The sequence below is a fragment of the Vibrio cincinnatiensis DSM 19608 genome (assembly GCF_900167345.1).
GTDB lineage: Bacteria > Pseudomonadota > Gammaproteobacteria > Enterobacterales > Vibrionaceae > Vibrio > Vibrio cincinnatiensis.
Genome location: NZ_FUXB01000006.1, coordinates 57,672 through 115,342 on the forward strand (window position 1 = coordinate 57,672; position 57,671 = coordinate 115,342).

Consider the following 57,671-nt stretch of genomic DNA (forward strand, 5'->3'; position numbering starts at 1 on the left):
AATTGATAAAAGGCAAATTCAACCCCTTGAACCGTTAAATAGGTGCCTACGCCAATGAAAAGCATTAAAAAAACCAACAGTGGAATCAGAGCGGTGGCTGAAGGCGCGATGATTTTATGGGTAGAGGAATTTGGGGACATGCAAATGACAACTTTGATTTTCTGGAAGAACGAAGAGGTGCAGACTAATCGCTCCCTCGCCTCTTGTCAATTTATAGCCGTCTAAACATCCGGATTCTTATATGTCTTTGTATACCTCGACTAACCCAGTGAAGCCCATCTCCTTTTTATTGTTTCAATTGATTTATTTTTGTTCTTTTCTCGGTATATAAGAAAGCAATGCTTTCAATGAAGTAAGATTCTCGCTATATAAGAATAAAAGTTTGAGTGAAAAGACAATAAAGGCTAAAAAGAACCCATGAATGAGAGCAAATCTTCTGCCAGCCAGGTTAATGAAAAATCGCTTCAGTTGTTAATGCAAGTAGCGGTGAATGAGGAACCTGTATCGGCAAAAGTGTTAAGTGAGCAATTACAAGTTCCACTCAGTAGTTTGTATCGACATTTAAAACTCCTTAAAGAGTGGAACTTAATTGAAGAGAGCCCTCACGACAAAACACTGATTATTGGCCCCGCGGCGTTACTGCTCATGCGGAGCTATGAAACAAGCCAACACAACCTAGATGCAGTGGAAGCGGTACTAAGCCGCTTGCAAAAACAAACGGGGGAGATGGCGGCGTACATGGTGCCGGTGGGATACCGCGCATTGTGTGTAAGCCAAAAAGAAAGTATGCAGGCACTTCGATGTAGCTTCGTCCAGGGTCAAAGTCAACCACTACTTCGTGGTGCCTCATCTAAAGTGTTATTGGCGTATATGCCAGCCCAGCGCTGTGAAAAAATCCTGCGCTATTTTGGGGAAGAAAACCACATGGAAAAATGGCAGGCAGAATTGGAAAAAATTCGTCGCCATGGGTATGCCGTGAGCACGTCTGAAATCGATCCCGGTGTTTCAGGCATTAGTGCCCCGGTAATGAAAGGAAGTAAATTGATAGGGGCAATTTCGGTGATGGCACCTGCTCATCGGGTGGAAACTCATCGGCAACGAATCATTTTACATGTGTTACAGGCCGCTCGTGCGTTGCCACCAGAAAGGTAATTCATCATGCTTAGTTTATTCAAACGTTATCGTCTTGGCCGTTCTTCGGCACCCGCTATGTCGGCATTTACTTTCTGTACCGTGTGTGAACAGGTAAAGCCGACTTCGCAAGTCGAGTTTGAATTTGCTCAGCAAAGTTTAGAATTTGCCTCTGACTGGCTTTATCAACAACAAGTGAATGCAAATTATGCGGATGCCGGACATCTTGTCTTACGCGATCCGGCAGATGGTCGGTTCCGAGAGCTATTACATCACCATTTAAGCATCCATTCGGTCCCTGTCATATTGGGGAACTGCCACGAGTTACTGCTCAATGCTCTGCCATTGCTTGCCGTCGATAATGAAGAGTTGGGTATTATTCATATTGGTCACCAGTTTGAACTCAAACAAACATTAGACCGACAAGTTGGATCGGTGTATCACTTTGCGCTGTCTCGTTATCAACAGACTCGGTTATTTTATTTTGGTATTGATGCTGATCGTGTGGCGAGCCAAACATGGGAGTACGCAGAAGATTTGGGTTGTGACTGGTTAACCGAAGATGAGTGCAGCTTTCGTCATCGAACTCAAGTGAAAAACCAACTGGATCACTATATTGAACATTGCGATCAATTAGTCATTTCTATTGATCTTGCTTCTCTCGTACCCAGTAATGGCTTGGATGATCATAAGATTTTAGATAGCCAAATGGTGTTACGGGTGCTACGCCAAGCGGTGATGTCTGGTAAAGTAAAACTGATCCAGTTGATTGGTGCGAAAGATAAGCTCATTTATTCTAAACAAACCAAAGAAATCATTGATGAGCTTGGTCTTTTATCCCGAGAATCTTTTTACTAATTCAATAAGAAGCCGCTCAATGGGTTACTCCGATTCCATGATAGGCTGAATGATTTTTTCTAGCCGCACGGCTGACACTTTAAACTCTGGAATTTTTGCATAGGGATCGCAAGCATTAACCGTCAGTCGGTTGGCGGGAGCTTCTGCAAAATGGAAGGGAACAAACACCACCCCTGATTGCATGCGTTTGGTAATAAAGGCCGGAGCCTCAATATAGCCCCTACGTGAGGTGAGGCGCACTTTTTCACTATTCGCTATCCCTAATCGTTCAGCCTCTTGGACACTGATCATGATCTGCGCGCTGGCTTTTTCATTTAACCCTGAGGTTTTACGCGTCATGGTTCCTGTATGGAACTGTTCTAACACTCGCCCTGTGGTCAATATAAGCGGGTAATCTTCATCCGGCAGTTCTGCGGCATATCGGAATGGAACCGGAACCATTTGTGCTTTGCCTCGAGGGAATTCTTGCTGATGAAGTAAGCGGGTACCCTGTGGTGCTTCTGCATGACAAGGCCATTGCAGTCCACCTTGTGCGAGCTTTTGCCAAGTCATTCCGGCATATTGAGGGGTGACTTGACATATTTCCTGATGAATTTGCTCTACGCTGTGATAGGACCAATTCGCGCCCATCGCATTGGCTATCTGCGTGATGATCCACCAATCCTCTTTGGCTTCCCCCGGTGGTGTGAGGGCTGGACTTAATGATTGAACTCTTCGCTCAGTATTGGTGAAGTGACCACTTTTTTCTGCAAACGCACATGCGGGCAGAACAATGTCGGCTAATTGTGCGGTTTCCGATAGAAAAATGTCCTGTACCAGTAAAAAATCGAGTTGTTTTAGTGCTTCGATAACATGACTCTGGTTGGGATCGCTCAGTACGGGGTTTTCTCCCATCACATATAGGCCACGCAATTCCTGTGTCGCTGCGGCATCAATCATTTCCGTTAGCGTTAATCCGGGTTGCTGGGAAAGTGTATTGCATTGCCAAGCTTGACTAAACTTAGTATGTACTAGTGGATGCGTTACTTTTTGATAACCGGGGTAATCGGTTGGGAGTGCGCCCATATCACAGGCACCTTGCACATTTGATTGTCCGCGCAGTGGGTTAATCCCCCCACCTTCGATGCCGATGTTGCCACACAATAGCTGCAAGTTTGCAATGGAGCGGACGTTATCATGACCAGTGGTATGTTGGGTTATGCCCATGGCATAAAAAACCGAGGTCACACGAGCGGTGCCGATCATTTGGGCGATACGGTAAATATCTTGTGCACTCACTCCGGTGATAAGCTCCACTTTTTCTGGTAAATAGTGGTCAGACATCACTTCCATCAACAGTGCTTCAAACCCATCTACACGTTGTTTTAGGTAATCGTTATCATACCAAGCATGAGTGATGATCTGCTGCATGATACCGTTGAGTAACATCACATCGGTACCTGGCCGTTGAGCCACATATAAGGTAGCGTAATCCGCCATTTTGATCCGTTTAGGGTCAATAACAATTAATTTTGCCCCTTGTTTAACGGCTCGTTTTATATGTGAGGCGATCACTGGGTGAGCGGCGGTGGTATCCGAACCTATGATTAAGATCACATCAGAATGGGCAATGCTGGCGATATCGTTTGTCATGGCTCCACTGCCTAAGGATGCCTCAAGGCCTGTTACCGTTGAGGCATGACATAGGCGAGCACAGTGATCGACGTTATTGGTGCCAAACTCTCGCCGGATGAGTTTTTGAAAGAGATAGTTATCTTGGTTGGTGGCTTTGGCTGAAGAAAAACCACCCAGTGCTTGGCTGCCATAGTGCTGTTTAATGTGCAGAAAACGCTGAGCAATTTCGGTTAAGGCTTCTTGCCAACTCGTTGGCTGTAATTGGCCATTTCGGCGAATCAGTGGGGTGGTTAGCCGCTCAGGGCTGTGAAGAAAATCAAAACCGAATCGTCCTTTAACACAAAGCATACCTTGGTTTACGGGCGAGCGTTTATTTCCTTCAATGTGTCGAATGCGGTTGGCTTTTTCATCGACATACAAGGTCAAACTACACCCTACACCACAATAGGTACAAATTGTGGTGTAGGGTTTTAGTATGTCTATTCGTGCATGAGATTTGTCGCGTTTATCCACCAACGCCCCTGTTGGACAGGCTTGTATGCAGGCGCCGCATTGACTGCACTGAGAATCTTTGATGCGTTGGTTATGGTTAAATATCGGTTTATTATCGGTGTCCGAAAAACTTAACACACCATGTACGTTTTCTTCCTGACAGGCTTGGATACAAAGTCCGCAGCTGATACAGCGGTTAGCATCAAAGACAATAAAAGGGCTGCTTTTATCAACCGGATAACCGCTGCGTTCCACCAAGGTGAGCTGTGTCGCATCAATATGGTGCTCACTGGCATAGTCGCGCAAACGACAGTCGGTATTTACTTGGCAACCGCATTCTAGGCAGCGACTGGCTTCTAATTGCGCCGCATTTCTTCCTGGGTCAAGCTCCACTTCGGCAAAATTTTTACGGCGGTATAAGCTTGGAAGATGTGGAAATTGCACTCTTCTCTGAATGGCTTCAAAGCGATATTCATTGCGTTTAACAAGGTTGAGTGAAGGAGCTTTACGGCTGGCAAATATTTTTTGCTGAGGATTGAGACCTAAGATTAAGCGATGGGCAATGGCTTCTGCGGCTTGTTTTCCATCAGCAATCGCTTCAATTGCCGTGGCAGGGCCGCGACGGAAATCGCCAATGGAGAACACATTGTGATAGTGATGCAGTGTTTCAGGATCGACACAAGCGGTGTGTGACTGGGTGAGTGGAACGTGTGCTTTTTGCCCGTTAAAAAGTTGAAGATCTGGCTGTTGGGACAAAGCGGCAATCACAGTATCAAAGGCTTGTTCGTAGACTTCTTCCGTCGGGATGGGTTTACGTCGCCCAGAGCTATCCGCTTCTCCTAATGTCATCCTTTGCAGCCGGATTGCTCGGACATGGCCTTGTTCATCCGCGAGGTTTTCTAATGGACGGGTAAGAAAGCAGAAGGTGACACCCTCATGGTCAGCCTCTTGAATTTCATACGCTTCTGCTGGCATTTCATCCAGAGTTCGTCGATAAAATAGCGTGACTTTCGCCCCAAGCCGAACCGCGGTTCGGGCGCAGTCAATCGCTGTATTGCCCCCACCGATAATGGCGACGTTTTTTCCCGTTTTTAAGCGCTGGAATGTTGCTGCATCTTTTAGGTAGTCTGCGCCCAGATAGCACCCAGATAATTGACTTCCCGGGTAGTGAGCAGTTACCGCTTTGGTTGCGCCTATTGCTAGGCAAACAGCATCATATTCTTGTTCTAATTGAGCAAGAGAAAAATCTTTCCCAATGGTTTGGTTGCATAACAGTGTCATGCCAGTTTGCAGTAGTATGGCTATCTCTTGGTCGAGTACTTGTTTGGGTAATCGATACTCAGGAATGCCATAGCGCAGCCACCCTCCCGCTTGTGGCATGCTTTCAAATAAGGTGACGGAAAATCCCATTAAACGTAAGTAGTAACCGCAGGCGAGCCCTGCAGGCCCAGCACCCACAATAGCAATGTGCTTACCATTATCTGGCATCATTGAGGGGGCCTGAGAGGGTGTAGTTAAATCGAGATCGGCAGCATGGCGTTTTAATTGACGTATAGCGATGGGTTCATCGACTAAACTACGCCGACATTCGGTTTCGCAAAAAGCGGGGCAAACCCGACCAATCGAAGCGGGTAGGGGTAAATGACGTTTAATGATAGCGACGGCTTGCTGAGGTTCACCTTGTGCAATGTGATGTAAATATGCCTGAATATCAACATGAGCTGGGCAAGCCTGTTGACAAGGGGCTTCACAATCGGCGGTGTGCTCTGTCAGAATCGCTTGCAAGGCTGTTTGGCGAAGTTGATAGAGGGCTGGAGTATGCGTTTCAATCTGCATTTGTGGCCGTAGTAGGGTTTCACAGGCTCGAATAATGCCAAGTTTCTGTTCTTCCACAACGCATAAATTGCAGTGCTTTTTGCCCATTTGATGGCTGGCTGCACAGAGTTGTGGCACCTCTATTTCTAGAGACTGTAAAAATTGAAGAAGAGAAAGCCCCGCTTGGTAAGGGAAAGGTTGACCATTAACGACCACGTGCATAAACACCTCATCAGCGCGAATAAGCGCAGGTTGGTTGGCTGAGTTGTTAGGGGAGATGATGAAAAATCGGGTATTTTCACTCCTCAATAAAGCCATAAAAACTCTGTGGTTATCGAACAGTATAGGGAATGTTAGCGATGATTCCTACGACTTAGCTCGCAATTTATGTGCAACATCCATTTTGTGTATGTAAGGGTTTTAAGGGGTTATAGATAAATTGACAGGTGGTTGATAGTTTTCTTATTTAACCTGACTACACTGGGCTAAAAAATGAAAAAGGAGAAGACAATGGTTCTGATGCCGCCATTATTGAGTCGTCAAGTGGGCTTATGGCTACTTATTGGATTCCTATTGGTGCTTATTCCGATCACGGCGGTATCGTCATCGGTAAATTGGTTAGATCTCGATCCAGCAGGGCTGACTCGATTTTTTTCGGTATTGACACAAACGGCAGGGAAAGAAGGATTTGTCATTACATTAATGCTCCTTATCTTTTGGACGTACTGGCGAGCACCTAACTTTCGCCACCAATGGCTGAATCATGGTATTCAGCTAGCGCTGTTATTATCATTCACCATGGTAGCTAAGGTTGGCCTAAAACAGGTGACGCATAGCCCACGGCCTTATACTGAAGTGATGGTACAGCGGTTAATCATTCCTTCGGAAGAACATTTTTATCGCTTGGATCACCAACAGCAAGAGGCGGCTGTTACATTAATGGCTGAAAAAGTTTCACCTTATCGTCTTTTGGCTTGGCAGCAAGAAAGAGATTTTTCTTTTCCATCTGGACATACGGCGTTTGCGGTTGCTTGTTTGCTCTTTTTTGGCGGTTTATTACTGGAACAAAAGCGCTGGGTGAGTGTCGCCGCCCTTTTTAGCTGGAGTGTGATGGTTGGCCTTTCTCGTTTATGGCTTGGAATGCACCGCCCTGAGGATTTATGGGGGGCGGCTATCTTGGTGGGTGTTTTCTATGTGTGTATCCCAAGGCGATACCCAGGGTTAGAGCGAGCGATCTCTTTGATATTACGAATGAAAAAGAAAATGGGCTGAAGCCCATTTTCTTTTTATGAGAATGACGTCTGAGGTGTTATGGAATTAAGGTGGCAAGAATCCCAATCATGCCCCCAAAGACTCCCCCCCAAACAACTAACCAGCCAAGATGCTGTTTAATCATCGCTTGAACCATCTCTTTAACTAACTGTGGGGTTAATTCGTTCAAGCGTTGGTTGATGATGTTTTCAATATTGATTTTGATTTCATCAAGCATCGCTGGTGATTCCAGTTGAGTTTTTAATGCTTGTTTGACGGAATCACTTTGGCTTATCTGAACCATAGAGGCTTGCATCTTTTCTACGAAGGGTTGCTTAAGGGGTTGTAATACCTCTGATCCGCCAAACATAGCTAGCATACCACCAAAGGAAGAGTGTTGGATGACGTCAACCAGTGAGTCAAAGGTTGGGTTGAAATCAACCTGAGCGATGACGGGTTCAAGGTCAAGCGCTTGATTGCTGCTCATTTCTTGATTTAAAAAACGGTCAATATTGGCGTCGGTAAAGAACTCTTCCATCATTAATCGTTTAATTGCGGCTTTGAAATCTTCAAAACGAGCGGGAATAACCCCCGATCCATATAAACCGGGCACTTTTTCAAACAGCATATGAATGGCTAACCAGTTCGTGATTGCACCGGAAAAAGCAAATAAGCCCGCATTAAACAGGATAGGTAGGCTTAAGTAGTAGCCGATAGTCAGTAACAGTAAAGCAATGAGGTTTGTGATAATACTTTTGTTCATGATGACTTCAATGGGATATCAAACAGTAAGGTAAATAGAAGAGAGTAATAGTAAGAGAAAATGCCAAAGCAGGGAAGAGCCAGCACCAGCGTGCTGGCCGTATGATTTGGTTTGAATGAGTACCGATTAGGTGAGGTTCTCTTTCGAATCTCTCCCAATAAAGCCTCCTGTCTGGTGGGCCCATAGTTGAGCGTAGATACCATTTTGATTGATTAATGCTTGGTGGGTGCCTTGCTCTACGATTTTGCCTTTATCTAATACGATGAGTCGATCCATCGCTGCAATCGTTGAAAGCCGATGAGCAATAGCAATGACGGTTTTTCCTTGCATCAGTTCATTGAGGCTTTCTTGGATAGCCGCTTCTACTTCAGAATCCAATGCGGAGGTTGCTTCATCTAACACAAGTAATGGCGCATCTTTGAGTAAAACTCGGGAGATAGCTATTCGCTGGCGTTGTCCACCAGACAGTTTGACGCCTCTCTCTCCCACTTGCGCGTCATAACCCGTGTTACCATACGCATCGGTTAATGTTTCAATAAACTCGTGTGCATGAGCTTGCATCGCTGCGCTGCGCATCGCTTCATCATTGGCAGTGGGGTTACTGTAGAGAATATTGTCTCGAATAGAACGATGCAGTAATGACGTGTCTTGTGTCACCATCCCGATGGCACCGCGCAAGGAGTCTTGGGTAACCTCAGCAATATTTTGCCCATCAATTTTAATGGTTCCACCTTCAACATCATGAAAACGTAGTAATAAGTTAACTAAGGTTGACTTCCCTGCCCCAGAACGGCCAACTAACCCGACTTTCTCCCCCGGCTTAATGGTCAAGTTAAGGTGATTAATCACCTCTTTACTTTCTCCGTAATGGAAGCTGACATCTGAAAATTCAATACGACCCTCTGTTACGTTGAGATCGGACGCATGAGGGGCATCTTCAATGGTGATCGGCTTTGAGAGCATTGTCATGCCATCGACCACGGTGCCCATGTTTTCAAATAGTGCCCCCACTTCCCACATAATCCATTTCGACATCCCGTTAATTCGCAGTGCAAGGCTGATAGCAATCGCAATGGCTCCCACACTGATGGCGCTGATTGACCATAAATAGATAGATATCGCAGCAATGATAAAAACTAAAAAGTAATTAGCGATTTCTACCCAGATATTAAACCCAGAGACCAAACGCATCTGGCGGTAAACGGTGTCTAAAAAGCCGTTCATTCCTTCTTCTGCATAATCGGTTTCACGTCGGCTGTGTGAAAACAGTTTGACAGTCATGATATTGGTATAACTGTCCACAATTCGCCCTGTCATCATGGAACGAGCATCGGCTTGTTCGCTTGATACTTGTTTTAATTTGGGGATGTAGTAGAGCTGAATCGTGATATAAGCCGATAACCAAAGCAGCATGGGAAGCATTAAGCGCCAATCTGCTTGAGCGAGCATTACCAACATGGCTGAAAAATAGACGATCACATAAACAAAAACATCTAGGGTTTTCATCACTGTTTCACGAACCGACAGTGCGGTTTGCATCACTTTCGTGGCAATTCGGCCTGAGAATTCATCTTGATAAAAAGAGAGGCTTTGTTTTAACAAATAGCGGTGAGCCAACCAGCGAATCGACATCGGGTAGTTGCCCAGTAGTGTTTGGTGAATGAGCAACGAATAAACTGAAATGAGCAGGGGCATCCCGACCAAAAGGAGCAGAGCGAGCCCCATTAAAGTATTGCGGTTATCCGTGAAAAAATGATCAGGATGACTGCTAGAGAGCCAATCTACTAATTGGCCCATAAAACCAAAAAGAGACACTTCAATAATGGCGATTAAGGTGCTTAGTAATGCCATGATCATTAAAGGCTTTTCATACCCTTTCGTGTAGTGGCGGCAAAATGCCCACAAGGTATTCGGAGGACGTTGTGGGGTTGCTTTGGGGAAAGCTTCGGTAAAGCTTTCAAATCGTTTATACATGGGAAACCCTTATTGAACTCTGCGAAAGAGTCATTAATAGGAATAATAAAAGCAGAGGAAGAGTTGTTATAACAGAAGTATCGGTTGATATCAAAATGGTAACATACAGAGAAAAGAAAGCCTGAAACTCAGTGCGAAAGCGTTTTGAGTGTGAGCACAGTGCGGCTCTCAGAAAACCCATGAGTTAGGTTCTCTGAGAGGGCGAGAGTTTAATGCTTAGCGCATTTCTTTTTCGGTTGACAGTGTAAAATCGCCATAGAGACGGGAAGTTGCAAGACTTCACCTTTAGCCGTGTCTTTATGAACGGTACGCATATTGGTATCGCAAATAACACACCATTCTTGATTATGATCGCTTGGTAAAGTGAACCGAGCGGTGGCATTGGTTTGGTTGATCAAATAAAGTAACTCTTGGCCATCTTCACCAATACCGATATGCAATGCGACGGAACTGACTTGATTCCAATCATCTTGCTCCATTAAGGTTCCATCATTACGACGCCAAAACACGCGGTTAGAGTTGCGGGTTTCACCACTAAAAGCACGAATAAAAGGCACCATATAACGCTGACGGGCGGTGATCATCTCTGATAACCATTGCCTAAAGTAGTGCTTACGTTCAGTCAAATGCCAGTTAAGCCAACTGATTTCATTGTCTTGACAATAGGCATTATTATTTCCTAACTGAGTGTGTGAAACCACATCAGCAGTAAGAATATGAGGAATACCAAAGGCAAAGAGCAAACTTGCCATAAAGTTACGCTTTTGTTTTTCACGGATGGTGCGGATCACCATATTATCGGTATCACCTTCCACTCCATAGTTATCAGAGCGATTGTCTCCGTGACCATCTCTGTTTTGTTCGCCGTTGGCCTCATTATGCTTATGTTTGTATGAAACGAGATCTTGTAATGTGAAGCCATCATGATAGGTAATATAGTTTACCGTTAATTTATAAGGCCATAATGATGCACTGTAGAGATCACGAGAGCCCATAATACGAGTGGCAAATTCTTTGAGATAGCCTTGATCGCCACGCCAAAAACTGCGAGTAATATCTCGTAATTTATCGTTGGTTTCATTCCAGCCAAAAGGGAAATGACCGACTTGATAACCATTAGGGCCAATATCCCAAGGCTCGGCGATCAACTTGACTTCTCGCAAGAGAGGATCTTGAGCTACAGCTTTAAAGAAAGCGGCTTCTTGGCTGAAATTATCACCATGACGACCCAGAGTTGCCGCTAAATCGAAACGGAACCCATCGACATGATATTCACTAACCCAGTAGCGCAGAGTATCCATTACAAGGTTCAGCGTTGGTTGATAGGCGAGATCTAAGGTATTACCACAGCCAGTGAAATTGGCAAACTGCTGGCCATGTTTTAGGTAGTAATGTGAGTCAAGGGCTTTAAGGTTAAAGATGGGCCCCCCTTCTCCACCTTCTGCCGTGTGGTTGTAAACCACATCAAGAATGACTTCAATGCCTTGTTTATGGAGTTCACGAATGGCGGTTTTTAGCTCATTGACGGCATCCTTGGCAGCATAGCGAGGATCGGGGGCCATAAAAACATAAGGGTTATAGCCCCAGTAATTCACTTTCCCCATTTCTAATAGGTGGGGCTCATGCATACAGGCGGCAATGGGTAGCAATTGTAGCGTATTAATATTTTGCTCACGGTAAAAGGTCAGCATGGGTTCGCTGATCAGCCCAAGGTAAGTACCTCGTTGGTTCTTATTTACCTCCGTATGCAGTTTCGTTAAGCCTTTTACGTGCGTTTCAAATAACACCATTTCATCGCGTGGGCGTCTTGGCTTTGTGGTTCCTTGCCAATCAAAGCTGGGATCGATAACCACACATTTAGGGAGATCAAAACTTTCCGCTGGCGTCAGAGGAACTTGATAACTCAGCTCATGGTCCAATGCTTTTGCATAGGGGTCGGACAGGTAAAAAAGCTCGCCCTCTAACTGAGTAATAAAACCATAGCGTTGCCCAGCTTTCACTCCTTTTACATGAGTGTATTGAATTCCTGCATATTCATTATCTAATGGGAGAGTTTGATAACTCCCATCCGAATGAAAAAGAGCCAGCAGCAAGTCGGTATCTGCTGGAGCGTAGATTGCAAAATTACATCCGTCATCATCAAGTGTCGCGCCGAGCGGATACGGCTTAGAGAGCATCAATGTCATGGTAAGTTACCGTTGTTCTTCTTTTTTCAGTCACTGCCTCTTTAAGTAAAAGGTTTTGTCAGCGTAAGGTCAAGCGCCTTGTCACAAATATTCTCATGTAATTTTCTTTCATCGAAGTCGCTCATTGAGGGCAAAAGAGTGATCAAAGAGGCACTTTGTAGCGTAAGAAGCTGGAACTCAGTGAGACTACTCCCCCCAATTCCGTGATCAATGGTTTAAAAACACCATACGGTTAAATTTCTCCTCCTTTCTCATCCCCCCTAAATATCGTTAGGGCGGAGGAAGCCATGCCCCTGCGCCTTTAGTAACCTCTTCCACAGTTGAAACAACTGGGGACTCGTCCCATCTTACCTCTTTTTATCGTTGATTCATTTCTGCCTTTATGAGTTCGATAAAGAGAGTGTGCAAATAGAGTGACATAAGAAAAAACTAAATGGAGTTAACAACGATGAAAAAGATAAGTGTAATTGCTGCTGCAGTGGCTGCTTCTTTAGCAGCGGGGTCTGCTTTTGCTGTCGATTTTCACGGCTACATGCGTGCTGGCGTAGGGGTTAGCGCTGATGGTGGTCAACAAGTTACGTATGAAAAAAATAAAATTGGACGCCTAGGTAACGAAGGTGACACTTATGGTGAAGTTCAGTTAGGTAAAGAAGTTTATAACAACAATGGAAAAACGTTCTACGTTGATTCTATGTTTGCAATGAGCTCCAACGGTTCTAATGACTGGGAAGGAACGGGTACTAACTGTGGTTTGAGCGGAAGCGACCTAAAATGTACTGATGATGTTGAATTTGCACTTCGTCAATTCAATGTTCGTGCTCAAGGTGTTTTAGACTTTGCTCCAGAAGCCACACTATGGGCGGGTAAACGTTTCTATCAACGTCATGATATTCATATTTCAGACTTCTATTACTGGAATATTTCTGGTTCAGGCGCTGGTATCGAAGGTATTGAAGCAGGCCCAGGCCGCCTATCTCTAGCTTGGGTTCGTAATGACCGTGGTGATCTCGCTGATACTGGTAACAACGGTGGTGCGGTTAACGTTAATACACTTGATGCACGTTATGCGGGTATTCCTGTATGGGAAAATGGCTCCTTAGAAGTTGGTATTAACTATGCGCTAGTTCATGATACTGATGCGGCGTCACAAGCGGCTAAAGATGCTAAAAATGGCGTAATGTTAACGGCTGAATTAACTCAAGGTCTTGCGAGTGGCTTTAACAAAACAGTATTGCAATATGGTACAGAAGGCTATTCTAAAGCGTTTGCTTTCTACGGTGACGGTAGCTGGTATGGTGCTGAAGCGAAAAAAGGCGCTAGTGGTTATCGGTTAATCAACTGGGGTGTGGTTGGCCTTGGCGATAGTTGGGAACTGGGCCATCAATTAGTTTATGGTGTAGGCGAAGAGATGTGGGACGGCCAAGATAAATGGAAAGCCATGTCTGCCGTTATCCGTCCGGTTTACAAATGGGACGACAATCACAAAACCATTTTTGAAGCTGGCTATGCTGTAGATGATAACGATGGTGCTAAAGATAAATATGGTAAGTTGACCGTTGCTCAAGCTTGGTCTGCTGGCTCAAGTTTCTGGGCTCGTCCTGAAATTCGTCTTTATGCTTCATATTTAAACAGTGATAAAGCTGATAACAGCAACACCTTTGATAATGGTAAGTCAGATGACTCATTCCAGTTTGGTGTTCAAGCTGAAGCATGGTGGTAATGAGCAATAGAGATTAATTTACTGTCCTAATCAATACAGCCAGAGTTTCTCTGGCTGTATTCTTTCAGCCCTTATTAGATTCCGAGGTGAGAAAATGATAAAAAAATGGTTAGCACCATTATTAGTTGGGGTGTTAGTGACCGGATGTACTTCAACGGAACAACTGGACTTACAGCAAAACCAAAGTGCTGAGAAGTTTATTACTCACCTTGAAAACGTCTCTTGGAATGTCCTTGATATACCTACAGAAGTTGAATTCACGTTTAATCAGTCAAGTCAGCTCTTGTTAGATGGAAAGAGTGCAGGGCCTGTTGCCGGATTTATTATTCCAGGAAATAGAGGAAGTTTAGACATTTCTCTGGCGAGTTTTGTCTCTAATGATTTAAAAGTTTATGCACCCACCGTGGTGATTCTTGATGGTCAAGGAAAAGAGATCTATAAGAAAACGTTTTCTGATTTTCAATATTATCCAGCCAAAATGCTAGATAATGATCAGTTCGTTACAACGTTTAATGTTATTCCTGATATGACTGGTCAAGAATTAAAAGTTCTTATTTATACAACTGCGGAAGATTTAGCCGGAACGAGTCAAATTTTGCATCCTGCTAAAGCTCATGCTTTAGCTCGACATACCCAACCACCTGATATTGCTGACCCTTATGCAAACCATTCATTATCAGGACATTTACGCTTAACCATTACTGCGAATGATATTGTTTCTAGACATATTGTTACAAACACAAATGCTCGTCCTCAGGGAACGGAGTTAACCGCTTACTACCATAGTGAAATAAAAAAAGCAGTGGTTGAAAATAATATTCCGAAAGCGCTTGGGTTATTAGATGAAGCAAAAGATTTAGGAATTAAAGATGCCCAGGAAATATTTGTTAAAGCCATAAATTCAAAATAATAAAAAGCCAGAGTTTCTGGCTTTTTATTACCTAAGTGAAATATATTTTGATATGGTAATTTACTTCACAGAAATTATGACATTTCTTCTCTATTATAAAAACTTACAACTATTTGTTTAACAGATATGTTTTTCTTTTTAAATCCTTTATTTAAAAGGTGGTTTAATGTGTATAGTAAAAGGAATTAAATGAATATGAAATTAAGAAAATCCTCATTTTTATTTTCGGTTGTTATTGGTTTGATGGGATGCCAGTCAACATCTGAGTCTAGTACTGTGGAAGAAACAGTAACGAATTTGTCTCCACAAGCGGTGATTGATTTCATGTCTCGCTGTGATAACGCGGATAGTACGGCTCCTGGCCCTATCAAACAGCCTCTGTATGTGGTTGGTAGCTTCCCTGATGCGAATTGGAAACACGTTCCTGCTCGGCAATACCAATATAAAGGTAATAATTTCTATCAGGCAGTGACGGTAGAAAAAGACGGCAGCTATAAAATGCAATATGCGACAGAGCTTTGGTCTCCACAATTTACCGCCAAAGGCCGTCGACTCAATGTGGGTGAACTGACGGAATTAACTTTTGGTGGATATGGTACAGATACAACGGTCGATATTCAGCAATCGGGTAAATATGTTTGGAGCTTACAGTTTGATGAAAAAGGTAAGCCTCTTAATATCATGGTGAACCCTTGTAAATAATCGTTCATAAATTCAATCAACACAGTAAGAAATATCTATTTTTTTTTACTGTGTTTAATATGATGTATTAAATAATGAAATTTCATGTCTATAAAATTCTTAGTTTAATCTCCATTATTAGCTTATTATTAATAGGTTGCTCTTCTTCTGATGATGAACAGGAGGAGTTTAATCAGCGTACTTCTTTTGAAAATTATGCTTGCTCTACTCAAATAGCTGAAAAAAGTAATACATTGATGACTTATCAAATCATGGTCGAAAGCTTTGTTGATGGTGATTCAAGCATTGGGCACGGGACTGGGTATGGTACTAGCCACCATAAAGGAGATTTACAAGGAATTATTGATTCTTTGGATTATATTAAAGCCTTGGGTGTGAATGCGATTTGGCTGACTCCGATTTTTGAATCTCAGCCAATAGCAGGGCAAGATCACTGGGCTGATCGTCTTGATGCAACGGGATATTTTGCAACCGATTATTTTAAAATAGATCCCCGTTTCGGAGACTTAGCCACGGCTAAAACCTTGGTGGATGAAGCGCATAAAAGAGGGTTATACGTTTTCTTTGATGGGGTCTTTGGCCATCATAAACAAGGCTTAATTAAACCTTCACCTTCTGGCTTACTTCCTTCAGGGAGCAATGACCCTGTTGATTACCCAGACAGTTTGGCGTTTTATAAAGAAGTGGCAACCTATTGGATCAAAGAGCTTAATATTGATGGCTGGCGGTTAGATCAGGCTTATCAAGTGCCGTTGGCTGATTGGATCCAAATTCGTAAAGCGGTTGAGCAAACCTCTCAAAGTGTTACTTATATCAATGCTGATGGAGTAGCAGTGAATCCATTGGGTTATATGGTGGCGGAAGTCTGGAAAGGTGAATCTGATATTGCTCATGAAGCTTATGGTGAAACACAAGCACCTGCTTTGTGTTCTGCTTTCGACTTTCCGATGCGTTATCGAATCGTCGAAACGCTCGCGGTCAATGAAAGTGGTGACGGTGGAAAGGGGGCGCAATGGTTAAATAATGGGTTTATGACACACAACTCATACCCCGCACATGCTCAGCCTAACCTAATGCTTGGGAACCATGATTTAGTGCGCTTTGGGGATTTATTGCAACGCGGTGGACTTGCTCAGCCCAATGAGGAGGATTATTGGTTGCGCCACAAAGCCGCCTTTGCTTTCCAAGCCGCTTATACCGGGCCAATTACACTCTATTATGGTGAAGAAATTGGCGATCAAGTGGATAATTTTGATGCGAAAGAAGATAACCAAACGTGCGCAATACGTGGTGTCTGTGACGATCATGTCGCTCGCAGCAGTGCAAAAATTGACGGCGTCAATGCAACGCTTGATGCAAACCAAGCTGATTTAAAAAACTATGTGACATCATTATTGGCTCTACGGGCTAACCATCCGGCGCTCTATCAAGGTTCTAGAACTAATTTACTTGCGGATGCAACTCGTTATGCGGATCTAAAACAGTCGGGCGAGGATCGTGTGTTATTTTTATTAAATACCTCTCAAATGACCGAACAATTTTCTTTTTCAGCCGCAGAACTGGGGTCTGCGATTGAGTTGGTCGACTTGCTTGATAATCATACAAGGCTCACGCCCATCAAGGGTGTTTACACGATACCGATGGATCCTTTACAAGCTCGATTTTTACAAGTGAAAATATCAGATTAATCGGACACACCTTTTCGATGCTCCACTGTTTGTCTTCTGTGGAGTATCGATGTCCTCCCTTGTTTTTAACCCCCTGTTTCTTTTTATGATCCCTACTCTGTGGCTGACAATCTCTTTCTATCATTATGGTTGTGGTATACTCATGCCATTGTGTTCGCCCTTTCTTATTGAATGCAGTGCAAATTCTTTATGAGGAAAAAGGGGAATCGATTGGGGAATACGTTGATATACAGTAAGCTTACGGATAGTGAGTTAAGGCGCAACTGTATTCAGTGCTCTGCCCCCATTGATTTGAGGCTGTAACGGTCAGTTACTTGGGGATTGTCTGTATAAAAATAGACCATTTTGAGTGCACTTGAGCCATAGATAAAAAGAGATGATATGAATACCATTGGTATGGCAATTGGGGCGACTGGGCTTTCGCTTATCCTGATTTTTGTCTGGATGATTTCCTTGTCGATCCGGAAAAAGCGTTTAGAAGCGGAGAAGAAAGCCAGAGAAGAAGCATACCGTAAAGCGCTTGAACGGATGCGAGAACAAGAGCGTAAAGAACGTTTGTTTAAAGCGGAGTCGGGGCACGTACCCACAATCTTATATTTAGCCAAAGAAGCAGAACGTACAAATTTGAAAGAAGCGCTGTTTTGGTATGAGAAAGCCGCGCAATTTGACAATATTAATGGGATGTATGGCATTGTGCGCATTTGTGAAAAAGCGCGTGATGATATGATTCTCAGAGAGAAAGCAAAGTTTTGGCAGCAATTCATTCGTGCTATTGAAGGGGATGTCAATGCGAAGTTTGAAACCGGACTGGCAATGATTTACGGGAGAGGAACGGAAACCAATGTTTCTAAAGGGCTCTCTTTGATTCAAGAGGCCGCGGAAGATCAACACATCCCATCTATCATCTTTATGGGGGATTGGTGTGTCTCTAAAGATAACATTGCACCTGCTCCCAGTGATTCAACCTTTTGGTTTGCTAAGGCGGCAAAATTAAATAGCCTTGAAGGAATGATGAAACTAGGGCTGAACTACCTGCAAGGAGTCGGCGTTCCCGCCGATCACGGTAAAGGCTGTTACTGGTTAGAGCGCGCCGCAGAGAAAGGCCATGCGGAGGCGATGTATCATGCCGGAGAAGCTTGGGTTGCTCGTGGGCCAAGCGGTAATGCGATTGCGTATATTTGGTTATTTCTTGCGGCTTTTTTTGGTTACGGACCTGCAAAAGGGCTACGTGATCAAATTGGTAGTGAAATTGGGGTGGACTCCGTGGTGGGGTTACAGTCGTTAGCAAAACCATTACAGAAAAAAATTACCGCATCGACGGTGAATAAACACTCGATTATTCGAGCGCTCAATAAGTTGTATAAACGCGCAGTGCCAGTGCCGAATAAAGGGGAAGAGTTAGAGGATGAGGATATTTTAGCTCCATCAGATGAACATGGGCAGGAAGAGGATTGGTTTACTGATGAACCAGAAAGCCTTGCTGAAACCCAGCAAGAAGCCCCTAAACCGGCAGTCTTAGACTTTTCTCAAACAGCAATGGATAAGCATAAGCCATTATAAGTGTTTGTAATAAAAAACGGCCCGATATGAATCGGGCCGTTTTGTTTATGAAAAAGATAAATCACGCTTGAGTTTGTTTCGCTTGGCAAACCGCTGCGGTAAAGACAACGTCCGTTGAGCTGTTGAGCGCTGTTTCTGCGGAGTCTTGGATTACACCGATGATAAAGCCGACAGCAACGACCTGCATGGCGATATCGTTAGAGATACCAAATAGGCTACAAGCAAGAGGAATTAATAGTAGCGACCCCCCTGCAACCCCCGAGGCTCCACACGCTGAAATAGCGGCAACCACACTCAGTAATAAAGCGGTCATTAAGTCGATTTCAATACCGACGGTATGAACAGCGGCCAGCGTTAATACGGTAATCGTTATCGCTGCACCTGCCATATTAATGGTGGCACCCAACGGAATAGAGACGGAATACGTATCTTCATCGAGTTTGAGCTTTTCACACAGAGCCATGTTCACTGGAATGTTTGCCGCACTGGAGCGAGTGAAAAAGGCGGTGACGCCACTTTCACGTAAGCACTGGAATACGAGGGGGTATGGATTCTGCTTTATTTTCGTAAAGACAATTAATGGATTGACGACTAAAGCAATAAACAACATGGCACTGAGGAGAACAACAAGCAGTTGAGCATAACCTGCTAAGGCATCAAAACCGGTCGTTGCTAACGTCGATGAAACTAAGCCAAAGATACCAAATGGAGCCAAACGGATAATAAAACGCACAATTTGTGAAACGCCATGGCTGAGATCTTCAAATACCGATTTGGTTGTTGCCGAAGCGTGGTGAAGTGCGAGTCCTAAACCAACAGCCCAAGCAAGAATACCAATGTAGTTGGCTGACATCAGCGCATTCACTGGGTTATCGACCAATTTATAGAGTAAGGTTTGTAGAACTTCGGTAATCCCTTGCGGGGGGGTTGAACCTTCTACGCCCGAAACCAGTACCAAAGTGGTTGGAAACATAAAGCTAAGTACAACGGCTGTGAGCGCTGCAGCAAATGTACCAAACAGATAAAGAACGACGATGGGTCGCATATAGGTGTGTTGGTTTTTCTTTTGATTAGCAATGGATGCTGCGACCAAAATAAAGACGAGAATGGGGGCAACCGCTTTAAGTGCTCCGACGAAAAGGTTACCGATTAAGCCAACGCTTTGCGCTTTATCTGGTGAAACGGTCGCTAATCCGATACCTAAAACGATACCAGCTAAGATCTGTAACACTAGGTTTCCACGAGCAAAACGGGCAAAAAGAGAGTTGCTTTGCATAGTTATCCCTGCGATGAAAATGAATTTATTTTATAGTTATCCCCAAGAAACGTCAGCAACGTGGTCATTAACCCCTGTACCATCAAGCGCCTTGGGTGAGCCCAGCCAGTGATTGTCCACCAATCGGTGGAAATATGGCAGAGCGTAGCCAATATTAACGTCACCAAACAATGTGTCTAGGTTTTATTGATAACAAGCATAAAAAATTACTAAGAAGGGTGAAATAAAGCTCAAATTTAAATAAATGTTAACTATTTGTGGTTGTTTTTGCGCCAGAAGAGTGTTTTGTTTGGTTTTTTCAATGTGTTTTATTTATTTGATTATTGTTGTGAATGATTGGCTATGATGGGGGGGCGCTCCCCCCTGCTATTTAATGATGATGATGGGGCATGCTGGTGATAATTTTCTTAACGGGGGCGATAAATAGGAGTGACTGACCGGTTTGTGTCATCAGTTGCAGAGTGATCTCCTCGCCTTCATCAAAAGGGTGTTGAAGATCAAAGAGCATAATATGGAAGCTGCCCGGTTTTAACTCTAATGTCCCTTGCGCAGGCACCGTGAATTGATCGACTTGACGCATTTTCATGACCGCTCCTTCTTGAATCATATCGTGCAATTCGATTTTCCCCGCAGAAGGACTGGACGCCGCCACAATATATTCATCCGTTTGGCTATGATTGATGAGTGTGCCAAAGACGGCGCTGGTTGGCGCGTTAGGGGGGGTGGCTCGCGCATAAGGTTCTTTGATGACCAAGCTATCATGAGCATAAGTATAAGTGGCGAACAAGCTGGTGATTAAAATGAATAGGCGATATTTCATCTTTATTTTCCTTCAGTGGTTATGACTTCTTTTATCGCCGCCACAATGGGGGCTGGGGTATTGGTATGTGGAACTTGGGTGATTAACGTGCCATCAGGCTTTAGAAAATAAAAGTAGGAGCTATGATCGAGGGTGTATTTCAATTCGGAATTGGGTAGGTTCGTTTTTTGAAAAATAACCCCATAACGCTCAGCCAATAACCGAGTGAGATCGAAAGGGAGAGCCATACCTTCTATTTGAGGGTGAAAGTAGGCAGCATAAGTTTTGGTGTCTTGTGGTGTATCTCGCTCGGGATCCAATGAGATAAAAATAGGACGCAGTTGCTGCAACGTTGGTTCATTGAAGTGATGAAGAGCCCCCGAGAGCATGGCCAGCGAAGTCGGGCAGACATCGGGGCAGCGGGTAAAACCGAAATAGACAACACGAATCCGTGGGTCATGAGTATCAAATAAGTGCTTGATCAGTGGGTGTTCAGTTGACACCAAAGTCTCTGAGGTACTGTGCTGTTGAGTGGGTTGGGTGTCCCAATAGCTTTTTAACCCAAAGCCCAAAGCGAAAATAACCACGCAAAAGAGCGACCAATTTTTACTCATTTTTCCATCCTTACTGAAAGATAAACGCTGGCATGTCCATCCGTTAACATCCCTATCCAAGTCATGCCTTGCAGAGTACAAACGGGGAGCATTAACTCACCGCTAAACGAGCCTTCAGCTTTTTTTGTCAGCAGAAATTTTACGGTTCCCATCTCCATTTCTAATCCTTGCAAAGTGAGCGTTAATTGTTGACTTTGGGCATTCGGCCATTCAACCATGAGTGTGGTTGCGACTAAAGGCTGAACGATATCTTGAGTTAATGTCATACTCACGCCTTGCTGTTGGCAGGTTTGAGTCGAGAGCGGACAATAGTGATGAACTTCCTGTGGTGGAGTATGAGTTTGCCAATGCTTAATGAGATCGCTGGCATACCATCCTGCGAGTAAGGCAAGCGCGGCGAGTATCAGCTTAATAACCGTATGCATGGTATGGCAATCCGTGACAACAAACACAGAATGTTAACATAATGAAAATAGACGAAGGCCGGAAATAAGAGAGAAATGTGTGATGAGTCAAATTCTGAGGCGGTTTCCTTCCCCAACAGTGTGGCTATTAGGGAAGGGAGGGGATTGCTGATGATTTAGCGAGTGCGAGAGGCAAATTTTTCAAGTCCAAGGACAAGAAACACCGCACACAGCATGCAAAGAATCGCAAGGCCGAATTGTGCTGGTTGAGTGGTGAGCTGCTCATAACTAAACGGTGATACGTTTTGTTGGGTCAGTGCAATCGGTTCACCATGGGAATGAGTACTCCACTGGGTGGTCTGTTTCCACGGCCAAATCTTAGGTAATGTTCCTAGCATAAGTCCGGTAAGAAAGGCGAGAGTGATGTCTCGGTAACGTTTTAGCAACCAAGAGAGAAGATGAGAAAAGCTGGTGATCCCAATAACACATCCGGCAAGAAACAAAGCAAGAATATCGATTTGTAATGTCTTTACTGCATCAAGAATGGGGGTATACATCCCCAGCAGTAGTAAAATAAAACTCCCTGAAATGCCCGGTAAAATCATGGCGCAAATAGCAATACTGCCAGCGAGTACCATGTTCAGGTGGGTAACTTCCATATCAATAGGCTTAAGAACCGTAATGGTATAAGCAACGAGTACTCCGATCCCAATAGCCAGCCAGCGGGAAAGCGATCTTTGTTCTATTTGTTGGCACATATGCCAAACGGAAATGAGAATTAAGCCAAAGAAAAAAGACCATGTTGGGATGGGGTGAGCGACCAATAGCCAAGAAATCAGCTTAGCTAAGCTAATGATACTGGTGAAAATGCCTCCGAATAATGCGAGCAGAAAAGCACCATTGATATGCTGAAAGGTTGCTCGGGAACCTTGTTTTTTCCAATAAAGAATCAGGCTGGGGTTGATGCATCTAATACTTTCCAGCAAGGTGTCATAAATACCAGTAATAAAGGCAATGGTGCCACCAGACACGCCAGGAACGACATCGGCCGCACCCATAGCGATTCCTTTGAAAAAGGTACTTACATAATTCATTACACACCCAATATCATATTAAAGAAGAAGCCGCGCAGTATAGCAGACATCAATAAAAAAGTGTTTGTCAGATCATTGTGGCCGCGTCTGTTGAGGTATTCTTTACAGACGCTGTGTGATTTTTTGCATTTTGCAATTTTATTTTGCAACAGCATAACTGAAGTGGGAAACTTGCCGCGTTATCGAGGATCTTCATATGCTTATCATCGTGTGCAGAAGAAAGGGTAAGGCAGCATAATGAACTAATGCTTTGCTTATTTTTGTGTTTTTTTTATCTATATATTGTTAGGTAGTATTAGTTTTAAGATATTTATTCCAAAATTAATGCAATTTTCTGAAACTTAACAAAAGTTGGCACGTTAAGTGCTCTCTACTCATTGACCCTTACTAAAGCCAAGGGTCACCTAGCCAACTGACGTTGTTAGTGAATAGAAGTTTGTTCACACATAATATAAGCCAATCGCCTTATTTGCGATTGGCTCTTTTTTTATCCGTTATCGGTTGGGTTTTGTCGAGTACGTTGGGCTTTTTCGAGTACGTACCGTGATAAGTCGCTTATTCGGTACAAATTTGGTTTCGACCATTGGCTTTTGCTCGATAGAGAGCTTTATCCGCTCGATAGAAAGTCCGTTGGGTGTTTTCTCCTGGACGGTGCAGAGTAATACCGACACTGACGGTAAGCCGTCGATCTCCTAACATGGGTTGCCAGTTAAACCTAGCTATCGTTTCACGAAAGGCATTGGCATACCGAGAGGCTTCTTCTAACGTACACTTCTCTAGTATGACCAAAAATTCTTCGCCACCAAAGCGCACGCATGAAGTGGGGTAGCATTGGAAATGATCGATTAATGTTGATGAAACTTGCATGATCGCTTTGTCTCCCACTAAATGACCAAGATCATCATTGATGGACTTAAAGTGGTCAATATCGACGACCAGAAAAGCAAACACGGTTTCATTATGGAGAAGATCTTTCAATTTAATGTCGAGCCAACGTCGGTTATGCAATTGAGTAAGGGGATCGGTCAAGACATCCTGCTGAAGCTGGGCAACGGTATTTCGTTGATGCTCAGTCGCTTCTTTGAGCTCTCGATTCTCTTGTTCGGACAAAATGAGTTTCAACTGAGGCTCGAAACGAGAAAGTCGTCGTAATTGTGTTGCACCTAACTCGCTGATAGGGATCGATTTGACGAGTTCAGATTCAATTTGAAACCCTTTTTTCTCATAGTGAAGGGCAAGGTGATAGTTCCCTTGGCGAGCACAGACTTCACTAAAGGCGGTATATAGGCTTTGCTCCAGAATGGACACCTTTTTTAATCGAGAGATTCGTTTTTCCATCGTACTGAGCAGCATATTTGCAATATGCGTTTTGTTCAGATCAAGCAAGCAATAAGCTTGTTCAATACGTACCATGTTAAATAGCCAAATAGAGTGAATATTCCCATTGATATACTGAACACGAGTAAGAGTGCTGATGGCTTTTTCTCGTTGACCTTGTTGGCGATACAATTTGGCTTGATAGAGTAAAATTTGCCCATTCAAGATCTTATCATTGACGAGTATACGCAAGGTTTCACATTCTGTGAGAATGGTCTGTGCGGCTGAAAACTGGTTAAGGTGTAAATGGCACGCCAGCATGTAAAGTTTATAACGCAAACGTAACGATCGGCTGCTGAACGCATGGCTCAGTGCATCCACTTTTTGATAATAACGCAAAGCTCGGTGGTGATCGCCGTAGGCATCACATAAATTTCCCATTCCAAGCACGGCTTGAGCATATTCATCAATACAGCCGTGCTCTACGGCTAAGCTTGAGGTTGAAATATACTCATTTAGCGCCGCCGTATATTCACCATACTCCACCAACCGTTCACTCAGGCTTTGTTTTATGGTGAGCACCAGTTCAATATCTTTACTGGTTGAAAGTAGAGCAAGTGCGCTGCGAAGTTCTTGGATACTTTTCGATATTTGTTTTATCTCAGTGCGATATTCAGCACTCAATGTGAGGCACAATGCCTGCTCTTCTGCATTACTGGCAATATGTTGTTTAACATGATGCCAAAAAATAATCGCTTCTTCGCCATTGACTGATGTGGCATCCAACCCCGCGTCCTGGATTTTATTCAGTAGCGCTTCCATGATGCTCTTCCTGTCGTTGATCTTGTTCTAACTGTTCTAAAGTAAAAGGAAAACTTAAAATATCTTTCAATGTAATCACGGGTAGAGAAGCATGAAAACCTTTGCGCTGCCACGGATAAATTTCAATCATACCTTCCACGATTTGTTTGAGTTTTTGGGCAGATAGCCCGGTTTCTGATAGCAATAGACCGAGCCGAGTTGGGCTGAGGCGAGAGAGTAAGTCATGCGGTACACACAGTGTATGGATAAGCTCGGTACAAATATCCAGATAGCGTGGATCTTCATGGTAAAAAAGCATGACAGAGTGTCGACTATTGTGTAATTCCGCTTTGAACATCATTAATTGTTCCCACCAATAACTTTCCGCTACAACATGAGATAAGTGTTTTTCAGGATTATATTCGTATTGGCTTCGTATACGATGAATCAGTTTGTGTGCTCGTTGTTCAAGCTGACGCTTGGAAATATGAGCTCGGTCAAGGCCTAGCCGAGAAGTCTGCTCGCGTAACATATTCAGAGAGAAACGACGATATTTTTTAAATGCGATCAGGGCTCTTTGAGCATCTCCTTGCTCTTCAGCAACCCGAGACTGTTGGAAGCAGATTTGTGATAACAATTCTCCGTTATCAAAGGTTTGTGCGGATTGTTCGGCACGGAGTAATAGCTGAGTCGCCTTGTGATGATTTTTCCGAAGCAGTTCTAGCCGGGCTCGACTGATATAAGAGTGCGCTTTCATCCAGACTAAGTTATGTTGTTCTGCAAGCTCATGAGCCTGTTGGGTGGCTTGCTCTGCATCTTCTAGCCGCTCTAGACCAAGTAATGCCAAGCCTCGGAAGTCCCACACTTCAGCCTGCCAAGTATTATCGCTATGATCGCGCAGCGCTTCTTCAGCCCCATCCAGTACAGAAAGCATATCTAAATATTGATTGAGTAAGTAGAGATCCCAAGCCCATAAAATGCGTGCTTTTCCTTCCAGCCAAGAAATTCGAGTTTTATTGGCGACATTAACCGCTAATTCGTGAGTGGAACAGGCTAACGAATACTCATGGGTCATGCGCCAGACATTACCCAACCCCACTAAGCTTTCAATGATGATTTCAATCTCATCCGTTAAGGAGGCCTGCTCTAAGGCATTAATCCAATATTGTTGGGCGGTATAGTACTTAGCCTGCCCCCAGAAATGGAGGGCATGAATATGTAATATTTCTGGAAGATAGTCATTACTTTCAAGGCTGTGTTGATATTGGTGTGCCTGTTTAATGCGTTTCAGCCCTTGTCGATAATCCATTATGCACCAAGCACAGCGCGAAATAATAATGTGTGATTGGAGAATGCCATCAACAAAATTGAGTTGTTTCGCTTGAGACAAACATTGTTCTGCCGCTTGCATAACTTGTTTAGGGTCAGCTTCAATACGGTTTCTTAGTTGTTCAAGCTCAAGTTCAAGAAGGTGTTGATGTTTATCCAATGGGGTGTCCTTGCCAATACCAAACTGAGAAGTGTAATCAAGAGGCAACATTCGCTCAATGCTCTAATAAGCATGGTGAGGGAACTCAAATACAAATCAAAGCTTACGGTTATAAGACAATAATTTACGCCTATTTACCATTGGTGACGACAGTTATTGACCTTAGTTCACATTTTTAAACGAGAACATGTACGGCACGAGCAAAGGAATGGGGTATTTAACCTTACTATCTGGCCCGTTTTTCTAAGAAAGCAGCTCTTTTAAGGTAAGAGGGTGCTGAGTGACACCTAAATTCTGGGCAGCCGTGAATCCATATTTATCTTGGTAACACAAATTATGCCAAGCTCGGAAGATGTCCAATAAGGGTAAAATACCTCCGGGGCGTAACTTCCTCCTTGGTTCGTTGATGAGAGATTCAAACAACAGTTGGAACCGTTGCTGATAAAATGCGATCTGGCGGGTAGTAGCAATAGGTAGCCAATATTGAGGCGAGGGTTCATTTCCTGCGAGATAGCAGATACCTTTTGCCGTTTGATTCTGGTTAACAATAGCCCAGCGATCACGCCACCACCCCATCAAAACAATATCAATGCGAGTAAAAGGTTCGCAGGTCTTCCAATCATGATCTTCTTCTATGTACATCAAATCAATGGTTTTCTGACGAATACGAGGTAAACCCACACTCAGTGCTGCTGAACGGAGCAAGGGATCTTGTGGCATAAATAAAGAGACAGGTTTATCAGGGGAACACATCTCTAACACATGCATATAATGGGCATAAGCGGTATAGGGGGGACGAATTAATGCCCCTTTTGAGGGGTAATGAAAAGCGGAGAGGTTCCCCATTGGATCTTCAACATTCCCTCTCGCTAAGATGGTTTGATACTTTTGATCAATCCGTTCTCGCAGTATCGATGAAGGAACGGGCATCGGAAGATTCGATTCAGAAGAATAATCTTGAGGCACAAAGCGAGCGGGAAGTTGATAAGGGTTATGATCCCCTGAGGGTTGTGCTTCCTCATGGGCAGAATAGTTAACATGTTGACATAAAATATAGCCAGTTTTGGCATCTCCTGTGGCTATCCACAGTGCCCCATTATGACTGAGCGGCTGCAAAGGCATATAGTGAGAAGCCAACTGATAGGTGTGTGCATGATTGACCCAACGTGCATCAATCATCGCTAATTTTCGACGGCAACGACTCGCAATATGCTCAACATGGTCATAAAACGTTTTGGGATTGATTTTGAGTTTTCGGCAAATTTCACGTACGGAATACCCCATAAACAGTAGCCCTAGCAGGCTTTCTTGTAAAGAGAGTTTATGGTTTGCTCCCGACCATTTATCAACAAACGTCGATTGACAAGCTTTACAACGGTAACGCTGACGATCGCCACTGTAACCGAAGGCATGATAACGCTGTTTATGTGTGTGAACGGATAAGCCAAAATGAGCGCACTCAACATTACGGCATGCAGGTAACCCATCGCTATGTAATTGGCGAAGACGGCGAAGCTCATTTAACACATCATGGTTATTAAGTAAGGGGGGGAAAGCACCACATTCACGACAAACCATCGTTGGGCGTTTCGGGTTCGCATGCTGCAAAACATAATGTTTTGCATCGCTCAAGCCAAAGTTGTTACACGCCAATGTTTTACAAAAGTTGAGTTGTAAACCTTCAGCCGCCAGCGGTAGTTGGTCATTCGGCACGATCGCCCCCTCGGGGTATAAAATTAAAAATCGATGTTGATGGCGGTATCCAGTGCGATTTGCATCATTTCATGGAACGATTTCTGACGGTCTTCTGAGCTGAGTTTCTCACCACGTAAAATATGATCAGAAACGGTCAGGATGGTCAGTGCACGAGCGCCGAGGTCTGCGGCTACACCGTAGATACCTGCGGCTTCCATATCAACGCCTAATATGCCTAGTTTTTTCATGGTTTCAAAAATTTCAGGCTCTGGGGTATAGAATAAATCAGCAGAAAAAACATTACCGACTTTAACCGCGACTTTGTGCGCTCGGGCTTGCTTTACCGCCGTTTCAAGAAGATCGTAATCGGCAATCGCAGCAAAATCGTGCCCCTTGAAGCGAATACGGTTTACTTTCGAATCGGTAGACGCTCCCATTCCTATGACCACATCCATTAATTTCACATCATCACGAATCGCTCCACAACTGCCAATTCGGATGATGTTTTTGACGCCATACTCGGCAATTAATTCATGGACATAAATGCTGCATGAGGGAATACCCATCCCATGCCCCATGACGGAAACTTTCTTGCCTTTATATAGCCCTGTGTATCCGAACATATTGCGCACATCACAAACTTGAGTGACCTCTTCTAAGTAAGTTTCTGCAATAAATTTAGCTCGTAAAGGATCGCCAGGCATGAGTACCGTTTCAGCAAAAGCACCGGGTTGTGCATTGATATGTGGGGTTGGCATGCGTTGTTCTCCAAAGGTGAAAGGTCAACATCGTCGATATTATTACCAATTATGTTGACGAATGAAAATAGGTTGAAGCAATAGTAGCGAGCAATACCAAGGGGTCGTGAGATATTGGTCACAAAACATAGCTAGTGGCAATGGTTTTACTCTATTGATAACGAAATATGTTGGAACTGGTAACGCAACCGATTTGCTTTCTGTACTTTATCGTTGAGCGTTATTTTGAGGCTGACGACGAGAGTCCATGTACAAAAAATATATTTGTATAATTAAATAATCCTGTGCTATACCATATACAAGAATATTTTTTGTATAACTTATCCAAAAGAGCGACAGGATCGCCTTGGGCTCTTTAGGAGGTGAGTATGGAATCTAACATTCGTGTCGGTATTAGTGCCTGTGTGCTCGGGGAGCGGGTTCGTTTTGATGCAGGGCACAAAGTCAGCCATTTTGTTACCCAAGAATTAACCCCATTTTTTGATTTTGTACCGGTTTGTCCCGAAGTGGGAATGGGGTTACCAGTTCCTCGCCCCACGATTCGTTTAGTGGAGGATGATCAGCGCATTGCTTTAGTCGAAACGAAAGATGTGAGCCGCGATCATACCGAAGCCTTGTTACAATATACCCACCAAAAAATTGACCATTTTCAGTCTCAATCTTTGTGTGGTTACATTGTATGCGCGAAGTCACCGACATGTGGTATGGAACGAGTCAAGGTGTACCGTGAGCATGGTGCTGAGAAAAATGGGGTGGGCTTATATACTGAGCAATTAATGCAACGTATGCCGTGGCTCCCCGTAGAAGAAGATGGCCGACTGCATGATCCGATTCTGCGGGAGAATTTCATTACTCGCGTATTCTGTTTGCATGATTTTTACCACTGCTTAGAGAACGGTCCAACAGCAGGTAAAGTGGTGGAATTTCACTCACGCTATAAGCTAACGTTAATGGCGCATCATCCTCTCTCTTATCAGCGTCTTGGCCAACTGGTGGCGAAAGTGGCCCAATATGAGGTGGAAACCTTTATTCAAGAGTATCGTTTAGGGTTGATGCAGGCGTTGACTTTTCGGGCCAGTCGAAAAAATCAAACCAATGTCCTAATGCATATACAGGGTTACTTTAAACGCTCTCTCACTTCGTCACAGAAAGCCGAGCTGGCTCAAGTGATTAATGAATATCGCCAAGGAGTATTACCTCTTCTCGCCCCTTTAACGCTCATCAAACATTATCTTTCTATGTATCCAGATGCGTACCTTGGTCAGCAACGTTATCTGAATCCTCATCCTCAGGAGTTGAAATTACGTTATGGATTGTAAAGAAAGCCGGTATGCGATTCGTGAAGTATCGGAACTGACTGGGGTAAAACCAGTTACGTTACGTGCTTGGCAGCGTCGTTATAACTTGATACAGCCTCAGCGTACCGAAAAAGGGCACCGTTTATACAGCGAACAAGACATTCATACGATTCGTCAAATACAAAGCTGGTTATTAAAAGGGGTTTCCATTGGCAAAGTCAGCTTGTTATTACAAAGCAGTGAACAAGCAGGAACAGGGCTGTTTATCGAGCAGGCAACCGAGCTACCAGAATGTCAGCCCCTGCTGGTGGCTTTAGCTCAATTAAACCAAGGGAAAGTGGTTAATGTACTTGCGACCGTAATGAAAGAGTACCCCTTAGATATTGTAGAAACACAATTGATTCTTCCCGTTATCGATGCACTTGAAAAAGTCAAAGGACCGCTCCGTTCTTTGCAAAAAGGATTATTTAACGGTGTGATGTTAAATAAGTTATCGAGCATTCTTGAGGCAGAAAATAAAGCCGCCCATAAAGGGAAATGTTTATGTGTTAGCTTTGAACCTTGTGGCCATGTGCTGGCTTGGTTATGGGCGGTCGGTTGGGCTGAAAAAGGATATAATGTGACTTTTCTTGAAAACGTGGAAGATATTAGCGGGCTTGTTGGTCATGAGGGAAATACCCGTTACTCGATATTGGCGCTATTTTCTTATCGTAATTTACCCGATAACCAACGTAAGGCGCTGGCAGCGCTGGAATCTGAATTTTCTAAGCCTATCTCTTTCTCTGGGGTTTTAGCTACACTCATCAAGCAGGAAGGGTGCGAATGAAACTGGTCTGGTTGCGACGGGATTTACGGGCGGTGGATAATACGGCTTTGCGCCATGCCATTACCAGCACTCAGCCCGTGTATGCACTGTATGTTGCAACGCCAAACCAGTGGCAGCAACAAAATCTGGCTCCTATTCAGGCCGATTTGATTTATCGGCGCTTATGTGCACTACAACAAGAATTGGCAGAGTTAAATGTACCACTGCTGTATATGGAGTGTGGGGATTTTAGCCAAGCGGCTCATGCCGTGGCAACCTTGTCTCAAGGGCTAGGTGTTGATCAAGTTTTAGTCAATCGTGAGTATGAATATAATGAGCAGCAGAGAGATAGTTTGGCGCAACAACAGCTGAAGGAGCAAGCAGTAGATTGGCTCGCACTGGATGATAAATGTGTGATCCCACCGGGCCAAGTGCTGACCAAGCAAGGTGGGTACTTTAAAGTTTTTTCGCCGTTTAAACGTGCATGGCTCACTCAGTTTACCCCACCCATTATTTTAACCACGCCTGTAGCGCAAAAAATCACCGTGCCAGAGCCCTTCCGTCATTATTTGTGGAGCGAAGCGCAGCCTTTTACTTACCCGCGTTTGACGAGTAAGGCATGGGCAGCCGATTTTGATTCCATCCGTCAGCAACTTCGCCAATTTTGTCAGTATAAGGTTGAGAGTTATCATCAATGGCGTGATTATCCTGCGCAAGACAGCACGAGCCGTCTTTCTGCTTACCTTGCCATTGGTGCCCTTTCTGCTCGCCAATGCCTTGCTCGGCTTTATGCTCTCTCTCAGGGAGAGGGATTGTCTTCAGGGGCTGAGGTGTGGTTAAGCGAATTTATGTGGCGAGAGTTTTATCAACATTTAGTGGCTTTTGAAGTTAGGCTTTCCAAAGGAAAAGATTTTCATCCTTGGGGGGCAAAACTGGCCTGGCAGAATGACTTGGTGGCATTTGAACGTTGGTGTGAAGGGCAAACGGGTTTTCCCATTGTTGATGCGGCCATGCGTCAGCTTAAACAGACAGGGTGGATGCATAATCGTTTGAGAATGATAGTGGCCAGTTTTCTCACAAAAGATTTGCATATTGATTGGCGTTGGGGAGAAAGGCATTTTATGCGCCATTTGATTGATGGGGATTACGCGGCCAATAATGGTGGCTGGCAATGGTGTGCATCAACCGGATGTGACGGGCAACCTTATTTTCGAATCTTTAACCCGATAACTCAAGGTGAAAAGTTCGATCCAACTGGGGCGTTTATTCGTCAATGGGTGCCGGAGTTGGCTAAGGTGCCACCCACGCATATACATAGGCCTTGGAAGTGGATTCAAGTTAACACTTTGTTATATCCCACCCCAATGGTTGATCATAAAGTCCAAAGAGAAGTAACCTTGCGTTTATACCAAGAAGCTAAAGAGTGGGAGAATCGTATTGCGTAACTGGTGGATATTGGGATTGATATGGATAAGTGGTATCACCTTTGTGCAAGCGGCGGTGTATGATTTTCCTAAAGAGGGAAGCCGATTAGTTGGGCACCTGCAGTACCATGTAGTGCAAAAAGGAGAAACGCTAGCTGACATCGGCACTCAATATAAAATTGGCTTTCTAGCGTTGATGGCGGCCAATCAAGGTGTCGATCCTTTTCTTCCTCCTGAAGGAACTGTCCTCACCATTCCCTCACAAGTGATTCTACCGGACGTACCGTATGAAGGTATTGTGATTAATTTAGCTGAATTACGATTGTATTATTTTCAGCCTGATCAACGTCAGGTCTATATTTTCCCGGTGGGCATTGGCCGGATTGGCCGAGATACACCCGAAATGGAAACCCACATCAGCCAAAAGCGAGCGAATCCAACTTGGACGCCAACGCAATCCATTCGCCAAGAATATTTGCAACGTGGTATCGAGTTGCCTGCGGTGGTCCCTGCGGGGCCGAATAACCCACTGGGAGAATACGCAATGCGTTTGGCATATGGTTCTGGCGAGTATTTGATTCATGGAACCAACAAGGATTTTGGTATCGGTCTGCGAGTGAGTGCTGGGTGTATTCGTATGGAACCTGAAGATATTGAATGGCTATTTCAGCAAGTGGAACGAGGGATAACGGTTCGGGTGATTAATGAGCCCATCAAAGTTTCATTAGAGCCGGATCGTAGTGTATTTATTGAAGCGCATGAACCCTTAACACGCAGTGATGGCAGTAAAAAAATCTTGAGTTTACCCATTGAGTTAACATGGTGGTTGAGTGAGTTTAATCAATCCGAAGCACGGGCGCGAGCTGCAATTCTGGCTCAAAACGGTATTCCTATTGAGGTGGTTGCGCCTCAGAGTCTCCAGTGATTGAACAGCATGGGCTTAGCTAAAAGTACCAGTTATTGGTTGTTAATTAGCCGAAAATGACATAATTAACGTAAATGTCATTGAATATGCTACAATCGGATTTCGTTATGACAATAACCTCTATTGAGAACTTGAGTGTTTCCCGAGGTTCGACTCGTTAATTTTCCATGAGTCAGAGTGATTTCACTACAATGGGGACAAGTAAATCTTTGGGGTAGAGCGCTTAAAATAGCGCTCTATTTTTTTGTGGTAACGGTAAACGTTGTTCAAAGGTAAAGAAGGTGTGTGTTGTAAAAAAAGGAGCCTGATTAATAGGCACAGGCATCATCATATCGTACATACTCTAGGAAAAGATCCCATCCGGTTTGACGGTGTTCTTTTTACATTTCATCGGGGCTGACAGCGTACTAAAACACCGCTTATTAGCTGCTCCTTTAATTTAGCCTCAGGCGCATCAACAACAGAAGAGTATGGTTATTTTAGGAAGCGATGGCTTTGAACAGACAACCCAATAAACCCTCATTCATCATGGAGGATGAAGAGAACAAGATGATGAGGTTATATGAATCATTTGATTTCTATCGGGGCGCTGGAGTCCTTTTTGGTGGCTATTAGTGTGCTTTTTCTTGGGCACTTCGTGAATGCTCGTCTGCCAATTTTAAATAAATTTAATATCCCTGAACCGATTGTCGGTGGTTTGATCATCGCGTGTTTCATCATGGTGTTGCATTTCAATGGGATTGACTTGGCCTTTGAACTGCCGCTGCAGAGCATTTTTATGTTGATGTTTTTTGCGACCGTGGGGTTAGCCGCTAACTATACGCAATTGATTAAAGGGGGAGCGAAAGTCTTTATCTTTTTAGCGGTCGCCTCTTTTTACATCATTATTCAGAATGCCATCGGTATCTCTTTAGCCAGCGCATTAGGGTTAGATCCATTGATGGGGCTCATTGCTGGCTCTGTCACGCTCTCCGGTGGTCATGGAACGGGGGCGGCATGGTCACAAACTTTTCAAGAGGTGTATGGGTTAGACAATGTATTAGAAATCGCCATGGCTTCGGCGACCTTTGGGCTTATTATTGGTGGAATCATTGGTAGCCCTGTTGCTCAGCGTTTGGTTGATAAACATAACTTTGAGTCAGAATATGGCCGAGGATCAAGAACGCATGAACGCTTTCCTGAAGTGGTGACCTATAACGAGAATGAAGAAGACAGCGTGACGGCAAAGACCGTGATTGAGAATCTGTTCTTCTTGTTGATCTGTGTGACGGGAGCAAAGTATACCGAGCAATGGGTGAGTACTTTTCATATTCCGTGGCTGATGATTCCTGATTTTGTGTATGCTCTGTTTATTGGCGTGCTGATCACCAACCTGTTAGAAGTGACAAAAGTGCGTAAAGTTGATGCAGAAACCGTAGACATGTTGGGTACGGTTTCTTTAGCACTCTTTCTTGCGATGGCATTAATGAGTTTAAAACTGTGGAATATTTTTGATTTAGCGATTCCTTTTTTACTCATTTTAGCGGTGCAGTCCGTGATGCTGGCCTTTTTTACCTACTATGTCACTTTTAAAGTGATGGGGCGTAATTACGATGCGGCGGTGATTGCAGGGGGACATTGTGGTTTTGGTTTAGGGGCAACCCCGACGGCAGTGATGAACATGGGATCAATCGTTAACCGCTTTGGCCCATCACCGCAAGCGTTTATGGTGGTGCCGATTGTTGGCGCTTTCTTTATTGATATTGTGAATCTGATTATTCTACAAGGATACATCACGATCATCGGTTAACCACGCGTCGTGTTATAAACATAGTTTACATGTTGCTTATCTGAAACGGTAAGTGAGCGGATTATGATCAAAAGGAGCGCATAAGCTCCTTTTCTCTTTTTATCAACATGTGAGAATTACCTGCAATTCATTTTTCCTTTATTCTTATTTAGTGAGAAAATGGCTTTTCACCCTCCTAGAAATGTCAGCCTTCTCTAGGCAACCTGCTTCTATACCCAATCATGTTTTGAATGGTGTTCTCAAATCATGAGAAAAAGTAGGACAGAGGTGTTATGAATCAGGTTATTTCTATTGGCCCACAGGAGTCATTTTTAGTCGCTATTGGCGTGCTTTTTTTAGGTCAGTTTATCAATAATAAATTACCCATATTAAAACGATTTAATATTCCCGAACCCATTGTTGGTGGGCTAATCGTTGCGTGTTTTATTACCATCATGCATTTAAACGGGATCGATTGGGTTTTTGATCTCCCGTTGCAAAACACATTCATGTTGATGTTTTTTTCAACGGTAGGTTTAGCAGCCAATTACACACAATTGGTTAAGGGCGGAGTAAAGGTCTTTCTCTTTCTGATTGTCGCCTCCGTTTATATTGTGATCCAAAATGTTGTGGGGGTCTCTCTTGCCACCATTCTGGATCTGGATCCTTTAATGGGATTAATTGCTGGTTCTATCACGCTTTCTGGTGGGCATGGTACAGGCGCGGCGTGGGCACAGACGTTTCAGAATACTTATGGACTGAATAATGTCTTAGAAGTGGCGATGGCTTCGGCGACATTTGGCTTAATTATTGGCGGGATTATCGGTAGCCCGATTGCAAAGCATTTGATTGAGAAACGCCATTTAGAATCTGAATATGGTCGAAGCCATCAAACACATCAGCGTTTTCCTGAGTTGGTCACCTATAACGAACATGAGGAAGACAGAGTCACGTCAAAAAAAGTGATTGAAAGTTTATCGATAATTCTTCTTTGTGTGACTGGCGCTCACTACTTAGGGCAATGGGTTCGTCATTTTGACATCAGTTGGTTGATGATTCCTGACTTTGTTTATGCTCTATTTATTGGTGTGGCTATCACGAATGTGATGGAAGTCACCAAAGTTCGAAAAATCGATATGGAGACGGTCGATATTCTAGGAACGGTGTCTTTAGCTCTATTTCTTGCTATGGCATTAATGAGCTTAAAACTGTGGAATATTTTTGATTTAGCAATTCCCTTTTTAGTGATCTTAACGATTCAGTCTCTCGTGTTAGCACTTTTTTCTTACTATGTGACATTTCGAGTGATGGGAAGTAGTTATGATGCTGCGGTGATCACCAGTGGTCATTGTGGGTTTGGACTGGGTGCAACCCCAACGGCGGTAATGAACATGGGGTCGGTGGTCAATCGATTTGGTCCTTCGCCTCAAGCCTTTATGGTCGTGCCAATCGTGGGGGCTTTTTTCATCGATATCGTCAATTTGCTGATTTTGCAAGGAAGCCTCTCTTTCTTAACGCACTAATGAATGCCTTGGTTAAGAGGCCTTACCGACGGGAATAGATAAAGCCCATGGGTTTACACCCACGGGCTTTATCTCAATAGAGAGGTTAGCGGTTTATTGACTGCTGAGGAGACGGTCAATACTTAGGTTTCCTGCACCAGAGATCAGCAAAGAAACGGTGGCTGCCAATAAGGCTAAACCAAACTCATAGCCGTTATTTGCCATAAATAAACCGTTATCAATATGAACCGTAAAAATAGCGACGATCATCGTGAAAGCGGTGACCAGTGCGGCGGGTCGAGTCAATAGACCGATCAGTAAGAATAGGCCACCAAAAAACTCACCGCTTCCCGCAAGGAAGGCCATCAATACCCCTGGTTCGAGGCCGATGGAGGCCATCCACTGTCCTGTTCCTTGCAGGCCGTAGCCACCAAACCAACCAAATAATTTTTGTGCGCCATGGGCCATTAAAATAATGCCGATAGGAATCCGTAATGCTAATGGTGCATAGCTGGTTCCTGTTTGGATAAGTTTATTGATTAGCGTTTTCATAACCGTTCCTTAATGTTCGAGAATATAGAATAAGATTTCATTGTGCTCTTAATTTATGTAGCCAGTATAGAGCACCTTTTATAAGACGATAAGTATGGAGAATTGATATTCCTATTCGAAAAATTTGAATGTCTTTTAATGCTTCTAACATAAAAAAATACGTTATGTATTGGCCTCGATACATAGGGTGTCGTACTCTTATTTCATACTTTAAGTGACTCATAGAGATAAAGGCGTGACATTATGCATCAATATACACATTACTATAGTCCGCTAGGAAAGATGATATTGCAATCGGATCTTGAAGGTTTAACCGGAGTTTGGTTTACAACAGAAACGACAATGCCTTCAGAACTTGGCGAATATACGGAGTCATGTTCTATACTTGTACAGACAATCAATCAGTTAAATGAATATTTTTCTGGGGAACGTCGGGATTTTAACTTACCGCTCTCGGCGAAGGGATCGGAGTTTCAGCAAAAGACATGGCGAACGTTGCGTTCTATTCCTTATGGTGAAACTTGGAGTTATGCACAATTAGCTCAAGTGATGGGCAATCCGAAAGCGGCCAGAGCCGTAGGGAGTGCAAATAGTAAGAATCCTATTTCCATTATTGTGCCCTGCCATCGAGTGGTCGGTAAGAATGGGGCGTTAACGGGTTACTCTGGTGGTATCGAACGGAAAAATTATCTGCTTGAGTTGGAAAATAAACATACGGAATAAGGAGGATGTCGATGCGTAATAAGTCACTACAAACTGCAGTTATTTCGTTGTTCTCTGTTCTGTTTGGTTGTACTCAGGATGATTTGGTGCGCATGGCAAATAAAGAAACGTTTTCTTTTGAAGGAACGTATGACAACCAATACACCCCGTATATTTTGGTCTTTAAAGAAGGAAAAGTCTCGTTTCAAGCCGAAGCGACTCATTTCGAGTGGGAGCGAAACTACACCGTTAAAGACAATCTTCTCTATATTCAAATTCGAAATAGTTCGCTAGAGAAACGGGATGATTTGGTTATGAGGATTCATGGGGGGGGCGAAGTGCTGACATGTACAGCATGTGCGCAGTATCAATTGAGTAATATCTGGGTTCGGTTAGATGCTTTGCCCCAAAATGCGGCTTTGAAATAAAGGCCCTCTCGCAGATAAGCATAGAGAGCCTTTATATGGGGAGAGTCTTAGTGGGTAAATAAGGATTGATTAAGCAACAGATGCGTTGCAATGCTGGCTGCATAACCAAGCATAATCACAGGAGCCCACTTCAAATGACCGATAAAAGTATATTTACCATGCGCCGCTCCCATTAAGGCTACACCCGAAGCAGAACCAATCGATAATAAACTGCCCCCCACTCCGGCGGTTAATGTGATCAGTAACCAGTTACCTAGCGACATAGTGGGATCCATACTCAATACCGCAAACATAACCGGAATGTTATCCACAATGGCAGAGATACCACCTAAAGCAATGTTCGCCCAAACAGGATCCCATTGTGTGTACATTACGTCCGACACCAGCCCTAGGTAGCCAAGCAAGCTTAAGCCTCCCACACACATGACCACACCATAGAAGAACAGTAAGGTGTCCCATTCGGCGTGAGAAATTCGGCGAAAAACGTCAAAAGGAACGACAGAACCTAGGCGTTTTAAAGCGGCTTCATCTTTTTTAGCCATAGCAATCGCGGCTTTTTTCGCCAATGAACCTGCCAAGGTTTTTCTTAAGAAATAGCCAAAGAACTGCAAGTAACCGAGCCCCATCATCATGCCGATAACGGGTGGGAAGTGGAATAAGGCGTGAAAGGAGACGGCTGTTGCGACAGTGAAAATAAACAGGGCCACAATGCGGCGGGCACCACGTTTAAGTTCCACTTGTTCATAAAGTGCATCGGGTTTGTCTGTAGGCAAAAACAGAGACATGATGACAGCTGGAAGAAGGTAATTCACCACCGAAGGGATGAAAAGATCCATAAACTGCATGAAGGTCACATGGCCCGCTTGCCATACCATTAGAGTGGTAATATCCCCAAATGGGCTAAAGGCTCCGCCTGCGTTAGCAGCAAGAACAATGTTAATACAGGCTAAATTGACAAATTTAACATTATTACCGCCAACTTTGAGTACCACAGCACACATCAATAAAGCGGTTGTCAGGTTATCGGCGATAGGGGAGATGAAAAAAGCGAGGATACCGGTAAGCCAAAATAATGTTTTAAAATTAAACCCTTTACCCACCATCCATGCTTGGAGTGCATCGAAGAGACGCCGTTCTTCCATGGCGCTGATATACGTCATCGCAACCAGCAAGAAAAGTAACAGCTCTGCGTATTCGAGTAAATTATGTTCCAGTGCGGCACGTGCAATGTCCATGTTGCCGTGTTGTTGATAAACATAACCGATCATCGCCCAAATTAAACCAGCGGCAAGCAGCACGGGTTTTGATTTACGAAGATGTAAATATTCTTCCAGCATTACCAGCACATAAGCGAAACAAAATAAGATCAGTGAGGCATAGCCAATGGTCGATGAAGTCAGGGGTAACGGGGAATCCGTTGTGATGTTTGTAGCAAACGCGAGTTGAGGAATCAATAGTAGAGCAAAGCCTACCCACATTCGATTCATTATTGGTACTCCGATAGTCAAAAAATTGCCCAGAGTGTAATGATTATTCCCGCATACGACTGTGAGGCAAGTTGGAAATGTCTGATTTGTTTTAGTTTTGTGTTGTTTTGTTAAGAAAATTTACCCAAACCGCGTCGCAGAAAAAGTATTAAGTATGCGGTGAATGAGGTAGGTCATCATTAGCGTGATCACGATAGCAAACAAAATGCTACTGACTCGATATAACGCACTGAAAACAAAGTCACCATTGGGAGCCAAATATTGACCAAATAAAATGCCGAGAGTGGTTAAGCCGCCGAATCCTACGCCTGAACCACTCGACTCTTTCACGTGCAGATGGCTAAACCAGAGGCAGCCAATCCATAACATGGGAATAACGAGGATTAATAGATCTGACCAATCATATAACATCACCTGCCCAAATAAACCAAAACTGACCCCCAGTAAAGTTCCCATCGCTCGTTTACGAGCATAACCAAGAGCGCCATTCCAATGCATGGGGAACAGCAGCAGCAAGGTTGTCGATTGAGCCGACATGGAATCACTTAAGTCAAATACTTGGAACACGATGAATGACAGAGTCGCAATACTTGCACCCAATAACGCCTCGTGGCGAGTGCGATGTGACGGCTTATCTATGCTAGGAGCGGCTACCGTTTGGCGAGGTTCGGTGTTAGGAATAAAATAGGTCATTAAATAGGCAATAATGACAGACAATATGTTGGCATGTAAGTTACTAAAAATCAGGTCATTTAAGTCGGTTGTCGGGTAGCTGGCAAAATGCAACATAATGCTTAAGCTAAGTACACTGTTGGCTCCAAATAAAAATAGGTATCCTTTTGACATACAGGCAAATTTATAGAGGAATAGACCAAACGCAATCAATGTCATCAGGACAAAGTGATGGGCAAACAGCCCACCTAAAATACCGACTTCTAACCCACAGACGACAGCGGAAGCGAGTAATTGACGAGCCGCATGTCCATTCATCACCGGAACCATTCCCAGCAGTAGCATCGGTGTTACGGTGAAAAATACACCATAATTCCAGCCAAACCATTTATTGAGTGTAAAACCTATGGTTGCGCCCGTTGCAATACGTAAGCACTGTCGAATGTCATTACCGGAGAGTGGATGGTGCCAAAGCTTCATTCGTGATACTCACTAATAAATATAATGTAGGACGCTAAGGAGATGGATCTGAACTCGGGCTAACCAAGCAAAGAAAGCGTTGTCGGGGAGCAGTTGCACGGTTGCTTTTGCACCCGCCGGTAGTGTTGGAAGAGTATTCTGATCCAGTGAGAGGTGCAGACGTAATCGCTGCGCATCTCGCACCCAGCGGTTCGATTCGGTTGGGTTGGCGAGTTGCCCATTGGCATCAAATTGTCCAGCACTGACGCCCGCATCAATGCTACGAATATTGGCCGTAAATACCTGACCGGGTTGGCTATCAAAAGCAATCAAAGCGGGATGATTCGGCGTACGGTTACGCAAGCTTTTTTCACGAAAATCCGCGATGACATCCATACGGTTTCCTACCAAGGCGACCAGTGGATTTCCGGCATTTGCGTACGTTCCGGTTTCGATTTGTAAGTTAGTAATCACTCCGTCGTGTTCAGCGACCACTCGTGTATAAGATAAATTCAATTGTGCTTTGTTAAGTTGATTTTGAGCGGTTCGAATACTGACGTTGGTATCATCGGCTTCCCCACGGCTAACTTGTAACTCTTTTAGGTGGGCTTGTGCGGCAGCGAGGTTGGCTTTGGCTGCAATAGCATTACTTTGTGCATCATCACGCAATTGTTGTGAGGTTCCATTACGCAAGAAAAGGGTATGTAAACGAGTAAATTCCCGTTTTTTTTGCTCGGCAATAATTTGGCTGGCTTGCAAATCGGCTTGTGCAGCTAAAATAGCCGCATCCAGTTGAGCATTATTTTGTATCGCTTGCTGTAAATTGAGCTGGGCTTGTTCCACGGCTAACTGATAAGGAGCGGCATCGAGTTCAAAGAGTAAGTCGCCTTTATGTACAACTTGATTATTGGTGACATAGAGCTGGCTGATTTGCCCACTGACTTGAGGTGCCACTTTGGTGACCACTCGCGTTACCATGGCCTGTGGTGTTAAAGGCATGGCGAGGTCTGCAATGAGAAAATAAGCAAAAAGGCCAATAAATGCAGTGCAGGAATATTTTATCCAGCGAGCAAATTTCTGATCGGGTGTCATAGATAATCACGTCCTTAGCAAACGGGAAGATACATTAATGAGAATGAAGGGTATTGAGCGCATTATGAGCGATTTGATCCAGTAACTGATTCATTTTTCTGAGTTCCTCATCATCGATTTGGCTCAGTAGTTGATGACGGATCTGCATTATGCGATGTTCCATCTGAGTTAAGAGTGCTCGGCCATTATCCGTGAGCGTGACAATGCGGGCTCGTTTATCACTGGCGCAACAGTGGCGAGTGATGAGTGCTTGCTCTTCCAATTGATTGAGTGTGCGCATGAGCGAAGCCAATTCAATTTCTAATGCGTCAGCCAGCTGTTTTTGGCTGACGTTATCGCCTAAACGTTGCAACTTCCAAAGAGCGGTCCAGCGAGGATGAGTTAAGCCTAATGGCTCTAATTCACGATCCGCAACCATCTTCCATAAACGAGAAACTCGGGACAGTTTCTCTGCCAAAGAGAGGTCTCTTAAACGATTCAGATTTTGGGGCATCATGAGGCTTTCCATCATTACTTAGCGTGCTAAGTAATATAATATAGTTAGCACGCTAAGTAAATAGTTGTGATGTGTGTCACTTTATTTTGTTGTGCAAGTAAAGTCATGCATAGACACCGAGTTGCCTTTTCAGGCCAAGATGCCACAATAGCGCGTATTCCCATGTTCCCGATAAGAAGAGAAGGTTATGGCTCGTCCAAAAATTCCAAGACAAATTTGTGGCTTTCCAGCCCAAAGTTGTTTTAAACCCAATGGAATTCCGATGGCTCAGTTAGAAGCCGTGTCCATTCAAGCGGATGAGTTTGAAGCGCTGCGTTTGGTTGATTATCAAGGAATGCAGCAGCAAGAAGCCGCCATAGTGATGGGTATCTCTCGTCAAACCTTAGCGAATTTAGTGAAATCGGCGAGGCGTAAAGTCTCAGACTGCTTGCTTCATGGCAAAGCACTATTGATGGAAGAACGACCACAATAACGGCCACCACCAAGTTTTGACGGTTTTATCTATCAAAGAAATAGGTACAATCGAGCGCTCGAATATCACCCCCTCTTTTATACTGTGCTCCTGATGACATTGATAGACAGGGCACCGTGTTATGCGTTCACTTTCCATTACTCGATTAGTACGAGCCAATGCCGCGTTGGCGGTTTTTGCGATTGTTGGCTTAAGCTTTTTCCTTATTCTCAATTTAACCCGTGTCCAGCAGCAGTTTGGTACGGTGGTTGATCGTAATGTTCAACTGCTCACCGCTATTTCTGATCTGCGTTATTACACAGTGACTTACCGCCGTTTTGCTCTCGACTATGGCTTAACTGATGATGTTGATGAATATCGCACGATTATGCAAACCATCGAATTTAATGATCAAGCGGTCAAGCAGGCATTACAACGTATGGAGCAGTTAGCGGATTTGCCCGATATTCAAGCATCGGTATCCGATTTTGAACGTCAGATAGAGACCTATCAAGTAATGCAGCAGCATTATACGGATCTTATTGATCAAAACCGGATTGAAGAAGCTCGCCGTCAAATGTTGGGTCCAATGTTGGCACCTTTTAACAAAATTGTGGAAGGATTGACACAATTTCAGCATCAACTAGAGCAAGATGCGACTCGCATGAAAAATGAGAAACAAGCACAGATTGAGCGAGTGATCCGTGGTTCTGTTGGGGTCGCTGCTTTAGTGGTACTTGCGCTACTGGCCAGCGGATATTTGACAGCCAAACGAGTATTGCGGCCACTGGCTCGATTAAAAGCACACATGTCGATTGTTGGACAGGGGCAGTTGGAATCGCGTTTATCACTGACACAGTTTAAGCACGATGAATTTGGTGAAGCGGCGCAAGCATTTATTCATATGCAAGAGAACTTAACCACATTGATCCTTTCCGTAAAAGAGAGTGTCCATTCGTTAGACTTGGTTTCTGAAGAGCTGGCCGCTAAGGTCGCGCACACTCAACAAAGTGTGGATGAGCAGAAATATGAGATCCAGAAAATTGTCTCATCTGTGGCAGATTTATCAGGCAACACTCAGCATATTGATCAAGTGACGCATAAGGCATCGTACAAGAGTGAGGAAACTCAACAACAAGCGCAGTTGGGTGAGCAAAGTATTGTGCATTCCATTGAGCGGACAGAACACTTATCACAATTATTGGATCAAACCGGACAAGTGATTAATGGGTTGTATCAACGCAGCTCAGATATTAGCCTTATTTCTGAGGTGATTGGTAATATCACCAAGCAGACCAACTTACTGGCATTAAACGCGGCAATTGAAGCTGCGCGAGCCGGTGAGGCTGGGCGAGGGTTTGCTGTCGTAGCCGATCATGTTCGTGAATTAGCTCAGCAGACTCAACAGTCGATTGAAGAAATTGGCGGAGTGATTGAAAACCTGCAAGCTCAAGCTTCGGATGCCCAAGGTTTTATGAAACAGTGTCAAATTGAAATCGGGGAGAGTTTACAGCAAGTCAAAGAGGCGGGAGCCGCTTATCACCAAATCGTGGGGGCCGCACAGGCCATTGCAAAACTTGATGGACAAATTGCTCAATTGGCCCAAACGCAACAACAATTATCCATGCATGTGAGTGAGAGCGTCAACACGATTGAAGGGTCTTCTCTTAATATTGAACATATTGCTAGTGAAACCACACAGACTTATCACCTTGTTCAGCAACAAACTGAACACTTAAAGCAGTATATTGGTGCATTTACCGTTTAATGGTTTCAATTTTTCATGGTTTTCTTGACCTGAATCGGGGTTGTTCTCTTGATGCTGATTCAGGTCTTCCTAATGTTCAAATTGGTCATAGCGAATGAAGTGGTCGATTTGTTTGGCGATATAATGGTTGTATAACATACTGGTGTGTGTGGTTCGTGTTTCCAGATGATCCGTCATGCCTGCAATTTTGGTTTCTTCCACCGTCACCGTGCCATCGGACTCCTTTTGATTCCCCATTAATAACGTGCGCATCCCGATGGGAAGTGTCCCCGCGATACTGCCGAGTTTTTGTGGAAAATCCCATGTATCGTGATGTTTTTTCAAGCCATACTGAGTGGCGTTTCCAAGAATGACTCCCAGCCCTAATTGCTCAATTCTGCTTACAATCGAGGCTCCCTGCAAAGGGGAACCAATGGTGATCACGTGAGAGATAAGCTGAGTATTTGGGCGGCGAGAAGCTAAATAGCGCTTGATCATCAAACCACCTAAGCTATGCCCGACCAGTACGTTGGTTTGTTTGGGAGCTAGCGCAGCATCAATTTGGAGAAACAGTTTTTCCTCATTAATCGACACCGTATTATAGCTAAGCGCGGTTGCCTGATAGCCCAACTTAGTCAGTTGCTGGCGCAAGGGATGCATAACAATACTGTGCATGTAGAGTCCATGAAGAATGATAACTGGCATGATGTGTCCTACAAATGGCTCGAAGTGGTTATCTAACCATGCTTTTATGACAAGTAAAAGGGGGGCGTGTTTTGTCTGTTTAGCCAACGGGCTCTTGAAAGAGAGAAAAGATCAATAAATAATTTGTAATGATAATTAAACTCAGTTAGATTCTCGAATTCATTGCAAACACCATCGATATTAGAAAAATAATGACTTTCCACTCCAATTATTCGCCCCTTTTTTGCGCCGTCGTGTTTGGGTTAATCTCATCAACGGTTGCGGCTGATGAAACTTCACAAGCACAGAGTTTTGACGAAACCGAAAGCCTTGTCGTTTATGGCCGAGCGTTATCCCTTTATCGAGCGCAAGAGAGCAGCTTAGCGACCAAAATACCGACAGCGATTGATGAAACACCTCAATCTATCCAAGTTCTGACTCAGCCGCTTATTCAAGATCAAGGGGCTCGGCAGATAACCGATTTGTATCGTTCTATCAGTGGCGTCAGCCAGTATTCGTATTCTGGTGTGACCTTCCGTGGTTTTCGTCAAGATCACATTTTATATGATGGGCTTCGCGGTGATCCCTTTAATGGTTTTGCTATTCCACAACTGTTCAATATAGAGCAGGTTGAAGTGCTAAAAGGGCCTTCATCAGCGGTGATGGGAAGTGGTGAACCGGGCGGTGTGATTAACTATGTGACGAAAAAGCCGACCGCTCACACTCAGAATAAGGTTTCCATCACCGCGGGAAATCAAGATTTTGTGAGTGGAAGCCTTGAACTTTCTGGCCCAGCGACAGAGGATCAGAGCCAGCGTTATCGAATCGCCATTTACCAAGATCATGAAAACCCTTCTCGTGATAACACGGATGTTCGTAATCGAATTATCGACCTTGGTTATGCTTGGGATATAACCGACAGTACCACCGTCACAGCACAGTTTACTGATATCATCCAGCATTATGGAGGGGCGCGTTTACGGGGGATTCCAACGGATGACAAGGGTAATTTCCTGGCCGATATTGATTGGAATGCTAACGAAGCATCCGATTTCCAAGATTTAGAGGCGCAGGTTTATCAACTTCGTCTCGAGCAACGCTTTAATGCTTGGTTAAGCGGTGATCTCACTCTGCGATATTATGAGAATACTGAGAACCAGAAATATCATGAGCCCAATGGATTATTAGATTCCAATGGCGATGGTGTGCTAGATACCAGTAAGCGTCAGTTTCGAGATCAAGTTCGCCATAATAAAGCCAGTTCGGTGAGCGCCAATGTGATGGCTGAGCTCGGTGCTCATACATTACTACTCGGGGGGGACTACTACCGTATTGATGAAGACTATATCTATTATCGGGCAAATGTAGATAGCATCAGTTTAACCAATCCCATCTATGGTGCGGATACTTCAGCCTATAATCTGACTCTGGCTAAACAAACGGAAGCACGCTCACAGCGCTATGGCGCTTATGTTCAAGATCAATGGAAAATTACGGAACGTTGGAATCTATTAGCGGGGCTACGTTTGGATGGCTATAAAGACAAAGTTGACGATCTTAAAGCGGGGGATCGTGATGATTATACTGGCTCTGGTCTGTCGTATCGCTTAGGGTCGACTTACCAAATTAATGCCCAGTGGCACCCTTATGCGGTGGTTGCAACGGGGTTTGTTCCACAAGATGCGACAAACCAAGCCAGCTCGAATGGTGGGCCGTTTGATCCTGAAGAAAGTTTGATGTACGAGGCGGGCGTCCGTAGCTATTGGCTAGACAATGCACTGAACGTTAACCTCGCGCTCTACCACATCAACAAAGAAAACATCCTACAAACCGACCCGAATGATGATTCCCGTTCAGTGGCTTACGGGAAAGTACGTAGCCAAGGGGTGGAAGTCGATATTTTGGCTGATCTAACGGAAAATTGGGCGGCTAACTTAAGTTATGCCTATAACGATACCCGAGTGAAGGAAGCCTATGATGGAATCAGTGGTACGGTCGGAACCCGTTTTGCCAATGCTCCCCATCATCAATTAGGGCTGTGGACTCGATATGATGTGACGGCGATAGATTCTTCGATAGGTTTTGGTGCTGATCATGTGAGTGAGCAATACAACCAGAGTGGTCAAATCGTCAAAGCCTATACGGTCTTTGATGCTTCATGGCAGACACGCTGGCAGCAGTGGTTATTCCAAGTTAATGTAAAAAACCTATTTGATAAAAAATACGCGGTGAGTGGTTTCATTGACCGTACTGGCCATTTTCCTGGCGAGCAGCGTCGCATTTATCTTACCGCAAGTTATGACTTCTAAGGTCTGAACATCAGAAATAGGTAAATAATAATGAATGCATTGTTATGGAAACGACTAAGCCTGATTGTGGTTGGCTGGGGGCTGAGTTTTATGGTTTTGGCGGTGACCGTAACTGACAGCCAAGGCTCATTTTCTTTAGATTATGTTCCACAGCGAATTGTGGCATTGGAGTTTTCTTTTGTTGATGCTCTGGTGGCGGTTGAGGTCAGCCCGATTGGCATTGCTGATGATAACGATCCTAAGCGTTTATTGCCCGCAGTATCCTCTCAATTGGGCCAATGGACTTCGGTGGGCACACGTTCGCAGCCAAGTTTAGAAGTGATTGCTTCACTCAAACCGGATTTAATTATTGCCGATGTGGATCGCCACGCAGCGGTATACGCCGATTTAGTCAAAATAGCGCCCACGTTGTTGCTGCCCTCACGGCGAGAAACGTATGAAGATAACCTAAACTCTGCTCAAATTATCGGCCAGGTGATTGGCCGTTCATTACCGATGCAGCAAAGGCTCATGCTGCATCGACAGCGAATGCAGCACTATGCGGCAAAACTGTCTGATTTAAAAAAGCAGACGGTGCAATTTGGTGTAGCCCGAGAGAATGGTTTTTATGCTCATTCGGTGGAATCGTATGCGGGGGGCGTGATCCACGCGTTAGGGCTTCGTGCGCCAGAAGGGTTGAAAAATGAAAATACCTCACGACAAATTAGCTTAGAGCAACTGCTGGCACTTAACCCAGATTATTTAGTGGTGGGAGACTACACCGACAGCAGCATTATCAATAAGTGGCAAGCTCAGCCATTGTGGCGAGTGTTAACGTCAGCTCGCAAGCAACAGATTCTTCACGTCGATGGGAATTTGTGGGCTCGGTGTCGGGGGATTTTAGCGGCCGAATATATGGCCGAGGATTTGGTGATGCGAGTGCACCCTTAATGCCATTATCTACGCCAAGAAGGATTCCCCGTTTATTTATTTTGCTGCTGATGGTGTTAATACTTATCAGTTGGCTTGCTTTGTTTGCTTTTTCCTCGTTGCCGATTTCTGCTACGGATGCACTGAGTACGTTATGGCACATGGATGAACAGCAGGTGGCCCACCTGATTGTACGAGATATTCGGTTGCCACGCACCCTTGAAGCGATCTTGATCGGCGCAAGTTTAAGTTGTGCGGGAGCTCTCATGCAGGGGCTAACCCGTAACCCACTGGCTTCCCCTAGCTTGTTTGGCGTAAATGCAGGGGCAGCATTGGGTATGGCGCTGGTCAGTACGGTTTTTACCAGCACTTTTATACTGACAAGCCAAGTTGCCGCGATGTTAGGAGGGCTTAGTGCTTGGACCTTAGTGATGGTGCTAGGGGGAGCATGGAAAATGGGGTCTGAGCGTGGGCAATTGGTGCTGGCGGGGATTGCCATTTCAGCCTTATGTTCGGCTTTGACCAAAGCGTGTGTAATTTTAGTTGAAGAGCAAGCGGCCAGTGTCATGACGTGGTTGGCTGGTTCGTTTGCTCATGTTGGTTGGGAAACATGGCAAATGAGTTGGCCGGGGCTAAGTGTTGCGCTGGTGCTCAGTATGCTCCTTGCCCCTAAACTCAATATCTTGGTGATGGGCGATGAGCGGGTTAAAAGTTTAGGCGTTAATTTGACCTTATTGAGAATACTGGTTGGCCTGATTGTTCTCACCTTGGTTGGGATAAGCGTGAGTATGGTAGGCGCCATTGCCTTTATTGGATTAATCGTACCCCATATGGCGCGATTTTTAGTGGGTTATGATCACCGTATTCTATTACCTACGGTGATGCTACTGGGGGCAATACTCGCCTTGGCGGCGGATATTCTCAGCCGCATGGTTGTTTTTCCCACAGAAACTCCAGCGGGCGCAGTACTTGCACTGATTGGTGCGCCCTATTTTCTGTATTTAGTGAGGAAACAGCGATGAACCGTGCTTACCCAACGCTAGCGTTCATCACAGGACTGTTGTTGGTTGGTGCCGCCTTGAGTTTATGCTTTGGCGCTGTGAGCCTAACGATTAACCAAGTTTGGGATGGTTTATTTATGGGGAGTGAACACTATTTCACGATTCATGAGTACCGTTTACCTCGCCTATTTATCGCCATACTTGTTGGAGCGATGTTAGCCAGTGCGGGGGTGTTAATTCAGGGGGTGATCCGCAATCCATTAGCGTCACCCGATATTCTGGGCGTGAGCCATGGTGCCAGTTTAGCGGCGGTGGCGTTAATGACCCTCTGGCCCAGTGTGTCCATATACTGGTTACCTGCCGTGTCATTAGTCGGAGGCATTGCTTCGGCATTGCTACTTGCACTGGCGTGTGGTGGTCGTACGGCTCCGATCCGAGTTGCCATAACCGGGGTTGCCTTAGCTGCGTTGTATGGTAGTGCAATCGATTTTCTTATCCTCACCCAGCCTTTGGAAATTAATCAGGCCCTTTTATGGTTAACCGGCAGTTTATGGGGGCGAGGATGGGCGCAGTGGATGATGTTGTGGCCGTGGTGGATCTTACTGCCGATTTTGTTATGGCTCAGTCATGCGTTAAATGTATTAACCTTGGGTGATGAACGAGCGAGCAATCTTGGAATCTCTGTCACTTGGGTGCGAGCGGGCGCTTTATTCGTTGCGGTGATCTGGACCTCGGCAGCGGTGGCGGTTTGCGGGCCCATCAGTTTTCTTGGTTTAGTGGCTCCGCATCTTGCTCGTCAGCTTGTGGGTGGGCAGCATCAATATTTATTACCTACCGCCATGCTAGTGGGGGCGTTATTGCTGCTTGTGGCTGATCTTGTAGCCCGAACAGTTGCACCGCCATTAGAGCTGCCTGCCGGTATCATGACCGCCATCATTGGTGCTCCGTATTTTTTGTATTTACTAATGAGAATGAAATAACCCATGCGTTTAACCACCGAGAATCTGGTTGTTGGATACGGTAAAGGACCGATTGTTAACGACGTCGATGTGACGATCCCTGAGGGAAAGATCACGGCTTTACTGGGGCCAAATGGGTGTGGGAAATCCACGTTATTAAAAACATTGTCTCGAATTTTAAAGCCCCAAAGTGGGCAAGTTTTCTGGGAAGGCAAAGCGGTTCAAAAGGTGCCATCCCGAGTTTTCGCTCAGCAACTGGCATTATTACCTCAGTCTCAGCAACCTCCTGAAGGGGTGAGTGTACAAGAAGTCGTTTCTTATGGCCGTAGTCCATATACAGGGTTTTGGGGGCAGCTCTCAGTACAAGATAAGCGTATTGTCGAGCAAGCCATGAAAGCTACGGGGGTAGAAACCTTCGCTGATAAGCCAGTTATGGATTTATCGGGTGGGCAACGTCAGCGTGTATGGCTTGCGTTAACGCTGGCTCAGGATACGGACTTTATTCTGCTTGATGAACCGACCACGTATTTAGATATGAACCATCAAGTAGAACTCATGAAGCTATTGCGTATGCTCAATCAACAAGGCAAAACCATTGTGACGGTACTGCATGATATTAATCAAGCTTGTCGTTACTGCGACCATTTGATTGTGATGCAAGCTGGTCGAGTGATCAGTGAAGGTTCGCCCCAAATTGTGATGACACCAAAATTGTTAGCAGAGGTCTTTGAATTGGATGCCGAAATTCATCAAGACCCCATTGCGGGCACGCCGATGTGTATCGTCCGTTGATTTTATCCGCGTAAGCAGGTTTGAAAATAAGTGACTTCATGGTTGGCGAGGCGGTACACGGTGGCGGGTTTTCCGCCTTTTCCTTTGCATGAAGCAGCGATTTTATTGGCGCTGACAATGACACCCGTATTAATGAGCCGCCGTTTGACGGTCATACGATTCATTTCTACCCCAAATTTTGCGTAAGCCTCGATGATATCCGCCACCAGAAATTCTTTTTCCAGAGAAAATAAGACCACGGAGGTATATTCGACTGCAGCGCGCAGTTTTTTCCAAGCGTGCTGAATTTGAGCAACATGGTCAAAAGCCAGTTCCATTTCATTATTCAGTAACATCGTCAGGCTAAACCAATTAACACGATCCCGATCGATACCAAAATCCTCAATTTGCTCAACGTTAGAGGGATTAAGCAGCGCATAATGAGAGATGCTAACGCTCCAGCCATCGGGATCGCGCTTAGGGTTACCATCGACCAGTGGGTCGCTAATAAAGTTGGGGTAGGTATGAATTTTTTGTCGGCAAATACGCCGCCGAGCAGAATCGAAATCTTCATCGGCGGGCTCTCCACCACTGGCTGTCATATCTTCATCATACACAAGCCCTCCCGGTAAGGCCCATTGACCACAATCTGGCCGATTCGGGTTACTGCGTTTAACCAACAATGTTTGAATGCCTGTCGACGCGAGGCGCAGACAAACCATATCAATGGTGACAATCATGCTGAGATCCCTGAAAAACAGTGACCTCATTCTAGGCAAGAGCTAGGGTGGGGTCAAATGTAAATAACTATTTGTGACAAACATGTGGTTCAGGAAAGAGATGAGTTTAGTAACGTCTTCATTGAACTATGGTTTTTATCGCATAGCGCCAAATAAGCACATTCACCCTATGGATATAAGGCTGGTGTTAGTTTGTCACAATAGTTGACAAACCTGTAAGGCTAATTTATTGTGCTGGAAAAGTTAGCAACATAATGTTACTAACGTGAAGCTCTGTTAACATTGAACGGAAGGATGGCATAATGAACGCTTGCCTGTTTTCTCCTCACCTTATCCGCAGCTTGTTGGATCTTGATGCTTATAAAATCAATATGATGCAGGCCATTCACTCCTTTTATCCTGACGTCCAAGTGCGTTATGAACTGATTGTACGGAGTGATGAAGATGTCAGTGATCTTTTGGAAGAGGTGCGTGAGGAGATCGCGCATTTGGCCTCTTTACGTTTCTCTGATGTGGATATTGCTTACCTAGAGCAAAGCGCACCTCATCTTAAAGCCTCTTTTTTACAGTCGTTGCGGTATTTTCATTTTCAACCGGAGCGTCAGGTTGAGATGGGGATTATCCAACAAGAGGGAAAGCACCAGTTACGTATTGCGATTCAGGGAGCATGGCGAGATACCATTTTGTATGAAACCTTGGTGATGGCGATCGTCTCTGAAGTTCGTAGCCGCCGCCGATGGGCACAAGTGCCTGCCGAGCTCCCTTTGCAAGTACTGGCAGAAAAAGTTCAGGCTTTAAAAGTCGAGCTTAAAAAACGTGGCATAGAGAATTTTTCATTGACAGAAATGGGGACTCGCCGCCGTTTTTCCAGCCAAGTTCAGCGTGATGTGATTGCTTATCTTCAACAAGAAATACCTGAACAGTTACTCGGCACGAGTAATTACCATTTTGCGCGTGAATTTAACCTTCCTCCTATCGGTACGATTGCTCATGAATGGTTTATGGGGCATCAAGCTTTAGTTAATGTCGGCGATTCACAACGAGTCGCGTTAGAACAGTGGCTCCGAGCGTTTGATGGGCAACTTTCCATTGCCCCAACCGATACGTTAACCATCGATGCCTTTATTCATGACTTTAATGTGCATCTTGCCAAAGCATATGATGGGGTTCGGCACGACTCCGGTTGTCCGTTTACTTGGGGCGATAAAATGATCGCTCACTACAAAAAGTTAGGCATTGATCCTAAAAACAAGCTCTTTATTTTCTCGGATGGTCTGAACTTTGAACAGGCACTATCACTGTGTGAATATTTTGCGGATCGTGTTCGTATTTCATTTGGAATCGGAACCTTTCTCACCAACGATTTAGCGGGCTGGAAAAATGAAGCGGGTAACGCTTATCAACCCCTATCGATGGTCATTAAATTAACCGAGTGTCATGGACGTCCGGTAGCAAAAGTGAGCGATGAACCAGAGAAAGCTATGTGTGAAGACCCGATCTTCCTCGCTAATTTAAAACGGCGCTTTAATATTGAAGTCGATATGGATGCCTTACTGGTTGAATTGCAGCAAAAAAAGCGTCGGCAACGACAATACATTGCCGCCGCATAATAGAGTGACTGAAAACCACCATAACCTATGGTGGTTTTCTTTTTTGAGCGCGCCAACAAAACAAAACTTTACCCGAGCATCGCCATTCGGCATGATGATAAGGGTCGATATGTGTAAAGAGATGAGTGGATAATGACCTATACCCCGATAAAAACCGCCGTCATTGGTTACGGCTATTCTGCTAAAACTTTTCATCTGCCATTTATTCAAGCCTTACCAGAACTGGAACTGTGCGCGATAAGCTCCAGCCAGAGAGCGGCGGTCGAAACAGATTGGGCACAGGCTCAGTGGTATGACAATGCGGAGACCTTGTTGGATGAAAGTCAGGCTGAGCTTGTCATTATCACCGCCCCGAATGATGTTCATTTCCCTTTGGCAAAACGTGCATTAGAAAAGGGTAAGCATGTGATCGTTGAAAAACCCTTTGTTACCCGAATGGAGGAAGGCAAAGCCTTAATCACTTTAGCGCAAGAAAAAGGACTGGTGTTAAGTGTGTTCCATAATCGGCGTTGGGACGGCGATTTCCTTACTGTTAAAAAATTAATTGAAGCAGGAAGTTTAGGCGAGGTTCGCTTATTTGAATCGCATTTTGATCGTTACCGGCCAGAAATTCGTCAGCGTTGGCGTGAGCAGGCACAAGAGGGGGGCGGGATTCTATTTGATTTAGCCCCTCATTTATTAGATCAAGCGCTGGTGTTGTTTGGTCTTCCACAAGCCATCCATGCTCAATGTCGAATGATGCGTCCGGGGGCGACAACCATTGATTACTATAATCTTATTTTGCACTACCCTAATCATTTAGTGCATTTGCATTCCAACTTATACAGCCCCGAGCCCAATCTACGTTATAAGATCTTAGGAACGCTTGCCAAATACGAAAAGATGGGGCTTGACCCACAAGAAGCACAGCTTAAAAAAGGGGTAGAGCCTATCGGTGACCAGTGGGCAAGTGAAGACCCAACTCTTTATGGTCAACAGTATAGTGAGTCAGGGGCTCAGACGATAGCCACTGAGTGTGGTGGGTATCAGCACTACTTTAAAGGCGTTGCGGATGCGATTCGGTTGGGTAGTGAAAACCCAGTTCCTGCTGAGCAAGCATTGCAAAATATTGCTTTGATTGAGCTGGCCTTAGAGAGTAGCCAAACGGGTAAAACGTTGAACGTCGAACATGATTTAGTGTGAGAAGAGTTCAGGTTTGATAAAAACAGGCTCAGTGTTGAGCCTGTATCAATGCATTACTTATCGTCAATAATATCCTGTAGCAGCCTATCAATAGCAGAAACCACATGCTCACTCGCACTTTCCATGGTTTCTAATTTAGAAATTAACTGCGTAAAATCACCATGATGCCCTGCATTAAGCGCTTCTTTACCGGAGTCATGCACTAATCGGTGAGGCTCATCGAGTTGTCCAAAGTGTTGGAGATGGCTGTAGTAATTCGCCCCATTTCCTTCAAAATACCATTTCCCTAATCGACAATCTTTATGGCTGTTCACCTCACTGGTATATTCGCCATGTTCTACATGATGGTAAATGTTATTTTTCCAGACCGCATGATCAATTTTCACGGTATCAAGGAAAGCTCTTGCGGTGGCGACTCGAATCACTTCTTGCATATGCTGAGAAGTGTCTAATACCGCATTAACTACCGTAGCGATTTGTTCAGAAGAACTGGCAACTTCCAAAGAATAGGTCTGGTTTTTACTAATAGACTGCTTAATATTCGACGCTTGTGAGATGACTTGATTAATTAACCCTTCAATTTGATCACTGGCATTATGAGCCTTACTGGCTAATGCCCGAACTTCATCAGCGACGACGGCAAATCCTCGGCCCGCATCCCCAGCCCGAGCCGCCTCAATGGCCGCATTCAAAGCCAGTAAGTTTGTTTGCGCAGAAATTTCCTGAATGGTATTGACTAATTGACCAATAGAATAGGATGTTTTATCTAATACTTCAGCCGCTTGCATATTCGTGCTGGTTTGCTCATTAATGCGTTGGGCTCGTTCCTCTAATCGAGACAATGCGGCATTGGTTTGTGCAAACATATCATCAAATTGCTTTAAAGCATCACGTTCATGGAGTAAATCCTCGGCGCTACTGGCTAAACTGGTTCGAATTGCCTCAAGCATGATTCCGCCACGAAGTTGGCTGCGTAAGAGTGATGCCGTGGTTTCTTGCTGTTGTTTAAGCTGAGCAATTTCATCATTTTTACAAGAGAGCTCATCGAGTAAATCCTGAATTTCTGTTTCGTGCATTGCTTTATGTTGAGCATGGGTATTCTGTAAAAATAAAAAATCCTTTTTTAGTTTTCTATTAAAAATAGAGACACTCCGTTGAAGATAAAATCAATATTCATTGCCACAATAAATATTTAATTGATCAGTTATAATAATTATCTATTGGTTGTATTTATCATTTCTCGAGTGGGGTTATACCATTATTTTAATGGTGAAGAATGTGAGAACTACTGAGAATTATAATAAATAACTGATAAGAGAATAGGTGAAATGATTTGGCATTTATCACGAGATAAAAATTTTTAATAGTGTATTTAAGGTGGAGTCACTAAAGTAATAAATTATTCTTATTATCATTAGTCGGCAGTGACACTCAGCCGCCTAATGATATAAGATCGCATCACATCAATTAACGTATTCCTCTTTTAGGACAAACGACATGTTCGGCTTTCAGGTGATACATCTGAATGTCAGGATGACTAAAAAAACCGACTTCCCAAGGGTTTTTGGCGATAAATAACGCCTGAATCTGCAAAAAGAGTGGGCTGCCTTTGGGCACGCTGTAAACATTGCCACGAATAATACTGTAGTTCCATTCAATTGCCTGCTCAAAGGTAAAGGTTGCTCGGCTATCAATAGCAAAGTAACACCGATTGTCACGGCTAAGAACTTGCCCTTTGAAGGTGCTTGGGAAGGTAATGAAAAAAATGTCGTCCTCAACCGAAGAAAGAAATGCCATGACGGTGGTATGTGGTTGCTGCTCTGCAAAGGTGAGTAATACCCCGATTTTGTTCTCATGCTCTGTGTCATCAATACAAGGTGCCTGAGAAAGCGGAGAGAGTGGCAGTGCATTGGCTGAGCGAAGATCAACCGGAAACTGATAATCTGCTCTTTGATACTCTTTTACGACAGAAATACCGTAATAGACTTGGTACTCAATGGCTTCAACAATCACTTCATTGTCAGAAATTCGACTCACTCTCCCCTTAAATGACAGACGATTGACCTGCAACTCAGCGTCATACTCAGAAACCCCCGTCCGATTATCCAAATGTAGCGTTACCCATTGAGCGTCACTGAGTGCATGGCCATTAGGCAGCAACACTTTTAACCGAATATCAGAAAGAATTTCTACACCACAAATGTAGACATCCATTGCCGAGTCACTCTGTGGGTAAGTGCCGAGTACGGCGAGTACTCGATGCCCGATAAGTTCACTTAATGGTTGATTATTCATAGGTTTCTACAGCCTTATTCATGAGTCAATGTAAGACAGTATAACTCAAGCCAACAGCACTGTAGATGGCTTTTCAACGGGAGAATAGTGCGGCGCTCGGTGGTCAAATTTATGGCGGCATGAAATTTGCTTTATTCCTTTGTGTTAATATTGTGTGATTTTTGTTAATTAATATTGAGGGGTGATGTGTATGAAGCTATCGGGTATTGCCAAAGGCGTTATTGCGGCTCAACTCACTTTTAGTCCAATTTCTTATGCCGCACAGTCTGGGTTGATCACTTTTATGGGGAGCGTTGCGGTTGCTACGTGCGAAAAAAAAATCGCGGTTAATGACTCAGCAAACCCAACCAACCAAATAGAGTTTGGGGCGTTGAATAACAAGCAGCCTGAAACACCGATCCATTTCACTGTCACATCTAAAGGCATTGGAGGAGGGAAATGTATGGCACCAGAAATAGCAGAAGTATCTTGGAGCTCACCGGCCATGAGTTA

49 protein-coding genes (2 of these 49 cut by a window edge) are annotated in these 57,671 nt (G+C 44.3%); 26 read left to right on the forward strand and 23 right to left on the reverse strand.

All coding sequences use genetic code 11. From position 1 onward, the window contains the following. On the reverse strand, positions 1-140 hold the start of the coding sequence (locus B5D54_RS06915) for a Na+/H+ antiporter NhaC family protein (RefSeq protein WP_078925804.1). Its footprint begins 1,210 nt before the window's first position; only the first 140 of its 1,350 coding nucleotides appear in the window; its start codon is at positions 138-140; the stop codon falls past the left edge of the window. A gap of 277 nt (positions 141-417) precedes the next feature. Between B5D54_RS06915 and B5D54_RS06920 the strand changes: the two genes are divergently transcribed. Further along, on the forward strand, positions 418-1,152 hold the full coding sequence (locus tag B5D54_RS06920; RefSeq protein ID WP_078925805.1) for an IclR family transcriptional regulator: 735 nt from the start codon (positions 418-420) through the stop codon (positions 1,150-1,152). A gap of 6 nt (positions 1,153-1,158) precedes the next feature. Next, positions 1,159-1,989, forward strand: coding sequence for an arginase family protein (locus tag B5D54_RS06925; RefSeq protein ID WP_078925806.1), 831 nt, complete (start codon positions 1,159-1,161; stop codon positions 1,987-1,989). 24 nt (positions 1,990-2,013) lie between these two features. Here the strand turns inward: B5D54_RS06925 and fdhF are convergent, their stop codons facing one another. Next, entirely contained in the window at positions 2,014-6,132 is a 4,119-nt protein-coding gene (fdhF, locus tag B5D54_RS06930) for a formate dehydrogenase subunit alpha (RefSeq protein ID WP_078925957.1), read from the reverse strand. A 288-nt stretch (positions 6,133-6,420) separates the two neighbouring features. Here fdhF and B5D54_RS06935 point away from each other — a divergent pair, with 288 nt between their 5' ends. Next, on the forward strand, positions 6,421-7,182 hold the full coding sequence (locus tag B5D54_RS06935; RefSeq protein WP_078925807.1) for a phosphatase PAP2 family protein: 762 nt from the start codon (positions 6,421-6,423) through the stop codon (positions 7,180-7,182). A gap of 37 nt (positions 7,183-7,219) precedes the next feature. On the opposite strand, the gene B5D54_RS06940 is transcribed toward B5D54_RS06935, so the two are convergent. The 3 genes from B5D54_RS06940 to glgX form a co-directional block, all read right to left on the reverse strand. After that, positions 7,220-7,924 (reverse strand): DUF445 domain-containing protein, encoded by a 705-nt coding sequence (locus B5D54_RS06940; protein ID WP_078925808.1) that lies wholly within the window; start codon positions 7,922-7,924, stop codon positions 7,220-7,222. A 126-nt stretch (positions 7,925-8,050) separates the two neighbouring features. Beyond that, positions 8,051-9,898, reverse strand: coding sequence for an ABC transporter ATP-binding protein (locus B5D54_RS06945; RefSeq protein WP_078925809.1), 1,848 nt, complete (start codon positions 9,896-9,898; stop codon positions 8,051-8,053). Between the two features lie 209 nt (positions 9,899-10,107). Continuing rightward, on the reverse strand, positions 10,108-12,084 hold the full coding sequence (gene glgX / locus B5D54_RS06950) for a glycogen debranching protein GlgX (protein WP_078925810.1): 1,977 nt from the start codon (positions 12,082-12,084) through the stop codon (positions 10,108-10,110). Between the two features lie 448 nt (positions 12,085-12,532). Between glgX and B5D54_RS06955 the strand changes: the two genes are divergently transcribed. The 5 genes from B5D54_RS06955 (at position 12,533) to B5D54_RS06975 (ending at position 18,664) form a co-directional block, all read left to right on the forward strand. Then, entirely contained in the window at positions 12,533-13,804 is a 1,272-nt protein-coding gene (locus B5D54_RS06955) for a maltoporin (RefSeq protein WP_078925811.1), read from the forward strand. Between the two features lie 97 nt (positions 13,805-13,901). After that, positions 13,902-14,714, forward strand: a complete 813-nt coding sequence (locus B5D54_RS06960) for a MalM family protein (RefSeq protein WP_078925958.1) — start codon at positions 13,902-13,904, stop codon at positions 14,712-14,714. A gap of 195 nt (positions 14,715-14,909) precedes the next feature. After that, positions 14,910-15,416, forward strand: a complete 507-nt coding sequence (locus tag B5D54_RS06965; RefSeq protein WP_078925959.1) for a glycosidase — start codon at positions 14,910-14,912, stop codon at positions 15,414-15,416. Positions 15,417-15,490: 74 nt separating this feature from the next. Beyond that, the gene (locus tag B5D54_RS06970; protein ID WP_078925812.1) at positions 15,491-17,104 is read left to right on the forward strand and encodes an alpha-amylase family glycosyl hydrolase; all 1,614 of its coding nucleotides are present in this window, start codon (positions 15,491-15,493) and stop codon (positions 17,102-17,104) included. A 381-nt stretch (positions 17,105-17,485) separates the two neighbouring features. Next, positions 17,486-18,664, forward strand: coding sequence for a tetratricopeptide repeat protein (locus B5D54_RS06975; protein WP_078925813.1), 1,179 nt, complete (start codon positions 17,486-17,488; stop codon positions 18,662-18,664). A 61-nt stretch (positions 18,665-18,725) separates the two neighbouring features. Here B5D54_RS06975 and sstT read toward each other — a convergent pair whose 3' ends face one another. The 9 genes from sstT to deoD form a co-directional block, all read right to left on the reverse strand. Beyond that, entirely contained in the window at positions 18,726-19,940 is a 1,215-nt protein-coding gene (gene sstT / locus B5D54_RS06980; protein ID WP_078925814.1) for a serine/threonine transporter SstT, read from the reverse strand. A gap of 370 nt (positions 19,941-20,310) precedes the next feature. After that, positions 20,311-20,760: a copper chaperone PCu(A)C gene (locus tag B5D54_RS06985; protein ID WP_078925815.1), complete on the reverse strand. Its 450-nt coding sequence runs from the start codon at positions 20,758-20,760 to the stop codon at positions 20,311-20,313. Positions 20,761-20,762: 2 nt separating this feature from the next. After that, complete coding sequence (locus B5D54_RS06990) at positions 20,763-21,353, reverse strand: SCO family protein (protein ID WP_078925816.1); 591 nt, start codon at positions 21,351-21,353, stop codon at positions 20,763-20,765. Then, on the reverse strand, positions 21,350-21,778 hold the full coding sequence (locus B5D54_RS06995) for a hypothetical protein (protein ID WP_078925817.1): 429 nt from the start codon (positions 21,776-21,778) through the stop codon (positions 21,350-21,352). The genes B5D54_RS06990 and B5D54_RS06995 overlap by 4 nt, the downstream gene beginning before the upstream one ends. 155 nt (positions 21,779-21,933) lie before the next feature. Continuing rightward, entirely contained in the window at positions 21,934-22,851 is a 918-nt protein-coding gene (locus B5D54_RS07000; protein WP_078925818.1) for a polyprenyl-phosphate transporter, read from the reverse strand. A gap of 555 nt (positions 22,852-23,406) precedes the next feature. Next, positions 23,407-24,990, reverse strand: a complete 1,584-nt coding sequence (locus B5D54_RS07005; RefSeq protein WP_078925819.1) for a GGDEF domain-containing protein — start codon at positions 24,988-24,990, stop codon at positions 23,407-23,409. Continuing rightward, the gene (locus B5D54_RS07010) at positions 24,971-26,458 is read right to left on the reverse strand and encodes a MalT transcriptional regulator family protein (RefSeq protein WP_078925960.1); all 1,488 of its coding nucleotides are present in this window, start codon (positions 26,456-26,458) and stop codon (positions 24,971-24,973) included. The genes B5D54_RS07005 and B5D54_RS07010 overlap by 20 nt, the downstream gene beginning before the upstream one ends. Before the next feature lie 243 nt (positions 26,459-26,701). Further along, positions 26,702-28,171, reverse strand: a complete 1,470-nt coding sequence (locus B5D54_RS07015; RefSeq protein WP_078925820.1) for a lactate dehydrogenase — start codon at positions 28,169-28,171, stop codon at positions 26,702-26,704. Between the two features lie 23 nt (positions 28,172-28,194). Next, positions 28,195-28,911 (reverse strand): purine-nucleoside phosphorylase, encoded by a 717-nt coding sequence (deoD, locus tag B5D54_RS07020; protein WP_078925821.1) that lies wholly within the window; start codon positions 28,909-28,911, stop codon positions 28,195-28,197. A 368-nt stretch (positions 28,912-29,279) separates the two neighbouring features. Here deoD and B5D54_RS07025 point away from each other — a divergent pair, with 368 nt between their 5' ends. From B5D54_RS07025 to gltS (B5D54_RS07050), 6 genes are all read left to right on the forward strand, one after another. Further along, the gene (locus B5D54_RS07025) at positions 29,280-30,230 is read left to right on the forward strand and encodes a YbgA family protein (RefSeq protein ID WP_078925822.1); all 951 of its coding nucleotides are present in this window, start codon (positions 29,280-29,282) and stop codon (positions 30,228-30,230) included. Then, positions 30,220-31,035 carry a MerR family transcriptional regulator gene (locus B5D54_RS07030; protein ID WP_078925823.1) on the forward strand — a complete coding sequence of 272 codons (816 nt, stop codon included), beginning with the start codon at positions 30,220-30,222 and terminating at the stop codon, positions 31,033-31,035. Before B5D54_RS07025 ends, B5D54_RS07030 begins: the two co-directional genes overlap by 11 nt. Then, entirely contained in the window at positions 31,032-32,459 is a 1,428-nt protein-coding gene (gene phrB, locus B5D54_RS07035; RefSeq protein WP_078925824.1) for a deoxyribodipyrimidine photo-lyase, read from the forward strand. Before B5D54_RS07030 ends, phrB begins: the two co-directional genes overlap by 4 nt. Further along, positions 32,452-33,363 (forward strand): L,D-transpeptidase family protein, encoded by a 912-nt coding sequence (locus B5D54_RS07040; RefSeq protein WP_078925825.1) that lies wholly within the window; start codon positions 32,452-32,454, stop codon positions 33,361-33,363. Before phrB ends, B5D54_RS07040 begins: the two co-directional genes overlap by 8 nt. Before the next feature lie 562 nt (positions 33,364-33,925). Then, a complete protein-coding gene (gene gltS / locus B5D54_RS07045) occupies positions 33,926-35,152 on the forward strand; it encodes a sodium/glutamate symporter (protein WP_078925826.1) in 1,227 nt (408 codons plus the stop codon). A 272-nt stretch (positions 35,153-35,424) separates the two neighbouring features. Continuing rightward, positions 35,425-36,654: a sodium/glutamate symporter gene (gltS, locus tag B5D54_RS07050; RefSeq protein WP_078925827.1), complete on the forward strand. Its 1,230-nt coding sequence runs from the start codon at positions 35,425-35,427 to the stop codon at positions 36,652-36,654. A 93-nt stretch (positions 36,655-36,747) separates the two neighbouring features. Here gltS (B5D54_RS07050) and B5D54_RS07055 read toward each other — a convergent pair whose 3' ends face one another. Continuing rightward, on the reverse strand, positions 36,748-37,185 hold the full coding sequence (locus B5D54_RS07055) for a DoxX family protein (RefSeq protein ID WP_078925828.1): 438 nt from the start codon (positions 37,183-37,185) through the stop codon (positions 36,748-36,750). Positions 37,186-37,428: 243 nt separating this feature from the next. Between B5D54_RS07055 and B5D54_RS07060 the strand changes: the two genes are divergently transcribed. Further along, complete coding sequence (locus B5D54_RS07060; RefSeq protein WP_078925829.1) at positions 37,429-37,908, forward strand: methylated-DNA--[protein]-cysteine S-methyltransferase; 480 nt, start codon at positions 37,429-37,431, stop codon at positions 37,906-37,908. Between the two features lie 11 nt (positions 37,909-37,919). Beyond that, positions 37,920-38,315 carry a hypothetical protein gene (locus tag B5D54_RS07065; RefSeq protein WP_078925830.1) on the forward strand — a complete coding sequence of 132 codons (396 nt, stop codon included), beginning with the start codon at positions 37,920-37,922 and terminating at the stop codon, positions 38,313-38,315. 47 nt (positions 38,316-38,362) lie between these two features. Here the strand turns inward: B5D54_RS07065 and nhaD are convergent, their stop codons facing one another. The 4 genes from nhaD to slyA form a co-directional block, all read right to left on the reverse strand. Further along, positions 38,363-39,802, reverse strand: coding sequence for a sodium:proton antiporter NhaD (gene nhaD, locus B5D54_RS07070; protein WP_078925831.1), 1,440 nt, complete (start codon positions 39,800-39,802; stop codon positions 38,363-38,365). A 120-nt stretch (positions 39,803-39,922) separates the two neighbouring features. Next, a complete protein-coding gene (locus B5D54_RS07075) occupies positions 39,923-40,954 on the reverse strand; it encodes a DUF2955 domain-containing protein (RefSeq protein ID WP_078925832.1) in 1,032 nt (343 codons plus the stop codon). 12 nt (positions 40,955-40,966) lie between these two features. After that, positions 40,967-42,025, reverse strand: a complete 1,059-nt coding sequence (locus B5D54_RS07080) for an HlyD family secretion protein (RefSeq protein ID WP_078925833.1) — start codon at positions 42,023-42,025, stop codon at positions 40,967-40,969. A 34-nt stretch (positions 42,026-42,059) separates the two neighbouring features. Continuing rightward, on the reverse strand, positions 42,060-42,518 hold the full coding sequence (gene slyA / locus B5D54_RS07085) for a transcriptional regulator SlyA (RefSeq protein WP_078925961.1): 459 nt from the start codon (positions 42,516-42,518) through the stop codon (positions 42,060-42,062). 190 nt (positions 42,519-42,708) lie between these two features. On the opposite strand from slyA, the gene B5D54_RS07090 reads away from it, so the two are divergent. Further along, positions 42,709-42,993 carry a DUF134 domain-containing protein gene (locus tag B5D54_RS07090; protein ID WP_078925834.1) on the forward strand — a complete coding sequence of 95 codons (285 nt, stop codon included), beginning with the start codon at positions 42,709-42,711 and terminating at the stop codon, positions 42,991-42,993. Between the two features lie 121 nt (positions 42,994-43,114). Continuing rightward, complete coding sequence (locus tag B5D54_RS07095; protein ID WP_078925835.1) at positions 43,115-44,740, forward strand: methyl-accepting chemotaxis protein; 1,626 nt, start codon at positions 43,115-43,117, stop codon at positions 44,738-44,740. A gap of 69 nt (positions 44,741-44,809) precedes the next feature. Here B5D54_RS07095 and B5D54_RS07100 read toward each other — a convergent pair whose 3' ends face one another. After that, positions 44,810-45,424: a PGAP1-like alpha/beta domain-containing protein gene (locus tag B5D54_RS07100; protein WP_078925836.1), complete on the reverse strand. Its 615-nt coding sequence runs from the start codon at positions 45,422-45,424 to the stop codon at positions 44,810-44,812. A 233-nt stretch (positions 45,425-45,657) separates the two neighbouring features. Between B5D54_RS07100 and B5D54_RS07105 the strand changes: the two genes are divergently transcribed. From B5D54_RS07105 to fecE, 5 genes are read left to right on the forward strand one after another with little or no spacing between them, the layout of a single operon-like run. Continuing rightward, positions 45,658-47,712, forward strand: coding sequence for a TonB-dependent siderophore receptor (locus tag B5D54_RS07105; protein ID WP_242004520.1), 2,055 nt, complete (start codon positions 45,658-45,660; stop codon positions 47,710-47,712). Positions 47,713-47,742: 30 nt separating this feature from the next. Beyond that, positions 47,743-48,642, forward strand: a complete 900-nt coding sequence (locus B5D54_RS07110; RefSeq protein ID WP_078925838.1) for a Fe(3+) dicitrate ABC transporter substrate-binding protein — start codon at positions 47,743-47,745, stop codon at positions 48,640-48,642. After that, positions 48,642-49,643 (forward strand): iron chelate uptake ABC transporter family permease subunit, encoded by a 1,002-nt coding sequence (locus B5D54_RS07115; RefSeq protein ID WP_078925839.1) that lies wholly within the window; start codon positions 48,642-48,644, stop codon positions 49,641-49,643. The genes B5D54_RS07110 and B5D54_RS07115 overlap by 1 nt, the downstream gene beginning before the upstream one ends. Then, positions 49,640-50,602 carry a Fe(3+) dicitrate ABC transporter permease subunit FecD gene (gene fecD, locus B5D54_RS07120; protein WP_078925840.1) on the forward strand — a complete coding sequence of 321 codons (963 nt, stop codon included), beginning with the start codon at positions 49,640-49,642 and terminating at the stop codon, positions 50,600-50,602. Before B5D54_RS07115 ends, fecD begins: the two co-directional genes overlap by 4 nt. 3 nt (positions 50,603-50,605) lie before the next feature. Next, positions 50,606-51,373 (forward strand): Fe(3+) dicitrate ABC transporter ATP-binding protein FecE, encoded by a 768-nt coding sequence (gene fecE, locus B5D54_RS07125; RefSeq protein ID WP_078925841.1) that lies wholly within the window; start codon positions 50,606-50,608, stop codon positions 51,371-51,373. Positions 51,374-51,375: 2 nt separating this feature from the next. Here the strand turns inward: fecE and B5D54_RS07130 are convergent, their stop codons facing one another. Next, on the reverse strand, positions 51,376-52,092 hold the full coding sequence (locus tag B5D54_RS07130) for an NUDIX hydrolase (RefSeq protein WP_078925842.1): 717 nt from the start codon (positions 52,090-52,092) through the stop codon (positions 51,376-51,378). Between the two features lie 302 nt (positions 52,093-52,394). On the opposite strand from B5D54_RS07130, the gene pncB reads away from it, so the two are divergent. Both pncB and B5D54_RS07140 read left to right on the forward strand, forming a co-directional pair. Beyond that, the gene (gene pncB, locus B5D54_RS07135; protein ID WP_078925843.1) at positions 52,395-53,702 is read left to right on the forward strand and encodes a nicotinate phosphoribosyltransferase; all 1,308 of its coding nucleotides are present in this window, start codon (positions 52,395-52,397) and stop codon (positions 53,700-53,702) included. A 132-nt stretch (positions 53,703-53,834) separates the two neighbouring features. Further along, positions 53,835-54,884 carry an oxidoreductase gene (locus B5D54_RS07140; RefSeq protein ID WP_078925844.1) on the forward strand — a complete coding sequence of 350 codons (1,050 nt, stop codon included), beginning with the start codon at positions 53,835-53,837 and terminating at the stop codon, positions 54,882-54,884. A 53-nt stretch (positions 54,885-54,937) separates the two neighbouring features. Here B5D54_RS07140 and B5D54_RS07145 read toward each other — a convergent pair whose 3' ends face one another. Further along, positions 54,938-55,960: a methyl-accepting chemotaxis protein gene (locus B5D54_RS07145; RefSeq protein ID WP_115173880.1), complete on the reverse strand. Its 1,023-nt coding sequence runs from the start codon at positions 55,958-55,960 to the stop codon at positions 54,938-54,940. Positions 55,961-56,351: 391 nt separating this feature from the next. Then, on the reverse strand, positions 56,352-57,179 hold the full coding sequence (locus tag B5D54_RS07150) for a pyridoxamine 5'-phosphate oxidase family protein (protein ID WP_078925846.1): 828 nt from the start codon (positions 57,177-57,179) through the stop codon (positions 56,352-56,354). A gap of 190 nt (positions 57,180-57,369) precedes the next feature. Here B5D54_RS07150 and B5D54_RS07155 point away from each other — a divergent pair, with 190 nt between their 5' ends. Further along, positions 57,370-57,671 carry the 5' portion of a fimbrial protein gene (locus tag B5D54_RS07155; RefSeq protein WP_139364772.1) on the forward strand. Its footprint extends 223 nt past the window's final position, so 302 of the gene's 525 nt are visible here — the first part of the coding sequence; the start codon lies at positions 57,370-57,372; its stop codon lies off the right edge, out of view.

Bases quoted from the DNA above. Each gene is read 5' to 3' on its own strand.
- B5D54_RS07140 (WP_078925844.1), top strand. From the start codon at position 53,835: ATGACCTATACCCCGATAAAAACCGCCGTCATTGGTTACGGCTATTCT.
- B5D54_RS07090 (WP_078925834.1), top strand. From the start codon at position 42,709: ATGGCTCGTCCAAAAATTCCAAGACAAATTTGTGGCTTTCCAGCCCAA.
- B5D54_RS07095 (WP_078925835.1), top strand. From the start codon at position 43,115: ATGCGTTCACTTTCCATTACTCGATTAGTACGAGCCAATGCCGCGTTG.
- B5D54_RS06990 (WP_078925816.1), bottom strand. From the start codon at position 21,353: ATGAGTAAAAATTGGTCGCTCTTTTGCGTGGTTATTTTCGCTTTGGGC.
- deoD (WP_078925821.1), bottom strand. From the start codon at position 28,911: ATGCCAACCCCACATATCAATGCACAACCCGGTGCTTTTGCTGAAACG.
- B5D54_RS07075 (WP_078925832.1), bottom strand. From the start codon at position 40,954: ATGAAGCTTTGGCACCATCCACTCTCCGGTAATGACATTCGACAGTGC.
- B5D54_RS06955 (WP_078925811.1), top strand. From the start codon at position 12,533: ATGAAAAAGATAAGTGTAATTGCTGCTGCAGTGGCTGCTTCTTTAGCA.
- phrB (WP_078925824.1), top strand. From the start codon at position 31,032: ATGAAACTGGTCTGGTTGCGACGGGATTTACGGGCGGTGGATAATACG.
- B5D54_RS07115 (WP_078925839.1), top strand. From the start codon at position 48,642: ATGCCATTATCTACGCCAAGAAGGATTCCCCGTTTATTTATTTTGCTG.
- pncB (WP_078925843.1), top strand. From the start codon at position 52,395: ATGAACGCTTGCCTGTTTTCTCCTCACCTTATCCGCAGCTTGTTGGAT.
- gltS (WP_078925826.1), top strand. From the start codon at position 33,926: ATGAATCATTTGATTTCTATCGGGGCGCTGGAGTCCTTTTTGGTGGCT.
- glgX (WP_078925810.1), bottom strand. From the start codon at position 12,084: ATGACATTGATGCTCTCTAAGCCGTATCCGCTCGGCGCGACACTTGAT.
- B5D54_RS07055 (WP_078925828.1), bottom strand. From the start codon at position 37,185: ATGAAAACGCTAATCAATAAACTTATCCAAACAGGAACCAGCTATGCA.
- B5D54_RS07005 (WP_078925819.1), bottom strand. From the start codon at position 24,990: ATGGAAGCGCTACTGAATAAAATCCAGGACGCGGGGTTGGATGCCACA.
- fecE (WP_078925841.1), top strand. From the start codon at position 50,606: ATGCGTTTAACCACCGAGAATCTGGTTGTTGGATACGGTAAAGGACCG.
- fdhF (WP_078925957.1), bottom strand. From the start codon at position 6,132: ATGCACGTGGTCGTTAATGGTCAACCTTTCCCTTACCAAGCGGGGCTT.
- B5D54_RS07030 (WP_078925823.1), top strand. From the start codon at position 30,220: ATGGATTGTAAAGAAAGCCGGTATGCGATTCGTGAAGTATCGGAACTG.
- B5D54_RS07065 (WP_078925830.1), top strand. From the start codon at position 37,920: ATGCGTAATAAGTCACTACAAACTGCAGTTATTTCGTTGTTCTCTGTT.
- B5D54_RS06945 (WP_078925809.1), bottom strand. From the start codon at position 9,898: ATGTATAAACGATTTGAAAGCTTTACCGAAGCTTTCCCCAAAGCAACC.
- B5D54_RS06995 (WP_078925817.1), bottom strand. From the start codon at position 21,778: ATGCATACGGTTATTAAGCTGATACTCGCCGCGCTTGCCTTACTCGCA.
- B5D54_RS07060 (WP_078925829.1), top strand. From the start codon at position 37,429: ATGCATCAATATACACATTACTATAGTCCGCTAGGAAAGATGATATTG.
- B5D54_RS06925 (WP_078925806.1), top strand. From the start codon at position 1,159: ATGCTTAGTTTATTCAAACGTTATCGTCTTGGCCGTTCTTCGGCACCC.
- B5D54_RS06920 (WP_078925805.1), top strand. From the start codon at position 418: ATGAATGAGAGCAAATCTTCTGCCAGCCAGGTTAATGAAAAATCGCTT.
- B5D54_RS07150 (WP_078925846.1), bottom strand. From the start codon at position 57,179: ATGAATAATCAACCATTAAGTGAACTTATCGGGCATCGAGTACTCGCC.
- slyA (WP_078925961.1), bottom strand. From the start codon at position 42,518: ATGCCCCAAAATCTGAATCGTTTAAGAGACCTCTCTTTGGCAGAGAAA.
- B5D54_RS07130 (WP_078925842.1), bottom strand. From the start codon at position 52,092: ATGATTGTCACCATTGATATGGTTTGTCTGCGCCTCGCGTCGACAGGC.
- B5D54_RS06970 (WP_078925812.1), top strand. From the start codon at position 15,491: ATGAAATTTCATGTCTATAAAATTCTTAGTTTAATCTCCATTATTAGC.
- B5D54_RS06985 (WP_078925815.1), bottom strand. From the start codon at position 20,760: ATGAAATATCGCCTATTCATTTTAATCACCAGCTTGTTCGCCACTTAT.
- B5D54_RS07025 (WP_078925822.1), top strand. From the start codon at position 29,280: ATGGAATCTAACATTCGTGTCGGTATTAGTGCCTGTGTGCTCGGGGAG.
- B5D54_RS06935 (WP_078925807.1), top strand. From the start codon at position 6,421: ATGGTTCTGATGCCGCCATTATTGAGTCGTCAAGTGGGCTTATGGCTA.
- B5D54_RS07000 (WP_078925818.1), bottom strand. From the start codon at position 22,851: ATGAATTATGTAAGTACCTTTTTCAAAGGAATCGCTATGGGTGCGGCC.
- fecD (WP_078925840.1), top strand. From the start codon at position 49,640: ATGAACCGTGCTTACCCAACGCTAGCGTTCATCACAGGACTGTTGTTG.
- B5D54_RS07080 (WP_078925833.1), bottom strand. From the start codon at position 42,025: ATGACACCCGATCAGAAATTTGCTCGCTGGATAAAATATTCCTGCACT.
- sstT (WP_078925814.1), bottom strand. From the start codon at position 19,940: ATGCAAAGCAACTCTCTTTTTGCCCGTTTTGCTCGTGGAAACCTAGTG.
- B5D54_RS06965 (WP_078925959.1), top strand. From the start codon at position 14,910: ATGAAATTAAGAAAATCCTCATTTTTATTTTCGGTTGTTATTGGTTTG.
- gltS (WP_078925827.1), top strand. From the start codon at position 35,425: ATGAATCAGGTTATTTCTATTGGCCCACAGGAGTCATTTTTAGTCGCT.
- B5D54_RS07145 (WP_115173880.1), bottom strand. From the start codon at position 55,960: ATGCACGAAACAGAAATTCAGGATTTACTCGATGAGCTCTCTTGTAAA.
- B5D54_RS07100 (WP_078925836.1), bottom strand. From the start codon at position 45,424: ATGCCAGTTATCATTCTTCATGGACTCTACATGCACAGTATTGTTATG.
- B5D54_RS06975 (WP_078925813.1), top strand. From the start codon at position 17,486: ATGAATACCATTGGTATGGCAATTGGGGCGACTGGGCTTTCGCTTATC.
- B5D54_RS07110 (WP_078925838.1), top strand. From the start codon at position 47,743: ATGAATGCATTGTTATGGAAACGACTAAGCCTGATTGTGGTTGGCTGG.
- B5D54_RS06940 (WP_078925808.1), bottom strand. From the start codon at position 7,924: ATGAACAAAAGTATTATCACAAACCTCATTGCTTTACTGTTACTGACT.
- nhaD (WP_078925831.1), bottom strand. From the start codon at position 39,802: ATGAATCGAATGTGGGTAGGCTTTGCTCTACTATTGATTCCTCAACTC.